The sequence below is a fragment of the Geminicoccus sp. genome (genome assembly GCF_036263595.1).
Lineage (GTDB): Bacteria > Pseudomonadota > Alphaproteobacteria > Geminicoccales > Geminicoccaceae > Geminicoccus.
In genome coordinates this window covers 1-42066 of the sequence record NZ_DATAGQ010000085.1, presented here as the reverse complement: position 1 = coordinate 42066, position 42066 = coordinate 1, and the positions used below count along the sequence as shown (strand labels likewise).

Below are 42066 nucleotides of genomic sequence, written 5' to 3'. Positions count from 1 at the left end.
GACGACCATCGGCGTCTTCAACTTCGCCCACGGCGTGTTCATGATGCTGGGCGCCTATATCGCCTGGCAGTTCGCGGCATTCGGCCTGCCCTACCCCGTGGCCCTTCCGCTGGCCGTCGTGGCAATGGCCGGCGTTGGCTGGGTTCTGCAGGCGAGCGTCGTCCGTCCCCTGATCGGCCGGCCCAACATCGTGCTGGTGGTGGTGATCACGACCCTGGCGGCCGCTTCACTCCTCGAGAACGGCGTCCTGGAACTCTGGGGGCCGCGCTCGAAGCAGCTCCCAGCGATCGTCGAGGGCAACGCCACGATCGCCGGTGTCGGCGTCTCGCTGCACCAGATTGCAATCATCGTCATCACGCCGCTCATCCTTCTGGCGCTCTGGCTGTTCCTGAGCCGCACGCGCCTGGGCCTGGCCTTGCGCGCGGTGGCGCAGAACGAGGACGCCAGCCTACTGGTCGGCCTGAACGTCACCGCTCTCTACGGCCTGGCCTTCGCCATCGCGGCGTCGCTGGCGGGCCTGGCCGGCATCTTCATGGGCGGCTATCGCTTCATGTCGCCCGTCATGGGCAGCGACCCGCTGCTCAAGGCCCTGATCGTCGTGGTGTTCGGCGGGATCTCCTCGATCTCCGGCCCGATCTTCGCCGCCTACCTGATCGGCTTCTTCGAAGCCTTCTGCTCCTATTATTTTGGCCTGTACTGGACCCCTGCCCTGCTGTTCGCCGTCCTGATCCTGACCTTGATGGTACGCCCGGAAGGCATCTTCGCCGGCCGCGCCGGACACTTGGCATGACCGGCGCACCGCCCGGCCGGGTCTCCTGGCAAGCCGAAGCAGCCGGCCTGGCCGTTGGCTTCGTGATCCTGGCCCTGCTGCCCCTGGTCTTCGGCGACACCTACAGCCGGCACGTCCTGATCATGGCGTTCATCTACGCAGTCGTGGCGTCCAACTGGGACCTGAGCCTGGGCTATGGCGGCGTGTTCAATTTCGGCCACCTCGCCTTGTTCGGTATCGGCGTCTACGCCTACAGCCTGCTCACAAAGCTGACGGGGCTGGATCCCTGGATCGCCATGGCCGCGAGCGGCGTGATCGCGACGCTGGCCGCAATCATCGTCACCATCCCGATCCTGCGGCTGAAAGGGATCTATATCATCCTGGTCACGTTCGGCTTCGCGCAGCTCGTGATGCAGGTGATCCTCAGCCAGTCGGAGATCACCGGTGGCACACAGGGCATCGTCCGCATCCCTGGCCTCTATCTGTTCGACCACAACATGGTCCGTGATGGGAAGTTCGCCTACTTCTACATCGCGCTGGCGCTGCTGCTGGCGAGCACCGTCTTCCTGCGCATACTCGTCCGGTCGCGGATCGGGGCCGGTATCGTGGCGCTGCGCGACAACGAGGACTATGCGATCGCCCGCGGGATCTCGATCGTCCGCCAGCGCATGATCACGCTGGCCGCCAGTGCGTTCTTCACTGGTGCGGCCGGCGCTTTCTATGCCGCCTACCAGCGTAACGCCTCGATCGACGTGTTCGGCGCTAGCCTCGCCACCATCATCCTGTCGATGGTGCTGCTGGGCGGCACGAGCACGATCTACGGCGCCATCATTGCCTCGTTCGTGCTGACGGTCTTCGCGGAGCTGATGGCGGACTTCGGTGCCTGGCGTCCGATCATCACCGCGATCTTGATCATCGGCGTGATGCTGGCCTATCCGACTGGGCTGGCCGGGATCATCCGGTCGAGTTGGTTGGCAGTGGTAGGGCGAGCCCGTCCGGCACGATGAACCGGCGGGAAGCCGCGGCGCGACGAAGGAGACGAAAGCATGGCCGCGATGTACAGCGTGGTCGTGGACTGGGAACGAAACGGCCAGATGTTTGCCGATAACCGCTACAGCCGGGCCCATCACTGGCGCTTCGATGGCGGGATCGAAGTCCGAGCCTCCTCATCGCCGCATGTCGTGCCGGTGCCGATGTCAGCCGAGGATGCCGTCGATCCGGAAGAAGCATTCGTAGCGTCGCTGGCGAGCTGCCACATGCTGTGGTTTCTCTCGATTGCCGCGAGGAAGGGCTTCGTGGTCGATGCCTATCGTGACCATGCCGAAGGGGTGATGGAGAAGAACACGGCCGGCCGCATGGCGATGACCGTCGTGACGCTCCGCCCCGACGTCCGTTTCACTGGCGACAGACAGCCCAGCCGCGACGCGCTGGAAGCCATGCATCATCAGGCCCATGACCAATGCTTCATCGCAAACTCGGTCAAGACCGAGGTCCGTTGCGAGCCCGTGACGTCAGGAGGTTGATAGGCAGCCTGCGGGGCGCGACGAGCTGTTGCTGGATCATGCGGCGCAACCCTGGCGTACCGCCTCGGCTCCGGGATTGGTGCTTGAGCGAGACTAATTTCGAATGAGGCGCTGCCAGCGATGAATTGTTGAGGCGTCGACGCAATGCGCTGGCCTGATCCGGTCGAGTCCGGCCAGCGCTAAGGCCGCGGCTTACCGGACCCCGCACCAGTCGATGATCGAGGCGGCGATCACCTTGGTCGTCTCCACCAGCGATTCGATGTCGACATACTCGTCGACTCCATGGAAGCCGTCGCCGGATGGCCCGAAGATCACGCCGTCGACGCCGGCACCCGCATAGTGCGCCGCATCGCAGACCGCGACGAAACCGCGGATCTCAGGTGTCTTGCCGAGGCGCGCCTTGTGCTGGGCGAGCGAGCGGACAAGCGGGTGGTCGACGGGCGTGTTCATCGCCGGGAAGTGCAGCCCACCCAGCTCCCACTGCACCGTCGGCGGGTGGTCGCGCAGCCATGCGTCAGTCTGCGCGAAGTGATGAACGAAGGCTTCAAAGTCCCGGCGCACCTCGGCAGAACTTTCGTTGGGCAGGAACTTCATGTCGAGATCCAGAACGGCGACGTCCGGGATGATCGCCGGGTTGGTCATGACGTTGGGCAGGCCGTTCTCGCCGAGGCCGGCACCGCCATGGATCACGCCGACATTGATCGTGTTGAGCCCGACGGGAACGAGCGGATGCTCCCTGGCCCGTGCCCGGTCCAGTTCATAGAACCGCATCGCCTGCATGAAGCGCGCAGCCAGATCGATCGCGTTCACGCCGGGCTCCAGCCGATCGGGCGTGTGGCGCTGCGGGTAGACTTCGTTGTAGCGCCAGCCGGCATGGGCTGTGCGGCCGCGAATGGTGACGCGCACCCATTCCAGGCCACCTTCAGCCGGCAGGATGTCGCCCCATGTAGGTTCCGCCACCAGCACGGCCTTGGCCAGCTTGCCTCGTTTCACCGCGTCCATGGCGCCGAAGCCGCCAGCCTCCTCGTCGACGACCGCATGGACCGCAAGCCGGCCCACCAGATCGATCCCGCTGCGCCGGATGGCACGTGCGGCGGCAATGCAGGCGGCGACACCGCTCTTCATGTCGACGGCACCTCGGCCGTAGAGGCGGCCGTCGCGGATCTCGCCCCCGAACGGCTCTACGCTCCAGTCACTGCGAGCGCCGATCGGCACGACGTCGATATGGCCACACAGGATCAGGCTGCGGTCCTCGTCGCCGGCCCGCTCGCCTACCAGATTGGGCCGGCCAGGCAGCGCATCCCACTGCTCGGTCTCAAAACCCTCCGCCTGCAGGACCGGATCGAGGAGCGCCTGCAACTCGCCTTCCCGATTGATCGAAGGATCCGACTGGAACTTCGGGTTGACGGTGGGGATCTGCACCATCTTCTGCGTGAGCTGGACAACCCAGTCGCGATCGGCCTCGATCTCGGCCTGGACGGCGGCAATGGCCGCATCTGTCTCCGACATCAGTTGCTCCTCGAATCCATCTTGTTCTCGTGCCCTAGCACCTCACCCAGGCGCTGGATCCACTCGGCAACACCACGCTCAACCGCGATGAGGTCGTGGCGAATTTCGACGAGAATCGCGGGGTTGCCGCGATCGGTGCCGTGGATCGGCACAGCATAGTCCTCGGCTCGGTCGATCCCGTAGGGGACGTTGCGCCCGATCACGAGCGAGCGGTCGGCGCTCAGACCTTCGATGACCCGAAGGGCGAATGCTTCTGCACGATCATAGAGGATGCCGGCGTGCCAAGGCCTGGGCATCCCCAGGAAGACCGGCGTGAAGCTGTGGATCGTCACCAGCCGCGTGGGCTTGCCTGAGGATGCTCGTTCATCGAGGTGCATCGCCACGGCGGCATGGAACGGCTCGAAGATGATCTGCCGACGCCGCTGGCGCTCGTCGTCCGTGAGGCCAGCATTGCCGGGAATGTCCGTGCACTCCGAACGTACCGGCATGCTCGACGGCACGCCGAATGGACGGTTGAGGTCCACCAGAAGACGGGAATAGGTTCCGAGAAAAGCAGGTGCGTCCAGGAGCTGCGAAAGACCGCGGGTCACCGCGGCTGCGCCGATGTCCCAGGCAATGTGCCGCTGCAGGTCCGCCTCGCTCACACCGAGTCGCCCGTACTCCTTCGGCATGTGGTTGGACGCATGCTCGCAGATCAGGACGATGTCGGACGTGCCGCCAGCGTTGATGAGCGAGACCGGTGCGGGCCAGTCCGTCGCCGACACTAGTAGAGCGCCCGGTAGGTGTCGCAGATCGCCGCCTCGTCCTGGCCCGTCAGCAGGTCGATCTCCGCACGTCTCACGGCCAGGAAGCTGTCCAGGAAGCTCCGTGCGAACCAGTTGCCGACGGCCTGATCGGACTCGAGTGCCGCCATGGCCTCGGGGAGTGATTGCGGCAGCCGCACCAGCCTCTTCTTGCGCCGCTCGTCCTCGCTCATCGCTGCCGGATCGCCGGAGACCAGCGGCGGCGGCGGCAGATTATCGACGATGCCGGCAAGGCCAGCACGCACGATGGCCGTCAGCGCCAGATACGGGTTCCCGGTAGCGTCAGCGGCACGAAATTCGATGTTATACTGCTTGCCGATGTCACGCCCGCCAATGGTGACGGTCGGGCAGATCCGCAGGCTGGCTTCGCGGTCGCGTTCGGCGAGCCAGGTATAGGAGGCACTCCAGTTATGCGGCGCCAGCCGGTAGTAGGAGGGCACGCTCGGCGCGGTGAAGGCGACCATGGCCGGGAGATGGCGGAGCACACCGGCACAGAAGGAGCCCGCCTTTTGCGAAAGGCCGCCTGGTCCGTTGGGATCATGGGTGGCCGGTCGCCCGCCTTCGTCCAAAAAGCTGAAATGGATATGGACGCCATTGCCCACGCCGTCGCGTACCGGCTTGGGTGCAAAGCTGGCGCGCCGCCCGACATGGCGGGCGACCTCCCGGGCAATTTCGCGGACCACGACCGCACGATCGGCAGCGGCCAGCGCATCGCATGGCGCATAGGTCACCTCGAACTGGTGCGCGCCATACTCGGCCAGCACCATCTCAGGCTCCACGCCAGCCTGCTTCAATGCAGCGTGAAGGCGGGGCGCGAACGGGTCGGCCTGGCGCAGCGCCTCGAAAGAGAAGGCATGAGCCGGTCGTGCCTCCGATTCTTTCGGAGCCAGCTGGAACTCCTGCTCAAAGGTGGCGAGCACCGAGAGCCCGGTCATTTCCTTCAGGGTTGCCAGCGCATCCTTCAGCTGAGCCCGGGTGCACGAGCTCCAGGGCGTGCCGTCGAGTTCGACGATGTCGCCCATCACCATGTCGAACGGCGTTTGCGCCCCGGTCCGATCGGTCGTGTACCTGGCTGCCTGGTCCGGAATGATCCTGAGGTCCCCGATCGAGCCCCAGGGATTGGGACCGGCGATCGTGTTGAACGCCGTCAGGCACAGATTGGCGGGTACCCAACCCACACCCACCTCGGCGATCCGATCCAGGCGCTCATGGGTCAGGGGACGACCGCGCGTAATCGCGGCCAGATCGGTTGTGACGATGCTGACCAGTGGTGCCAGGTCTTGGTCGGCCATCATCAGCCCACCTCCCTGGCCAGTGCACGAAACCGCTCCTCGACGGCGGCAGTATCCGCCACCCAGCAATAGCCACCGAACGCCTTCAACGCGTTCGCATGCCGCTCGGGCGTCGGTGCGGCACAGGCATCGGCCACGCAGGTCACCAGGTAGCCTCGATCCGCGCCATCGCGGACCGTCATGTCGACGCACTGATCGGTCAGGATCCCCACGACGACGAGATGATGGATGCCGAGATTCTTGAGGAGATAATCGATGTTGGTCGAGTTGAAGACGCCGGACGAGGTCTTCGGCAGCAGGATCTCGTCGCCGACCGGTGCCAGATCGGGCGGCGGCAGCCCTTCGGGCAGGCTCGGCGGGATGTGGATCGGCGTGAGCTTGTGGTCGAGCGAGCGGTCGCGGCCGTCCTCGGTCAGGCTCTGGATGATCGTGTGCAGCACTTCCACGCCAGCGGCGCGGGCCGCGGTCAGCAACCGTCGCTGGTTCGGGATCACCGTGTCGCGGGTCTGGCGGAAGAAGTAATGGTCGGTGCCCCAGTCCGCATGCCCCGGATCCAGGCCCGGCTCCAGCCAGATTCGCTGCATGTCGACGAGCAGGAGAGCCGTCCTGCCGGGCTGGAACGGCGCGTCACGGCGGGGCAAGGGTTCGTTCATGGGCTCGGCTGCTTTCCAGGAATTGGCATCGGCGTTCGCGAAGACGACTTGCGGCGACGATCGACCGTCCGAGGTTCCGGCTCCGACTCGTCGATGGTCACGGCATTCGCGTGGCGGATCTTCTCGATCGCCTCGATGCGTCTTCGGACGGTCTCGTCCATCGTTGCGACGGCATGGGCCAGGACTGCTTCCATCTGAGCCACGGCCGGCGCCATCGTGTCGTAGGGAGAGTCCGCCTCGATGGGCGCCACCAGGACAACTTCCGCCACCTCCGCGATCGGTGAACGCCAGGGATCGGTGAACAGCATGATGGTGACGCCACGTTCCGCTGCCTGCCGGGCGAAGCGGATCACGTCCGACTGATAGCGCCGGTAGTCGAACACCACGAGCAGGTCGCGCTTGCCGAGGTCGATCAGGCGATCGAAGTCGACGGGTGCCAGGACACCCAGGTCATGGACTCCTGGGCGAAACTGCTCGAGGTAGCTGGAGAACATCGAGGCAATGTTGCGGCTGAAGCGGCCGCCCAGCAGCACCACCTGGCCCTTGGTTGCCCGGATCAGCCGAGTGGCGTGATCATAGGTCTGAGCGGGGGTAGCGGCCCGGGTCTCGTCAACCCGCCGCAGCACCGAATCGAGATAAAGCTGCGGGAGACTCCGGTCCGATGCGGCGTGGCGCTTCGCTTCCATCATCAGGAGCGGCGAGTGCAGCCGAGCTTCCAGCTCCTCCAGGAGCTTCGACTGGAAATGATGGAAGCCTTCGTAACCGAGCTTCACCACCAGCCGGACCACGGTCGGGTCGCTGACGCCGGCACGGCGGGCGAGACTGGTCGCAGTGCCGAGGCCGGACACCGGATAATCCGACAGGAGCACCTGCACGATCTTCGCTTCCGACGGGGTGAGCGACAGACCGGCCTGCGTGAGCTGATCGCGCAACGGCATGCATCTTCCCAGCGGTGGCCAAGTCCGATCTTGAAGCCGCCGTCGCCCGAGCATGGACCGTCGGTCGAGTTTAGTGAAGAGAAAGCTACAATTGGACGCGTGTAGGACGGATCTGGAACGAGCTTGACACCCCGTCAGCTCGTGCGAGCCGCCAGGACCCTCTGCGCCACGTTCTCCACCAGCAGCGGCAGCACCTCGAAGGCATAGTGCTCCTCCACCCGCTCCAGCCAGTGATGGTAGTCCCGCCCCCACGGCCCGATATTGACCGTCGGAATGGCCGGCGTCGGCTCCTCCATGTTCCAAATGATGCTGGAGCCCCAGATCGGCGTGGCATCCGCCACCACCTTCAGATCCGCTGCTTCGACTGGCCCCAGGAAGCTCATGTCGACGATCACCGGTAGGTGGTAGCGCGCCGAGATACCGGTCCCCGTCTCGTCCGACGTCTGTCGGATCGCCTGGAGGATCAGCTCGCGCCTGGCATCGCCCGACCCGTCCGTGGGCCAGTTCACCGCTGGATAGGGCATCGACGCGAAGCCCAGCACGATCGTCGGATCCTCCCCGCCGGCAGCGTCCCATGCCGTCTCCGTCAGGATCCGGCAGCGCGTCGGAAAGTCCAGATCCTCGGCCCGGGCCAGTTCCGCGGCCTTCGCCCGGAAGCGCTCTGCGAACCCCGCATCCTGCGCCACCGCCCGCGCGTGCAGCTCGCCGAAATCGATCACCGACAGCCGCGACCACGCCTCGCTGGGAGCGGATCCGCCTGGTGCCCGCTCCGCCCGCTCCCGCATCCGCTCCTCGGCCCGGTCGACCGCCCGGCCCGCGATCTCGCGCGCGATTTGCAGCACCTCGGCCGCCGAACGACGCTGGGTCAGCACGTTCCAGAACGTCCAGACCCGCCCGGGCGTGGTGACGTTGTAGAGGGACTTCAGGTCCCTCATGCCGAGCGAGGTCGGCGCCGATGCGGTCTCCTCCCCCGACCGCTCGCCCAGCTCCGGTGCGAACTCCATCTCCGCCACCAGCTCGGCGGCCAGATAGGCGGCATTCACCCCGTCCATCGGGTAGCAGGCATGCGACTCCTTGCCGACCACCAGCGCGCTGAGCAGCAGCTTGCCGATGCAGCCCATGGCCGCGATCCGCCCATCCGCACCATCGGCATTGTCGCAGGTGGCATCCAGGTTGATCCCAAGTTCCGCCCGCAGCCCCCGCTCGCGCAAGAAGGACGGCAAAGCTTCCGCCGCCGCCAGCATGCCGGCCGAGCGGTCCTCCTCGTCGGGTGTGGCCACCAGCAGCAGGCTGCCTTCCCGGTCCGGATCGGCCGCAAAGCGCTCCAGCACCGTGATGCCCGCCGCCAGTCCCGACTTCATGTCGAGCAGCCCACGCCCCGGCAGGAACCGCTCGGAGCGCAGATCCTCCAGCGCCAGCGCGAAGGTGCCCATCGCTTCCAGCCGCTCGATCAGCTTCGGCCGCAGTTCTTCCGGCGAGAAGGCGAGTTCCGCGAGATCGCCATAATCGTCCACCGGCACCACGTCGAAATGCCCGGCCAGCACCACGACGCGCTCGCCCCTGCCCCGCACCAGCGCCAGCACGTTGGAGCGCGGATGCGCGCCACCCGGCACTGGCTGGACGACCAGGTCCTCCGGATGAGCCTGGAAGTACGGAAGGCCCGCCAGCATCCGCGCCAGCTCGTGCGCGAACGCCGCCTCGCCCGCCGTGCCGGTGACACTCGGCCAGGAGGTGAGCGTCAAGGCGATCTCGCGCGCCCTGGTGGCGAGCCCGCTGCCGGTCCCGGTCATCCCTGCTCCTTCCGTCTGCTCAATCGATCGGCGCTCCGCCCTCGGCGATGCGCCGCGCCGCGTACTCCCTGACCGCTTCCATTCCGGCCGGGTCGAGCGGCGGCGGCTCGAACTCGCGCAGGACCTTCTTCCAGATCTCGTTCGCCCGCATCGTGGCAGTCTTGGCACCGTCGTCGGACCACTGCCCGAAATTGCGCCAGTCCGAAACCAGCGGCTCGTAGAACGCCGTCTGATAGCGCGACATGGTGTGCGTGGCGCCGAAGAAATGGCCGCCAGGCTCCACCTCCGCGATGGCGTCGAAGCCGAACGCGTCCTCGTCCAGCTCGATCGGCTGGAACAGGGCGGCGAAGATCTGCAGCATCTCCACGTCCAGGATGAACTTCTCGAACGAGGCGGCAAGCCCGCTCTCCAGCCATCCGGCCGAATGCACCATCATGTTCACGCCGCCGAGCAGGCTCCCCCAGGCCGAGTTCAGGAACTCGTAGGTGGCCTGCGCGTCAGCGACGTTCGACGCGGTGGCGGCCGAGCCCCGCCAGGGCAGCCCGATATGTCGGGCAAGCTGTCCCGCCCCGAACGCTGCCCGCACGAACTCAGGGGTGCCAAAGGCGGGCGAGCCCGACTTCATGTCGACGTTGGAGGTGAACGACCCGTACATCACCGGCGAGCCCGGACGTGCCATCTGCGCCAGGGTGATCCCCGCCAGCGCTTCGGCGTGCTGCAGCGTTAAGGCACCAGGAATGGTGATCGGTGCCATCGCACCCGCCAGGGTGAAGGGTGTGACGACCACGACCTGTCCCGCCCGCGCGAAGTCCATGATCCCCTGGCACATCGGGATGTCGAGCTGCCGGGGCGAGTTGGTGTTGATGACCGTGTAGCAGTGCGGCCGCGACCGGAAGCCTTCCGCGTCCAAGCCGCGCGCCAGCCGGATCATCTCGAACACGTCGTGGACCTGCCCGCTGCCGCGCGCATAGACGAACAGCGGCTTGTCCGAGAGGGTGAGCTGGCTTTCCGCCTGGTGGAGGTGGCGGATCTGCACCGGCACGTCCTGCGGCTCGACGTTGGACGACTGGATGTGCAGCACGTCGAAATGCTGGGACAGCTTCAGGAAGTCCTGCATGTCCGCGACCGTGCCGGGCCGCTTGCCCCGGTCCAGGTCGGTGACGTGCGGCGGCCCGCCCACACAGAGGAAGGCCACGTGCTTTCCGCCGATTGTGACATCCCGCTCCGGCACGGCGCCGGCCATGTCGAACTGGGACGGCGCCGTCTTCAGCGCCTCCTCGACCAGCTCGCGGCCGATCCGGACCATGCCGCTCGCCTCGTCGACGCTGGCGCCAGCTCGCGTTAGCAGCTGCCGAGCCTCCGGATTGAGGACCCGCATCCCCAGCTCCTCCAGCACGCGAAGCGCCGTCTGGTGGATGTGGGCGACATGATCGTTGGAGAACGCGCGCTGCGGCTCCAGCGTGTTGACCAGGTTCCGGTAGCCAGGCGCGCCCCGCCGGATGCTGGCAGACGGGCCTTCCCGCCGGACCCTTCTTCCCGAACGACCACGATCTGACATGGCGAACTACCTCCAAGAGGCGTGGGATCAGGCGCGCATCCGTACCCCGGACGGATCGACCGGCGAGGCCGGGATCAGATGGGCTGGTCGGCGGATGCCGACCACGTCGACCTCGAGCGTTGGCTCCTCGACGATCACCGCATGGTCGACATAGGCTAGTGCCAGGCTCTTGCCGCTATGGTGGCCGAAGGCGCCCGAAGTAATCTGGCCGACGCGCCGCTCGCCCCGCCAGACCGGCTCGAAGCCTGAGGCATCGGCATCGTCCGCCTCCACCTCCAGCATAACCAGGCGACGCGCCGGCGGCTGCCCTGCCCGCTCGGCCAGCGCCGCGTCCCGGCCGATGAAGTCAGGCTTCTCGTAGGCGACGAAGCGATCCAGGCCGCTCATCCGGGGCGTATGGGCCCAGGTGAACTCGCGCGACCAGATGCCGTAGCTCTTCTCCAACCGCAGCGAGTTGAGCGCTCCGTAACCAATCTGGCGCAGGCCCAGCTCGCGTCCCGCCTCCAGGAGTGCCGTGTGCACCGCCCCCTGCTCGCAGGCCGGCATGTTGATCTCGTAGCCCAGCTCACCCGACACGGAGATCCGCGCCACCTTCGCCTGGACCAGACCAACATCCATGTCCCGGCAGGTCATGAAGCGGAAGCTTTCGTTGCCGACGTCCGCCTCCGCCACGCGTGTCAGCAGGTCTCTGGCCTTCGGCCCCATCAGGGCCAGCCCCACTGTCGCATCTGAGATGTCCCGGACGGTCACGCCGGCCTCCGGCATCTGCGCGTTCATCCAGCGCATGTGCCAGGCACGCAGGTAGTAGGAGCCCATCAGCCAAAAGGTCTGCTCGTCCCAGGCCAATACGGTAAGGTCGCCCATCAGGCGCCCGGACGGGCTCAGCATCGGCGCCAGCCGGACTTGGCCCGGCCTCGGCAACCGGCATGCCAGCAGCCGGTCCAGGAAGGCAGCCGCCTTCGGACCAGTGACCTTGTAGCGGGAGAAGGCCGTCGTATCGAGCATGGCTACGCCTTCGCGGGCCGCCCGGCACTCCTCTTCCACGATCGGGAACGCGTTCGAGCGCTTGAAGGTCGGCGTCTCCACGAAGGGCTGGCCGGTCGGTGCAAAGTAGAGCGGCAGCTCCATGCCGAAGCTGACACCCCACTCGGCACCCTGGGCCGTCATCCGGTCGTAGCAGGGCGGCACCTTCAAGGGCCGCCCGGCCGGCAGCTGCTCGTTCGGGTAGGTCAGCAGGAAGCGCCGGGCATAGAACTGCCCGGTCGTCGCCTTCAGATAGGACCGGTTGGACGCGAACTCCCCGTAGCGGGCGATGTCCATGCCGAACACGTCGGCACCCGGTTCGCCCTCGATGATCCATTGCGCCAGGGACAGGCCGACACCGCCGCCCTGGCTGAAGCCAGCCATCACCCCGCAGGCGCACCAGTAGTTGCGCAGGCCCGGCACCGGCCCGATCAGTGGGTTGCCGTCCGGGGTGAAGGTAAAGGCGCCGTTGACCCAGCGCTTGATGCCGGCCGTCTGCAGAGCAGGATAGCGCTCGAAGCCCTTGGTGAGTTCGGGCGAGATGCGCTCGATGTCCTCCGGGATCAGCTCGATGCCGTAGTCCCAGGGTGCTCCCTCGACGTTCCAGTGCTTGGGGTTGCGCTCGTAGACGCCGAGCAGCAGGCCCTTGCCCTCCTGGCGGGCGTAGGTGAAGCCCTCCAGGTCGACCAGCGTCGGGATCTTGCGGTCGAGCGCCACCAGTTCCGGGATCGCCTCCGTCACCAGGTAGTGGTGCTCCATCGGTGTCACCGGCAGGTCGACGCCTGCCATCATCCCGACCTGCTTCGCCCAAAGGCCCCCGGCGTTGACGACGTGCTCGGCGATGATCGTGCCCTGCTCGGTCACGACCTCCCAGGACCCGTCGGCACGCGGGCGGAGTTCCAGCACCCGGTTGCGCAGGATGATCTCGGCGCCATTGCGCCGTGCGACGTCCGCGAAGGCATGCGTCGTGCCGTAGGGATCGAGATACCCGTCGTTCGGGTCCCAGAGGCCGCCATGCACGCCGTTGGTATCGACGATCGGGCAGAGCTCCTTGATCTCGTCCGGCGGCATCAGCCGGGCCTCGTCCAGCCCCATGCTCTTGAACAGCGACAGGGCAGCGTGCAGCCACTCCCAGCGCTCAGGCGCGCCGGCAAACGTGATGGCGCCTGTGAAGTTCAGGCCGAGATCGACCTCGGTCTCGGCCTGCAGCTCGCGATAGAGCCGGATCGTGTAGTCCTGCAGGGCCGCGATATTTGGATCGGCATTGATGGCATGAAAGCCCGCCGCGGCGTGCCAGGTGGAGCCGGCCGTCAGCTCGCGGCGCTCGATCAGCGCCACCTCGCTCCAGCCGAGCTTCGCCAGGTGATAGAGGACGCTGGCGCCCACGATCCCGCCGCCAACGACCACCACCCGGTAGTGCGACTTCATCGACCGAACCCCATCCCTTTGGATGCCAGTTCATCCTTAGCGGAGGCCGGAAGCGGCGCCTAGACACCTGTGTACAGAAAAAATGCGAGGCGGGTGGTGCACGGCCGAGCCCCAGGTTAAGCGTGCGGCATGGACGCTGACGGTCGAAACGGCAATGGCGGCTACCCGCAGACACGAGCGACGCGGGAAGACTGGCTCGCGGCCGCACGCGCCGCGCTGATCGTGGCCGGCGTCGACCACGTGAAGATCCTCCCCCTGGCACAACGCCTGGAGGTCTCGCGGTCGAGTTTCTACTGGTACTTCAAGGATCGGCGGGACCTGCTCGATCAGCTGGTCGGGCTCTGGCGGGACACCAACACGCGCGACATCGTGGAGCAGGCGAGAAGGCCGTCAGGAAGCATCACGCAAGGCGTGCTGCAGGTATTCGAATGCTGGACGGACGAGGCGCTGTTCGACCCCCGGCTCGACTTCGCCATCAGGGAATGGGCGCGCCGGTCGCCCGACCTGCGCCGGGTCGTGAAGGAAGAAGACGACGCTCGGGTCGAAGCGATCCGGCAGCTGTTCGCCCGGCATGGCTATGGAGAGTCCGACGCCTTCATCCGCGCCCGTGTGCTCTACTTCATGCAGATCGGCTACTATGCCCTGGAGCTGAACGAGCCGCGCGAACAGCGCCTTTGCTATACTGCTGAATATGTCCGCAGCTTCACGGGGCAGGATCCATCCACCGGGGACGTCGAGGCATTTCAGCGAATGGTGCGCCAGGGAACACGCCGGACAGACTGAGGAAGCAGTCGTCCCGCAACCGGGTAGCCTACCCGGTCGCTTTCCCGATAGATTCGGGCCCAGGCAATGCGGGTGGGGCAATCACTGATGCTGGCGAGCACGATGCGACTGGCTCGTTGGGCGGTCACCGGCATGGCCGGCGCCGTCAGCGAACGCATCGGCTACCGTCCGCCCGTTCCCGATACGCCACCTGCCATCGTCCGCGAGCTGTTCGAGCGGCGACTCTACCCGGGGAATTGGTTCACCGAGGACCTCCGCAACACGCTGCCTCCAGCCAGGCTGAAGCTGATGGTGGATGCGCTGGCAGAACAGTTCGGTTCGCTCCGCAACGTCCGCAGCAGCGGTGAGGGCTATCTGGCCGAGCTTGAGCGGGGGTCCGTTCCAGTGATGCTGACACTGGACCTGGCTGGCCGCCTCGCGTCACTGCGCTTCTCCACGGCGTCCCCGCGGTTCGGGAGCCTTGAGGAGGCAGCGGCGGCATTTCGCAAGCTGCCAGAAAGCCTGTCCCTCCTGGTGATACGCAATAACGAGCAGGTTCTCGCGATCGAACCCGATCGCCTGATGGCGGTGGGTTCTGCCTTCAAGCTGGCAATCCTCAAGGTGCTGGCCGGGCAGGTGGCAGCCGGGAAGATCGCCTGGACTGATCTCGTGCCTTTGGAACCTGGCTGGCGTGCGTTGCCGTCCGGCGTGCTGCACGACTGGCCTGCCGACGTGTCGCTCACGGTCCAGACGCTGGCCTGCCTGATGATCTCGATGAGCGACAACACCGCTACGACCGCCGTGCTCGAACTCGTCGGCCGTGAGCAGGTCGAGGCGATAGCACCCCATTGCCGGCCGTTCCTGACCCCCCGCGAGTTCTTCATTCTCAAATCGGCCCAGGCCCACGACCTGAGAAAACGCTACCTGAGGGCCGATACCGCAGGGCGACGGGCGGTTCTGCAGGCGCTGCGGGACATCGACCTGCCACGCGGGGCCGAGGTGCTTACCTTCGGGAATCGCGACATCGAGTGGCTGTTCACTGCACGAGAATTGTGTGGCTTCATGAATGAGGTCGCAGCCTTGCCGGCGATGCGCATCAACCCTGGACTGGCAGACAAGCGGGAGTGGCGTGCAGCCGCATTCAAGGGTGGCAGCGACATCGGAGTATTGAGCTTGAATACCTGGCTCGAAGGCGCCAACGGAACCAACTGGTGCATTTCCGCCAATTGGAACAGTGAGCAGCCATTGAAGTCGGATTTATTATACAGCCTGTACACGGCACTCATTGATCTTCTCCGACGTTCGACTTAGCACCAGTACTGCCGGGCCGACACGATCAGGTAGGACAATGGCCTCCATCTTCCGCGAAGAAGCCGTTCGACGCCTGCGCGATCCGGAGCAGCTCAACACGGCCCTGCGTCTCAGTTCACCCGCCTCCTGGATCCTGCTGGCGATACTGGGGCTGGCCGTCGCGGCGGTTCTCGCCTGGAGCTTTCTTGGTCGCCTGCCCTTCCGTGCCGAAGGCATGGGTGTGATCCTCAAGCGCGACAGCCTGATCTACAGTGTCGCGGCAGAAGCCACGGGCATCGTCTCTGCCATCAGCGTCAAGACGGGTCAGGAGGTGAAGGAGGGCGATCCGCTGGTGACGCTGTTCCAGCCGCAGCTCGACACCGAGCGTGAAGCAGCGCAACGGGTCCTGAACGACCTGGATGGGCAATACAGCCGGCTCGTCGCCATGTCGCAGCAGGACATCGCCCGCCGACGCGAGAGCCAGGTCAAACAGCAGGCCGCGATCGAGAAGAGCATGGCGTCCGTCCAGCAGGACGTCTCCTTCCTGCGCAACCTGTATGCTACCGAGCAGGGCGAGCTGAAACAGGGCTTCATCACCCGCGACGAGCTGGAGGCGACCAAGGCGCGGCTGGACGATGCCGAGCGCAACCTGCGCGACCTGAACAACCAGCTGACGATCCTTTCCATCGACCAGATCGAGTTCGAGAACCAGCAGGAGCTGGCGCGCCTCCAATTGGAAAGCCAGATCATCGCCGCCCGCAACCGGCTGGCGGACATCGACACGCAGCTGAAGCAGACCCGGATCCTGCGCAGCCCGACCGACGGGATGGTCACCGAGATCGCGACCAAGCTCGGGGCACAGGTGCCTGCCGGACAGAGCGTGGTGGTCATCGAGGAGGAAGGCTCCGGTCTGCAGACCGTCGCCTTCCTGCCGATCAGCCAGGGCAAGCGGGTGGCGCCCGGCATGACAGCCGAGATTGGCCCGACTTCGGTGGAGCGGGAAATCTACGGGACGATCCATGCCACCGTCAGCAGCGTGAGCGCCCTGCCGGTCACGCGCGAAGGGCTGCAGGCGATCCTGAGCAACGAGGACTTGGTGGAACAGATGCTGGCCGCGGGCTCGCCGATCGAGGTCCGACTGGACCTGAGCCAGGATGCCGCCACGACCAGCGGATTGCGCTGGTCGTCCTCGGAGGGACCCGCCATCAAGATCACGCCCGGCACCACGGCCGTGGCCGCCATTACCGTAGAGAACCGGCGTCCGATCGACCTCGTGGTGCCCCTATATGAAACCTGGCTGGCCCCGCGATGACGCTGCGGCTACCCTGGGGCCATCGGGTCAGGACGCCGACCGTCCTCCAGATGGAGGCCGTGGAGTGCGGTGCCGCAGCACTTGGCAGCCTCCTGGCCTATTATGGCCGCCGCGTTCCCCTCGAAGAACTGCGCGTCGCCTGCGGCGTGTCGCGCGACGGCGTGCGTGCCAGCGCCGTGGTGCGCGGCGCCAGGGCCTACCACCTGGACATGAAGGGGCTGAAGCTGGAGCTGGACGAGGCGCTGGCCCTGCCACCACCCTACCTGGTCTTCTGGAATTTCAACCACTTCATCGTCTTCGAAGGCAGATCGGGCAAACGGGTGTTCGTGAACGACCCGGCCAGCGGACCCCGGACGATCTCGGTCCAAGATTTCTCTAACGGTTTCACTGGTGTCGTGCTGCAGGGTGCGCCCGGACCAGACTTCACCAAGGGCGGCAAGCGACCGAGCGTGCTGAAGTCGCTCTGGCAGCGCACGCAAGGGTCGAAGGATGCGCTGGCCCATGTGGCTGGCACGAGCTTCCTGATCGCGCTGGCGGGCCTCCTCCTGCCGTTCCTCCTGAAGGTCTTCGTCGACGAGATCCTGGTCCGAAGCTTCACCGACTGGCTGTTCCCGCTGCTCGTCGGCATCGCGCTGGCAGCCATCCTGAACGGCCTCCTGGTCTGGATGCAGCAGCGCGACCTGCTCAAGCTCCAGGTCAAGTTCGCGGTCATCCTGGCCAGCCAGTTCTTCTGGCACGTCCTGCGCGTGCCGGTGGTCTTCTATACCCAGCGCTATGTGGGCGACGTTGCGACGCGCGTGCAGTCGGCGTCGGTCATTGCTTCCCTATTGGCCGGACCGCTGCCCAGCACACTGGTCAGCTGCCTGATGGTCTTCGTCTATGGCGGGGTCATGGCACTCTACAGCGTCGAGCTGACCCTGATCGCAACCGGGCTCACCGCGCTCAACCTGCTCGTCCTGCGCCTGGTGCAGCGCAAGCGCCGGGACCTGAGCAACGTTCAGCTGAACGTGACCGCCAAGCTCGCCGGAGCGTCGATGGCTGGCCTGCAGGCGATCGAGACCATCAAGGCCAGCGGCACCGAGAGCGATTTCTTCCGCATCTGGTCTGGCTACCAGACCAACAACCTGAACATGGGCCAGCGGCTGGGCCGGGTGTCCCTCAGCCTGAACATGGCCCCGACCCTCCTGGGCCACCTGACCACCGCGGCGGTGCTGGGGGTCGGTGCATGGCAGATCATGACCGGCAACCTGACCGTCGGCGCCCTCGTCGCCTTCCAGGCGATGATGGGCAACTTCGTCGGGCCTATCCAGCAGTTGGTGTCGTTCGGTTCGCAGCTGCAGGATATTTCCGGCCATCTCAACCGGCTGGACGACGTCCTGGCGTTCCGCACCGATCCCGTGCTCGCGCATGACGATCCGCAGATCGTGAAGCTCGCCAATGGCAGCACACGCCTGACGGGGCGGCTCGACCTGACCGGCCTGACGTTCGGCTACAGCCCGCTCGATCCGCCGCTGATCGAAGACTTCAGTCTCACCTTGCATCCTGGCCAGCGGGTGGCGCTGGTCGGCAGTACCGGCAGCGGCAAATCCACGGTCGGCCACCTGGTGCTAGGCCTGTACGAGCCAGCCCATGGTCAGGTGCATTACGACGGGCAGGACATCAAGGAGATCCCGCGCACGGTGTTCGCCGCGTCCGTCGCCTCGGTGGACCAGGAGATCTTCCTGTTCGAGGGGACGGTGCACGACAACCTCACTCTCTGGGACGCGAACATCCCGCGCTCCGCCGTGGTCGAAGCAGCCAAGGACGCCTGCATCCATGACGTCGTCGCGGCACGGCCCGGAGGCTACGACAGCGTCGTCGAGGAAGGCGGCGGCAATTTCAGCGGCGGCCAGCGGCAGCGCCTGGAGATCGCTCGTGCCCTCGTGCGCAACCCGTCGATCCTGGTTCTGGACGAGGCGACCGCCTCCCTCGATCCCCTCACCGAGCAGGAGATCGACCAGAACCTGCGCCGGCGCGGCATCACCTGCATCATCATTGCCCATCGGCTCAGCACGATCCGCGACTGCGATGAGATCATCGTCATGGATGCGGGGAAAATCGTCGAGCGCGGCACGCACAGCAGCCTGACGGCTGCCAAGGGCCGCTACGCCGAACTGGTAGCTGCCGCATGACCGATCTGGCGAGCCTGTTCGGTGGTACGCAGGACCTCACCGCGATCATCTCGCGCACCTGGAGCGAGCCTGCGCGCAGCATGGCGCTGGCCTTGTCGCTGGACCGCGAGGTCATGGACGGCATGGACGGCTTTTTCCTGTCCGACCCGGCCAAGCTGCGGCTGGTGCTCTCCGGTCGGGTCGAGATCTTCTATCTCGCTCCCGCCGCCGATCCGCTGGATGGCCGGCGCACGTTCCTGTTCACCGTGCCCGCGGGCTCGCTGGTGGCGGGCGTCGCCGCCGAACAGGGTCAGCGGCTCCTGGCCGTGCCGTCCAATCAGGCCGAGATCGCAGAACTCCCTACGAGCAAGCTGCAGCTCGGAGGCACGGGATCGTCCGAGCAGGATCCGACGGTCGTGACCCTTTGGCAGGACTGGCTCGACCGCATCACGAGTGCCACGGCATCGACCCCGCCGGCGGGCACGGTAGTGATCAGGCCAGGCGAACAGATCACGCTCAAGCAAGGGGACGTCCTGCAGGCGGCCGCGGCACCGGTCTGGCTTCCGCCTGGAGTCACCGATGGGACGGCAGGGCGGCGGCGGCTCGTGACGCGGATGTCGTGCGCGACGGCGACATCCGCGGGCGACGTCACTGCCATTTCGGTGGCTCAATGGCTCGCCACACCGGACTGGCGGGACGATCTGGTCGTGTTGAACGCCGCGCTGCTGGCCGACATCACCATGCTCGTCGATCAGACGGAGGCGGAGCGGACGGCACTCGATGTCAGCAGTGCCAGCTACTCCGACCAAATCTTCTCAGGGTCCCTGCAAGCAATGGTGCAGGTCCTGAAGGTCGATGCGCCACCGCTCGAACGGCAAACCTCACCCTTTCTCGCCGCAGCGGCCCTGGTATGCGACCGCGTCGGTGTCATGCTGAAGCCGCGCCCGATCATGCTTCCGCCGAACGGCAAGCCCGCGGACCTGGCCCTGATCTATGCCCGTGCCCACGACATCCAGGTAAGGACAGTGGAACTGGAAGGACGGTGGTGGACATCCGATCACGGAGCGCTCCTGGTGCTCTACGGGCCGGACAAGCACCCCGCTGCTCTCCTACCGCACAGCCCAGGGTCCTACCAGCTGGTCGACCCGGCCGATGGGACCGACGTCAAGGTGACGACGAAGGTCGCGCGCCTCATCGATCCGCAGGCTTTCGCCTTCACGCCCGACCTGCCTGGCCGCAGCCTCAATCCCTGGCAGATCTTTCGCTTCGGGTTCAAGGGAGGCTACCGGGACGCGCGCAACCTCGTTCTGACGATGATCCTGAGCGGCTTCCTCTCGCTGGCCGTACCGGTTGCGACGGGATGGATCATGGATCCCATCATCCCGGAAGCACAGACCGATCAGCTGACGGTCCTGATCTCGGCCCTGGTCGTGATCGGGATCTCGCTCACCGCGTTCTCCTTCGTGCAATCGCTCGCCATGCTCCGCCTGGAGAGCCATATGGACAACCGGGTCCAGGGCGCCGTCTGGGTGCGCCTCCTGAACCTGCCGGCCTCCTTCTTCCGTGGCTTTACGGTCGGCGACCTCGCGAACCGGGCGAGCGGCATCAACGGCATCCGCGGCGTGCTCACCGGCACGATCAACACCTCGCTGGTGACCGGCATCTCCGGGCTCTTCAGCCTGATGCTGATCGTCTGGTACAATTGGCGGCTTGCGCTGGTCGGCATCGTCATCGCGGCCATGTACTGCAGCATCATCTACCTGATCGGCCGGCGGATCCTCGCGCGCAATCGCGAGACCATGGCGCTGACCGGTCGCCTGCAGGGCTTGGTGCTGCAGCTCCTGAGCGCGGTTTCGAAGCTGCGGGTGGCGGGAGCCGAGCGGCGGGCGTTCAGCCGCTGGTCCGCGGTCTATCTGGAAAGCGTGCTGGTCGGCCTGCACCAGCGCCGCCTGAACAACCGCCTGATCGTGTTCAAGAGTGTGGTCCAATACCTGGCCGTCCTGGCGGCCCTCGGGACGATCGGCGTGGAAGCAGGGCAGTTGCTGGCCTTCTTCCATACACCGACCGAATGGTCGGACATCATGGGCCAGGGTCTGCATACGGCCATGCCGACCGCCTCGTTCATCGCGTTCAACGTCGCCTATGGCCAGTTTTTGGGCGCTGTCTTCGGCCTGACGCAGACGGCGGTCGAAGTCCTGAATGTGAAGCCGCTCTGGGAACGCGTGACGCCGGTGATCCAGGCAGAGGAGGAGGTTTACGACGGGGCTGCCGACCCTGGGGACATCGAAGGTTCCATCGAGATCGTGAACGTCCAGTTCCGCTACGCTCCCGATGCACCCCTCGTGCTGCGCGGTCTTTCCCTTCATGTGCCACGTGGCCAGTTCGTCGCCATCGTCGGTCCATCCGGTGCGGGAAAGTCCTCGCTGATCCGGCTCCTGCTGGGCTTCGAGAAACCGGAGGTCGGCTCGATCCTGATCGACGGGATGGATCTGCAATGGCTGGACAAGCGGGCCGTTCGGCGGCGCTTCGGCGTCGTGCTTCAGAATGGCCGGCTACTCGCGGGGTCAATCTACAACAATATCGCCGCCGGTGCCCCGGTCTCCCGTGACGAGGCGATGCAGGCTGCACGGATGGCTGGGCTCGACAAGGACATCGAGGCCATGCCGATGGGGCTGGAGACCGTGCTCAGCGAGGGTGCCGCGACCTTGTCCGGTGGCCAGCGGCAGCGCCTGATGATTGCGCGCGCGATCGTGCGCCGGCCCCGCGTGCTGATCTTCGACGAGGCTACCAGCGCCCTGGACAATGAAACCCAGGCGCAGGTCTCCCACAACCTTGAGACGCTTGCCTGTACCAGGATCGTGATCGCGCACCGCCTCTCCACCATCATCCACGCCGACCTGATCTACGTCATCGACAGGGGCCGGGTGGTCGAGCAGGGGAACTACCAGGAGCTGATGGCAAAGAACGGCACGTTCACCGCGCTGGCCAAGCGGCAGATCGCCTAATGGCCGCACCCGATCCCCACGCTGTCGCGGCCTGGACGAAGATCTGCCATCACTGCGATGGCATCGCGATCGGCACGACGGTCGCGACGCTGACGGAACGCGAAGCGTTCGCGCTCATGGACAAGCCGGTCTCGCCGGACATCCTGGCCCTGATACTGGGCTTCGCGCCCGGCTACTTGCAGTTGGCCTGCAAGCTCTTGGCCTCGCAGGGCTTCGTCGCGCTCATGCCCGGTAGCGTCGTGCTCACGGACACGGGTCGGGCATGGCTGGCGCAGGCCGATCGCTATCGGGACATGCCGCAACGAACGGCGCAGGGACGCGCCATGTTCACGGCCCTGACCGGGGGAGGTGGCACTGGGCCGGGCGACCTCGTACTGCCGAAGCGCGGAGGCGATCCGCTGACGGAGCGGGTATCCTGCCAGCTGCGTGGTCCGATGGTGGCAGCAGCGATGCTGGGTCTCGTCCGCTCCGGCCGCCTGAACGGGTCTCCCGACGATCCCGCGACGCGATCGGCCATGGCGGTGCTGGCGGCAGAAGGCTGGGCAACGGATGAACAGCTCACGCCCGAAGGCCAGGCAGCCGTAGGCATGGCAGCCCAGTACGCCTACCCGATCTGCTACCTGCCGACCTATGAATCGGTCTCGGCGCTTCTGACGGGTGGCAAGATGCCGACGCCGCAGCCGGGCGAGATCGAGACCCACGTGGATCGCGCACTCGACATCGACTTCAGCGGCATCGTGTTCGCCCGCAACTGCAGGACGCCCTTCTTCGATCTGGCGCTGCCGATCTTCGACACGAATGATGTCCAGGCGCAGCCCAAGGCGGTTGTCGATACCGGCTCAGGCGACGGCACGCTCCTGTCCGAGCTCTACCTCGCGATCAGGCAGCGTACCCGGCGCGGGCAGTTGCTGGACAGGTTTCCGCTGACCCTGGTCGGCGTCGAGATCAATGAAGTCGCGCGCGCGGCCACCGCACGTCGGCTGGCCAGCCTCGACACGCCCTGGAGGTCGTTGCGAGGCGACATCGGGAAGCCGGAGGCAATCGCAGCCAGCCTGGCCCGAGAGGGCATCCCCGCGGAGGACGTGCTCCACGTTAGCAAGTCCGTCCTGCACAATCGAACCTATGTCAGGCCTTCCGTCACCTTTGCGCCGCCGGCCATGCATGCGGTCTTCGTGGACGCGGACGGATCGGCCATCGATCCATCCCTGGCCTATGGCAGCCTGGCCGAGCTGCTGGCGGCCTGGGCGCCACGGACCCGGCGGCACGGCATGATCGCGATCGAGGCGCACACTGTCGACCCGGCGCTGGCGGCCCGCCATGTCGGCCGCAGCCTGATTACGCCGCTGGACGCGAGTCACGGCTATTCGCGGCAGATGCTGGTGGAGATCGAGGTGCATCGTGCAGCCGTGGCGGCGGCCGGCTACCGGACGATCGCGACGAGGGACGTGGGCGAGCGGATGGTGGGGCGGCCGCTCATGTCCGTGGACCACATCATTCCGGCGAATTGACGAATTCCGCCAGGATCGGCGCGAGACTGGCGAAGTCGTAGAGGAACGCGCCGTGCCCGACCGGACTGTCGAGCACGACATGGCGCGACGGGAGGCCCGCACGCGACATGGCTATATGTAGAAGTTCGATGTCCTCCGGTGGATAGCGCCAGTCGCTACGGTAGCTCACCAGAAGCGCTGGCGCGGTCGCCCGGGCAAAGGCCTGCTCGATGCTGCCGTGGTCGCGGGACAGGTCGAAATAGTCGATGGCGCGGGTAAGGTGGATAAAGCTGTTGGCATCGAGCCGGCCGGCTGCACTTTGCCGGATGCCGTGGAGGAAGTGTTCGATCGCGAAGTCGGGTTCGATTGTGTAACGGGGCGGGGTGCCATCGGCCGTGCGCAGGCCGAAGCGGCGCTGAAGAGTCTCTCGGCTCATCCAGAAGAGGGCACCCACCATGGCAAGAAGGCCCACGCCCGTGTCGGGTGCAGGGCCGTCATAGTAGTCACCGTTCCGGAAAGCCGGGTCGCTTTGCAGCACCGTCCGCAAGACTGACCAGAGCGCGAGATTGTGCGTTGTGGTGCTTGGCGTGGCACTGATCAGTACGGCGCGGCCGATGCGCTGTGGGTGGCGCGCCAGCCATTCCATCACTTGGAAGCCACCCATGCATCCGCCGACGGCGGCATGCACGCGCTCGATGCCGAGCTCGTCCAAAAAGACACGCTGCAGTTCCACCATGTCGGCGATCGTGACGACCGGAAAACGCGACCCGTAAGGCTGGCCAGTGGCATCGGTGCTTGCCGGCCCGGTAGTCCCCCCTGAACCGCCCAGCACGTTGGGACAGATGACGAAGAAGCGGTCCGTGTCGAGCGGCTTGCCAGGACCGATCACCACGTCCCACCACCCGGCCTTGCCACCTTCCATCCACGGCGGACCGGCGGCGTGCTGGTCAGCGGTCAGCCCATGCAGCACCAGGACCACATTGTCGCGCGCCGGGGCCAGCGTTCCATAGCTCTCGTAGGCTACCTGGAGATCAACCAGGCGGCCGCCCCCGGTCAGGTCCAGGTGGCCGGGGACCGCCAGCGTATGGCGGGCTATGTTCAGGCTCATTCGGCCGGCACGAGGCTTTGCAGCATGGCGACCTCGACCTTGCGCAGGTACCCGCCCGGGAACATCTCCGTCGACGGCATCAGCGTATAGGGCTCCCACAGGGGCAGCGGCACGATCCGGCCGTCGAGTTCCAGGATGAGCCTGGCGGCAGCCAGCTCCTCGATGGCCGTGTCGATCTCCTCCTCGGGATGGCCGGCCGACGCCAGTTGCTGGCGGAGCTGTGAGGCAGATGGCGATTCCTCGCTCGCCAGCAGCAGGGCGCGCGATACGCCAGACAGACGCCGTTCCGCCGCGCTGGCGCAAGGCCGAGTGTCGGTCACCACGAGCACGCCGGCCTCGTCGCGCATGAGCAGCTTCGGCAGCTCGGCCTCGCCCCAGGCGCGCAGCCACTCTCCGATGACCCGGCGCAGCGCGGCCAGCCCGGGCCGTCGGACACTGCCATGCGCGTCCTCCGGCAGTGCCGTGTCCTCGAAGAAGTAGACCTGGTTGGCAAGGTCGGTTTCGCTCAGGGGATAGGCGTAGCGGTAGAGCCTGGAGGGCTGCAGCTTCAGGCCATAGGTCTCGGGAGCACGAAAGTACGGACTGTAGCGGTCGTAGCGCAGGGTGACGACGGCCCCTGGCTGCAGGTGGACCAAGGATGGCATCCAGGATGCCATTTCGGCATACCACTCGTCCTGCTCGCCCGGAAACCCGCAGATCAGGTTCCAGCTGATGCGCACACCGAACTGTCGCCCCCAGCGCAGGAGCTGCACGTTCTGCCAGGCACTCGAGCCCTTGCGCATGAGCTTGAGCACGCCCGTGTGCATGCTCTCGATGCCAGGCTGGATCCAGCGGATGCCTGCCTTCGCCAGTTGCTCGACCTGCCAGCGCTTCAGGTTGGCCTTGGTCTCGAAGAAGATGTTGAGCGGTTCCGGCAGGGCCGCCAGCTCCGGCAGCACCGTGTCGAAATAGCCCATGTCGAGAATGTTATCGACAGCCTCGACACGCCGGACGCCGTAGCGCCCGACCAGCTGGCTGATCTCGTCCAGGGCCTTCTCGGGCGTCTTGACCCGGAAGGCCATGCCGCCACCATTCAGGCCGCAGAATGTGCAGTGGCTGCGCTGGCCCCACCAGCATCCACGCGATGTCTCGACCGGGATGCCGGGCACCAGCTGCTCACGGTAGAGAAAGTTGGAGAGTTCCGTGAAGTAGTCGTCGTAGTCGGGGGCCGGCAGGTCGTTCAGCTGCTCCGTCGTGGCGCGCGGCACGCCATCGCCGCCGGCGATCGCAGGAAAGCCGGTTGCGCGATGGGATGGCCCCAGGATGCCCAGCGGCAACTCCTCGGCGGGAATGGCCGGCCCTTCGGCCAGGATGCGCCGAAACAAGGGTGAGATCGAGCGGTCGGCCTCGCCGGAGGCAATGAAATCGACCCATGGAAACCGCTCCATTGTGGTCCGGCCCATGATCGTCTCGCAGTTGGCACCGCCCATGATCGTGACGATGGTCGGGTCGATCTCCTTGATCCGGCGCAGAAGGGCCAACGAGGCGACATGCTGCTGGAAGGTCGAGGTGCAGCCCACGATCCGCGGCTGGGCCGCCAGGATCTTTGCAACGGTCCAGTCGACGAAGTCGGTCATCTGTGCACGCAGCTGCAGGAGCCGGCGCTTGGCACCCGCGGTATCGGCAAGGTGACGGCCCGGGTTGCGCGCGAAGAGCTGGGCGAGATAGGCGTCGTGGTCCGGCTGGAAATCGGGGAAGGCTACGCCGCCGAACAGCCAGTCGACGATCGCCTCCTCGGTGCGGATGCTGTCGAGGAGGCGGTAGTCCTTCATCCCGACATGTTCGAGGAACCACATGTTCGGGTAGAACACGCGCGTCGGGATCCCGTCGCGGGTCAGGATCGCCTTGAGCAGACCCAGCGCGATCGAGGGTCGCTCGACGCCGGCAAGCGGCATGGATACCAGGGCTACGTCCGTCACGTCGGATCCGTGCAGCTAGTCAACGGCGATGCCGAACAATCGTACACGGCTTTCCTCCCGGTAGATCCTCGTGTCGTAGACGGGCGTCGGCAGCTGCAGGGACCTGATGTCCAAACTGCCCACGGCAGCGATCAGATTGGCCGAGGCGACGAGGCGGTCGTGATGCGCGGCCTCGCGCAGCATGAGCGCCTGGGTGCGGTCGTCCTGCGCGATCAGCACTTCTTGGATCGTCGTGGTCCGGTCGCGATAGCGGCGGCGCAGGCCCTCATAAGCCTGGCCCGCAGCCTCGACCTGATCCTCCGCGTCGCGCAATGCGTGCTCGGCCGCTTCGTAGTTAGCCCAGCTGCTGCGGACATCGGATTCAACCTGCTCCTCCGTCGCCCGCAAGGTGTGCTGGTCACGGATGAGAACCTGCTTGGCCTGACGGACGACCGCATACTGCCCTCCGCCGGTGTAGAGGGGCAAGGTCAGCTGCAGACCAGCCTCCAGCGTCACCTCGCGGTCGAGTTCGTCGTAGTCGGGCGTGTCGCCTGTCGCGGCATACTCCGCCTTGTCCCATTCGTAGGAGACGCTGCCATAGGCATCCAGCTGCGGCAGTAGCGCACCCACCTGCTGGCGTACGGAAGCACGGTCGGCATCGACCTGCTTGCGCGCCGCGACGATATCCGGATGGAACTTCACGGCCTGGACCAATCCCGCCTCGAGGTTCACGACCGATTCCGGCAGCTTCGGCCGGCGTTCGAGATTGGACGGTTCGCGGCCGACCAGCCGCAGGAACTCGCCTTCTGCCGTGCGCACATCCGCGTTCCGGCGCGCCAGATCGCCGCGTGCCTGAGAGACCTGGGCATTGATCTGCGCCATGTCCGTCACCGTCGCACGCTGGTGATCGAGCATGTCCCTTGTCATCTGCCTGAGTGTGCCAAGGTCGCTCAGGCTGTCGTTCGAGAACTGCACCATCGCGCGTGCCAGCAGCACGTCGGCATAGACGGTCACCACATCCACGAACAGGCTCTGCTCGGTACTGCGCAGTGTTGCCTCCTGGGAATCCACCGTCGCATTGGCCGCATCGATGCCCGCCACGGTGGAGCCGCCACGATAGAGCGGCAGGTCGACGGTCAGCTCGACATACTTGTCCTTCAGCGTCTCCTTGTTGGTCGTCGACCTGCTGCCTTGGCTGTCGGACAGCCGTTCACGTGTCGTGACCCGCTCCTTGCCATAGATGCCGACGGCGTTGAGCTGGGGGCGAAAGAAGTTGTTCATCGCCTGCGGCACCAGCTCGTCCGTCGCCCTGAGGTCGGCGCGGGCCGCCTGTAGTGTCGGGTTGGACTGGTAGCTGAGGATCAGCGCCTCCTCGAGCGTCACGGCCCCGGCACCTTGCGGCAGCAACCAGGCGACCGCACCCAGAACGGCCGCGCGCCGTGCCGCCTGACCGGGAATCATTCAACCGTCCCCCTGAACGGAACCTGTCATCCAGCCACTTATACTGCGCCCGTCTGCATCGGGAAGTCACGCTACCCGCACGTCTTCGATAAAATCGGTTCCACAGATTCTGTGCCTTGACGTCTAACTGAGTATACGCCGATAGTTCGGGAGGACCGATACTGTACCGGACCCGCGAGTTTTTTCGCATGGGTTGACGAGGTCGATCCATGTTCACTTTCGACCGGTATCAAAGCAATAAAAGCCCCGAATAAGGGAGGATAGTACGTGTCGATCGCTGAAGCTGAAAGGTTCAAGGATCTTGCAGGCGATCCTGCACTTCGCGACACGGTCAAGGCCGGCGGCGGTAGCCTGGGAGCCTTGGTCGACGTTGCCAACAAGCACGGCTATTCGTTCACCATCGACGAAGCCAAGCAGTACATCCGCAGCCAGAGCAACCAGCCGCTGAGCGACGAGCAGTTGGATGCCCTGGCGGGCGGCAGCAGCCCTGCCGCCACCGTGGACACAGTAGTGCTGTCGGGCCCGTCGACCACCCAAGTCGTGGAGGTGGTCGTGGTCGTCCAACCGACCGCGGCCCAGGTCCAGTCGCTGGCTGTCGCGCAGAACATGTCTTCCGCGGTGGCGACGGTAGCTTAGACTGCGCTTCAAGAAATTTCGACGACGATAACACACGGCGAATTGATCTTCACGAGTTGAGTACTGCGGCAATGCTGCCGCACAGCGGCCAGCATCAAATATTGACGCTGCACCTACACTCGCTCTAGAAAACATCGAGTGGCTCGCCAGAAAACGGATAAAGGACAATTGTCCCAACTATCTGGCCAGCAATCGTCAAGTCCTGGCAGATCGTCAGGAGTAGGGAGTGGTTGTCATGTCCGTTTCTGAAGCCGAACGGTTCGCCAACGATCTCGTTTCCAACCTGCCTCTGCGCAACACGGTCAAGGCCGGCGCGAGCGGCTTGGCCTCCGTCGTCGATATCGCCAACAAGAACGGTTACTCGTTCACGATCGACGACGCCAAGCAGTACATGCAGAGCCAGAGCCCGCATCAGCTGACGGATGCGCAGCTGGACGCGGTGGCTGGCGGCAAGTCCAGCACCAGCAGCACCACGGTTCAGACCACCGCCGTGGCTACGTCGGCCGCGGAAGCTGCCGAAGTCGCGACGAGCGCGGTGCAAGTCGCCGAAGCGGCTGCCGATGCCGCCGTCGCGGCCGAAGTCGTGGCCGTGGTTGCAGCCGTTCTCACCTGATCTTCAGGTCATTCGACCAGTACGGCGATCGATGACCACCAGTAACGTCAGTGGTCCAGGTGGTCTCACCGATCCAGGGGCCTTCTACCGCGCGATGTTCGAGCGACGCAGTGATGCCGAGCTCGAGCGTATCGCGCGGGTGAAACGCTTCAGGGAGCGGTTGATCGCCGACGGTGCCTTCCGGCTGGCCCTGCGGTCCGGCCGGGAAGCGCCAGCCGGCCTGTTCGCGCGGTTCCAGGTGCCAAGCGATCCAGAAGAAGTGCGCCCAATCTGGGATCTTCCCCTGGGCCACCGGGTCTGGTCGACGCCTGAGTTGCAGGCATGGCCCGATGTGCAGCTCTGGAAGGGTTGGCACGAGGATCTCGTCCGCCATCGAGAGCTCTCGACTGCCTTCCCCTCACTTGCTTGCACGGACGAGCGCTTCGTGGCTTGGCGCGATCGGCAGATGCGCCGAGCGGCCGGCGAGATCGGGCCGGCCCATGCAGCCATCAACCACCCGCTGGTGGCCTATGAGCTGTCGCGGGGCTGCAGCATTGGCTGCTGGTTCTGTGGCGTGTCCGCGGCCGAGTTCGGTGGCGCCACACGTTTTGCCGAGCAGGGCAAACTCTGGCAGGATATGCTGGTTGCCATGGTCGCCCGGTTCGGCCCGGCCGCTCAGACTGGTTTTTGCTACTGGGCAACCGATCCTGTCGACAATCCCGACTACGACGCCTTTGCCGAGGAACATGCTGCCATTACCGGCTGCCTGCCGCAGGCAACGACGGCGGCGCCCTTGCGCGACGTCGCCTTCACGCGTCGGCTGTTGCGTCAGGCCGAACGTCATCGCACGGCCGGCACCCGCTTTTCGGTCAGCACGCTACGCCAGCTGCACGGCATCTTCGCCGCCTTCTCCGCCCGCGAGTTGCTGGGTGTAGAGCTGGTGATGCAGATGAAGCATTCGCTGATGCCGAAGGCCGTTGCCGGACGTGCCCGCGAAAAAGAACGCGGCGAGGCGACCGGCCCCGACGATGCGACCACGATCGCCTGCGTCACCGGCTTCCTGGTCAGCCTGCCCGAGCGGACGATCCGTCTGATCTCGCCATGCTCGGCGAGTGACCGCTGGCCGCTCGGCTACCGCATCCATGCAGAGGCGACATTCCAGGATGCTGCAAGCTACCATGCCGCGATCGACGGGATGATCGAGAGCAACATGGCAGGCGGCCCGCTATCGGCGCAGAAGCTGGCGATTCGTGACGACCTTGTGGTCATGATCGAAGGGGAGCAGGTGATCCTGTCCAACCGGCACACACGCTACGTGCTGCGGGGGCAGCCATGCCTGGCCGACCTCTTCACCATGCTGCGCCGTTCTCCCGCCACCCCGGGGGACCTGATCGCAGCCCTCGCCCGTTCCGGCCACAACGTCTTCACGGCTTCCGCCGTGGTCGCCGACATGTACGACCAGACCTTCATCGAGCCGGCTATCGCCGATCCATCCCTTGCTGCGCCGCCCGTGTGGCGTGTCGCCTGACGTCGGAGATCCTCAGGAAGCCATGCCCATGGAACAGGTCACCGAAGCCACCCGCCACTATCGGAGCATGTTCAGCGAACGGACGCCGGAGCAGTTGCGGACGCTGGCGCACATCAAGCGGTTCCTGGAGCGCCTGGTCGGCGACCCCGGCTTCCGTGAGCAGCTGACGATCCATATCGATGACCCGCAGGTCGTCGCAGGGAAATACGGCATCGACATCGACGTGCCGCAGCTGGCTTCCCTCTATGACGCCCGCTACCGCCGCTACCGATTTACCGACGAGCGCGACCGCTGGCCCCTGGGCAAGGTCTGGGATGATTACATCGCGCAGATGGTGCAGCACCGGGATATGCTGCGCGACGAGGGCGATGCCAGCCAGTCCAATCCCCGGTTCGACAAGTGGCGCAGGCGTCAGATCGAGCGCACGATGAGCGAGCTCGGCTCGTCCGGCCCATCGATTACCCATCCGCTCGTGGCGCTGGAGCTGAGCGAAGGCTGTACGGTCGGATGCTGGTTCTGCGGCCTGTCCGCCGACCGGTTCAAGGGCTACTGGCCGTACACGCCCGAGAATGCCGAACTATGGCAGGGCTGCATCGGCGTACTGAATGAGCTGTTCGGGAGCGCTGCGCGGACCGGGTTCTGCTACTGGGCCACGGATCCTTGCGACAACCCGGACTATGACCGGTTCATCGAGGACTACTACCATATCACCGGCGCGCTGCCCCAGACGACCACGGCGGCACCGCTGAAGGATGTCGACCTCACCCGGCGGATCCTTGCCCTGTTCGACAAGTACAAGACCGTCACCAACCGCTTCTCCATCGTGAACCTGAAGATGCTCGAGCGCGTCCATGCGACGTTCACGGCCGAGGAGCTGATGGGCGTCGAGCTGGTGATGCAGAATCGGGAGGCCTGGGGCAGCAAGGCCAATGCCGGCCGTGCGATGGAGCGCCGCCAGAAGCTCAGGCAGGCCGGCAAGGAGGACAAGATCGACACGGTCCCGGCGGACCACTCCACGATCGCCTGCGTGTCCGGGTTCCTCGTGAACATGCTGGAGCGAAAGATCCAGCTGGTCAGCCCGACCCGCGGCAGCGAGGCGTGGCCCACGGGCTATCGCATCTATGCTGAGGATCATTTCGCCGACGCTGCGGAGTTTCGGGCGATCATCGAGGGCATGGTCGACGCCTACATGCCGGAGACCCTGCGTGCCAACGACCGCGGCTCGTTCCGCCCGGACCTGGAATACACGCCACTTTCCGATGGGTTCGAACTGAAAGGACCGAGCCGGATCCACCGGGTGACCGGCCTGAAGCATGTGCGTGCGGTGGGCGAACTGCTCGATCAGGGCAACCTGACGGTGGGCGAACTGCTCGACCGGGTCGTCGATCAGGACGTCAACATCTTCCTGGCGGCCGAGCTGCTGGAAGAGATGTTCACGGGCGGCCTGTTGGACGACGATCCGAAGTCGCCGGGGCGTCGCCGGGTCTTGGCCGAGGCCTCCTGACCAATCTTAGCCTGAAGGTTCCAGCTTCTTCGTCGTAAAGCAGCCGAAGGAGCACTCCGACAGGTCGCGGCCCATCCGTCGGGCAGTGAAGCGCATCATGCGCGGCTGCTCGACGGGAACCGTGAAGATGAAGTCGGTCAGGGTGGTGGCGTCACGCTGACGCTTGGCGACTTCGAGCCATAGCGGCACGACGTGGCCGGTCCGCTGCAGGTCCTGCCGCACGAAGGACGAGGTCCACCGCAGCGCCACCTCGTCCAGCTTGTGGGTGATCACCCAGCCGACCAGGCGCTCCCGGCCATCGTGCGTTTCCAGCAGGCCGACACTGGTTGCCGCATCGCAACCACGCTCATGATGGAAGGGATCGAGGGCCGGCGGATACCAGGGTGTTGTTCCTGCCGGTACCAGCGTGGCCCGCTGTTCGTCGGTCAGTCCGACCCAGGGGACCGCGTGGCAACCCGCCGGCATCCGGGCCCTGACGAACCAGTTGGTGGCGAACGCGACCTCGATCGTGGCGCGGCAGACCATGGTCCGCACGGTGGGCTTGGCCCAGCCACGGGACAGGAAGAACCGCGCGGTCGGATCGTCACCCGGTTTCGCAGTGAAGAAATGGATGGCGTGCCGGGCACCCCGGGCGGCCGCCTCGGTCTCCCAACGGTCCAGCAGTGTCGCCGTCAGGCTGTCGGTCATGAAGAAGGGCAGGACGTGGAACGAGGCTAGCTCGCACAGCTGATCGTCCGCCATCACGCCCAGGGCCAGCCCTGCCGGCTGCCCATCGCTCCAGGCGCCAACGCAGACGATCCGACCGCCTTCGGCCGGGTCCAGGAGGCGGCGCATCACAGGGAAGGTCAGGTTGCGGAACGGCTCGAACTCATGCGGTGCCAGGGCCGTCACCTGCATCGCGGAAGTCCTCCCTGCCAGGACAAGCCGGATTCTCCCGGACGTTTCGCACCTTCCCAGACCAAGGACGGCTTGTCAGCACAGGATCCAGCCGCAGCCACTCATACCGGCTGCTTGTTGCCCTCGTCCGTGACCTGGGACAGCAACCGCTTTGGTCCGCTCACGAATGGGCTGCCTCGTTCAAAGAAGCGCAGCACGCGGTGCGCTTCCTTGGAAATGCCGATGCGCACGCTCTCACCGATTGGTCCGACAACCGATACAGGGCCTCCGAGCCAGAGGGGGCCGTCGCCGCACATGTCGAGGCCGTCCAACTGGCGGTCGATCGCCATCGCCGTCGCCAGCCGCCCGGGGCCTCGGCAGAGGTCCACGAGGCTGGACGTCCGGCGGCGCTCCTGCATCAGCGCCACCCCTTCCAGCGGTTCCAGTGCCCGGAAGAGCACCCCCGCCCCGACGCCTACCGCCTCCGCGCTGATGTTGAGGGCGTACCAGCTGCCATAGATGAAATAGACATAGGCATGGCCATGGCGGAGGAACATCGATCGGTTGCGCTGGGTCGGGCCGCGAAAGGCATGGCTGCTCGCGTCACCCTCGACATAGGCTTCGGTTTCCACGATCCGCCCGCTGGTGAGACCATCGGCGCTGCCATGCACGAGGGTTTTGCCGATCAACCATCGGGCAAGTTCGACAGTCGTCACTGGAAGCTCGGCGCGCGACAGCCGGGGGATGGAAGAGATCATGGTCAGCCAGGTCTGCGTTGATGAGCATGAAGGGGTGGACTCAAGGGACACAGGCTTCGGCGCGCCTGATCGTTCCGCCGCAATGGCTGGATCAGCGGCTCCAGCCCTGCTTCATGCGCACGGAGAGCCCCACGACTGGACTTGCAGCGCGTCAGTACTCTCCCATTCCCGAAGACGACATCGAGGGGGCCTAAAGTGCCGGATCCGCACAAAGCCACTGCCGCATCTGGGCGACCGTCAAGTTTCCGCCGCACAGGATCGTAGCTACCGCCCTGCCCCTGAATCGTTCGGGCTGCGCTACGAGGGCGGCGAGCCCAGCGGCGCCGGCAGGCTCCACCACGAGCCCAAGCGTTTCATGCGCGAGGCGCATGGCGGCTAGCAGCGCCGTTTCGGAAACGCTCACCACGTCGTCGACGGTGGTCGCCATGCAGGCCAAGGCATAGGGTACCGGCACACGCACGGCGATGCCGTCCGCCATAGTCGCAGCAGCACTGGTTTCCACGGCCGACCGCTTCTGCCACGACAAAAGCATGGCCGGGGCCGCCTCGGCCACCACGCCGATCACGCGGCAGTCCGGGCGCTCTACGCGGAGCCAGGCGCCGACGCCGGTAACCAGTGCCCCATTGCCCAAGGGCAGGAGGATGGTGTCGAAACGTGCCTTTGCCTTGGTCAATTCCAGCGCGATCGTGCCGGCACCTTCGGCGACCTCGGCCACGGCGCCGTCCTCGATGAAAGGCCAGCCATGCTGCGCGGCATAGGCGCGCGCGGCCGCCTTGGCAGCGTCGAAGTCCTGGCCTTCCTGCACCACTCTGGCCCCGAAGCGGCGCATGGCCTCGATCTTCAGCGGATTGGCGTTCTCGGCAGTGTAGACGATGACGTCGACGCCGCGGCTGACGCCTGCGAAAGCCAAGCCCTGGCCAAAATTGCCTGCGGACGCCGAGACGACCACCGGCCTGGCCCGATCTGAAGTCGCCTCAGCCGCCAACAACGACGAGAGTACCAGATCCGTCCCGCGTCCCTTGAACGAGCGGATCGGATTCAGCGTCTCGATCTTGGTCAGGACCGAACAGTCCATCCGTTCATCGAGGACGGCGTTCTGCACGAGCGGCGAGTCGAGAAAGCGAGGATCGATCGTGCCCATGGCGGCTTCGATCCGCACCGGATCGGGCAGTCGCTGGGAGAGGCTGTCTTGCATCGTACCGGTCCTGTCTTGCCGGCATCATGCCAGCCGGACCCCAGCTGCTTCAACCTGCCCGTGTAGGATTGGCATCCAAGACCTCACCCTTACGCACCCGCGAATCCGTCAGCAGTTGGTCGGGCAGTGAGGCATCCTTGAGGTCGACGATCGGCCAGAACTCTTCCAGGGCCGTACGCTGGGCTCGTTCGACCTTGCCGTTCAGATGCGGGGAGCGTGGCCGGATGGGGCGGGTGCCAGTCGCGTAGCTGGTCCTGGACCTTGTAGGCGAAGAACTCCTGGCCACGGTCGGTCTGGATGCGCCCGCCGAGGTCCTGACCTCGGCTCCTGCGGGGATGGATCGGCCGGGCTGCTGCCGGCCGATGGATGGCAAACGGCATCTCCTCCAGCACGCGCTGGAGGAAGTGGACGGTGTTGGTGGCGGTGCGGCGGGGATAGAGGCCGACGACCTGGAAGCGCAAGCCGTCGTCGATCGCGGTGTACTGGTAGATGTTCGGCCTGATCTTACAGACGTCGACCTGCACCCGGTCACCCGGGATGGGCCGGCTGTCGCGCTTGATGTGTTTCCACCGTAGCGCTCGCCGTGCCGGATCAGGACCTTGTGGATGGTATCGAGCGCGAGCTTGAGAGCATGCTCGCGGATGAGTTCGTTTGTGGAGCCGCTTGATGCCAAGCCGCCGGCTGCGACGCAGTTCTAGGATCAGCACTTCTTCCTGCTGCAGGACCTTGCGGCCTGGCGAACGGTGCGGTCGGGAGCTGCGGGTTTCCAGGCCAGCAACACCATCAGCACGGTAGCGCTGCCACCATTTGCGCAGCGTGGGCCGGAAGATGCCGCAGCAGCGGCAGACGATGCCGGCGTTGCCGATCTCCTCGTAGAGCCGCATCCAGCCGGCGCAGCAGGCGCCGGCTCCATCCCGGCAGGGGCGATGGCCAGGAGGCCATCGCGGGCCCAGCCGGGTACGTGCATCCATCCCGCCTCCTCGCCGCCATGAGCGGCTTCCGCCTAGAGGTGATGGCGTCAGGCGATAGCCGAGCCGGTAGGCTAGGGCGAGGTGAAATGAGGTCTACAAACCCCACAAGTGAAGATCGGCATGGCCAACATGGCATACAATACGAAACGGCTGGTCTGGCTTGAGGGGCCGGCCGCGATCTGACTCACCCAACAGGGTAAAGCGGTCACGACAGGACGATCCGGCCAGATCCAACCAAGGGTAAGCGCTCGGCCATCAAGCTGGCGCCATCACCAGCGACCACGGCATGCACCTGGGAAGGCTTCTTCAAACCGTCCTATCGTCTATGTTGACGGCATCCCGAGAATCCGCACCTTCGCCTGGCTCGCCAGCGTCGTGGCGATGATCGTAATCGCCTTCGCAGTTGTTGCCTGACGCTTCGATATCGAAGCGTACGCGATGTCATTGCTCGCAGGACTAATCCGTCTGGCAGACGGCTTCGATATTGTTGCCATCGGGATCCAGGACATAAGCAGCGTAGTAATTCGCGTGATAGTGCTCGCGGATACCCGGACCGCCATTGTCAGTGCCACCGTTGGCAAGCGCGGCCGCGTGAAACGCCTCGACTGTCTTCCTGTCATCGGCAGTAAAGGCAACGTGGATCGGGAGTTTCGCTCCGCTCGCCTCGTGAACCCACAGGCTAGGATAGCCATTCTTGCCGAAGCCGTGTCGCGCGCCGCCATGTGCCGTGCGGGCTGGATCTATACTGATGACGAGCGATAGCCCCAACGGCGCCAGAACAGCTTCGTAGAACCGCCGCGACCGCTCCGCTTCAGCGACGGGAAATTCGATGTGATTGATAATGTCCGTGGACATGGCGGTCGCCCCCTCAGGCCTGCGAAGCGCCGCCATCGGCAAACAATTCGACGCCGTTGACGTAACTGGCGGCATCACTTGCAAGGAAAGCCGCCACCTCCGCGATTTCCTCAGGCTCGCCGATGCGACCAATTGGGCTCTTGTTCTTGAGGAAGGCCAAGCCTTCTTCGGCGTGCTCGCCAAAGGCATCACGCAGTGACTGCGTGTTTGTCGGCCCTGGACTGACAATGTTGATACGGATGCCGGTGCCCTTGAGATCGCTGACCCAACTCCGGACCAGATTGCGCACAGCGGCCTTGGTGGCGCCATAGATGCTCATGGTGGGGCCGGGATCGATGGAGGCTGTGGAGCCGACGATGACAATGGACGCCCCCGGTTCCATGAGCGGCAACGCCCCTTGCACCGTGAACACGATACCTTTGACGTTCGTGTCGAACTGCCGGTCGTAGTCCGCCTCGGTGATCTTTCCCAAGGGTGCATGAGCGCCGCCGCCGGCGTTGGCGACGAGGATATGGATCGGACCGAACCCGGACCGGATCTCGGAGAATAGCGCGTCCAGACTGGCTGGGCTGGACACATCGGCAACGATGCCGGCAGCGTCGCCGCCGATTTCCGCGACCGCGCGATCAAGCGCATCCTGGCGACGCCCCGTGATGATCACCCGCATGTCCTGCGCCGCCATCTTTCGCGCAATGGCAAAGCCGATCCCGCTGCTGCCGCCTGTCACTACGGCGATCCTTCTGTCTGATGCGCTCACTGTCTTGCTCCTTTTCCAGCAAGGAAATAATAGCGATCACTACAATGCCCTGGCAAGGGACCGTCGATCTTTTCGTAGCGATTGCTATTACCGACGCAGGCAGGAGGAATGTCCGTGCAGGAACTCAAACGCCAGCGCCGCCCCAGGCGCGAGTTCGATCGTGAGGAGGGAGTCGCCAAAGCCCAGGCGCTGTTTCACAGGCATGGCTTCGACGGCGTTGGCGTCGCCGCACTGACAGAGGCCCTCGATATTCATCCGCCGAGCTTCTACGCCGCCTATGGCAGCAAGGCAGGACTGTTCGAGCGCACATTGGAGCGCTACGTCGCTGAACAGGGCCTGCCGCTATCGGAGATCTTCAGCGACGACAGGTCCCTTGGCGAGGCCATAACGCACCTCTTCATCGCGGCGGCCGATCAGTACAGCCGCGATGCGTGCTGTCCGGGTTGCTTTGTCACCGAGGGTGCGCGTGCCGCCGATCCCGACGCCCGCGCAGTCGCACTGAAGATCGGCCAACAAATGATCGAGGCGATCCATGTTGCAATCGCGAACCACGCTCCCGATCAGGCTGACAAGCTGACTGACTTTGTCGTAACCACATTGCGCGGCTTCTCGGCTGCGGCCTATGCTGGCCTGCAAGCTGAGCGCCTGCTCGCCGTCGCCCGGTACTCGGGCGAGTTGCTGGCGAAGGAACTGGACAGTACTGGACGCTAAACGTTGACGGAGCGACCGAGATCTTTCCATCGCCGTCGATGACTGCTTTTGCGGCGGCCTCACCACATTCCAGAGCATCAGTTCCGGCGAGCAATCGCAGTGGCGATTCGGACATGCGGAAAGTTTCACGGCCAACAGAGCAACCTTCGCCGGCTCATTGGGCGCCGTTCGGATCGCTCCCCGAAGGCACTTCGCAGCGGTGCCGCCGTCGGCTGATAGGGCCCGCTGACGTCGCTTTTCCATGGAGCTGCCACCCCGCATACCCGTGCCCATGGTCCCCCGCTCCAGGATTGGGACCTTGAGGCCGAAAGGGGCCACTTCGGCCGCGAGCGTCGGAGATGCCGGTGACTGCCCGTTTGGCACTCTGACAAGCGGCAAGGCTTGGCATGGCCATGCGCCCGCCCGCTGACAACATCTGGATGAAATGGCCGGCGCTGTTTCCGCAGTACGGGCAAGGCAGCCTAGGTGGCATGCACCACCCCATAAACACGGTCTCGAGTTGCTGACGAAAGGATGTCTCGTCGCAATCCTCAATCGCCGCCAGGTCGGCTTTGCCAGCATTGTTCACCACGACGTCGATACGCTCGAAGCACTCGACAGCGGCTGCCACTGCATCCCGTGCCTCGATCGCACTCATGACATCCAACCGGACCGGGAGGATACGGTCACCCCAGCGTTCCAAAAGGTCATCCAGGTCGTTCGGCGCTCGTGCTGTCGCCACGATCTGGTCGCCTTCAGCGAGGGCTGCTTTGGCAATTTTTTGCCCTTAGGCTCCGTCAATTCTTGAGCCAGTCGAGGGCGGCTGCAAGGCACAGGATGCCCATGAAGGAGTTGGCTGTCGTCTCGTAGCGGGTGGCGACGGTGCGCCACGTCTTGGGCCTGGGCCAGCGGCGCTGCACGCAATGGCGGTTGTGATGGATCCAGGCGGGCGCCCGTGCCGTTGCGGCGCGATCGCCGGCCGGCTGCCCCAGGTTCCAGATGTGCTCGCGGAAGGCATGGCTGGTATAGCTGCGTTCAGCCACCACCCGGCGCAGCACACCCGGCGGGATGTCGCTGGGACGAAACGCTGTGGTTCTGTTAAGTTTTTAAGGATGGTGCGGGCGGTCGGAATCGAACCGACACTCCTTTCGGAACCGGATTTTGAGTCCGGCGCGTCTACCAGTTCCACCACGCCCGCGCAGGTTAGCCAGCCGATGAACCGGGCCCAGAACGGAGGATCGGACACCTATGCTGCACCTGAGAGAGCCGTGCCACAGATTGAGGGGTTTCGTCTAGGCCCTGGAGACGCTGGCGACGTCCGCGTGGCTCGCTCCCACGGGATGCTGCCCGGTGCTGGCGTTCCTCACGATCAAACAGGCTCGCGCAGGCGATAACCCACGCCGGGCTCGTTGATGAAGAGTGCCGGCCGGCTCGGGTCCGCCTCCAGTTTCTGACGCAGGTTGCGGATCACGATTCGCAGGTAATCCAGCTGCCGTTCGTGTGCCTGCCCCCAGACCTCCCGAAGCAGTTGACCGTGTCCGATCACACGATCCGGATGGCGCGCAAGGATCTCGAGAACGCCATACTCCCTGGGAGCTAGGTGAACCTCTTCACCAGAGCGCCGGACGCGGCGGTGGGCGAGATCAATCTCGACTTCGCCCAGGACCAGCCGCTCCTGGTCCGCGATGCCCGAAAGGCGATGCCGGAGCGCTGTGCGGATACGGGCCAGCAGCTCGTCGGTGTCGAAGGGCTTGGTGAGATAATCGTCCGCCCCGAGGTCAAGCGCGGCCACCTTCTCGCCAGTCGCTTCACGCGCGGACACGACAACAACCGCCGCACCGGCTGCCTTGGCGAGCTGGATGAGTTCCATCCCGTCCCGATCCGGCAGCCCGAGATCAAGCAGAACGGCGTCAGGGCGATCGATCGAGAACGAGGACAGCGCTCCGCACGCGCTCGCCGCCTCGACCACCTCGTACCCGGCGCGCGCGACCGCGCCGCGCAGGAGGCGGCGGATATGCACGTCGTCCTCTACGATCAGCACTTTGGTCGCGGTTGCCATGCCTTGAGTTAGCGTTCAGGAAGCTGGCGGTCGAGCGCGAGGTTGATCTCAGTGACGTTTACCCTCGGCTCGCCCAGCAACCCGAACAGTGGCTGGAGGGTGAATTCGTCGACCAGCCGTTGCACGACCGCAGGCGCCGCACCGCGAGCGGCAGCGATCCGGCTGACCTGGAACCGAGCCGCTGCGGGACTGATGTGGGGATCAAGGCCCGATCCGGAGGCCAGAAGCAGGTCGGGTGGCGCATCACCGCCGATGGCCCGCTGATCTTCGCGGACACGGTCCACCAGCTCACGACTCGTGGGTCCCAGATTCGAGCCCGAGGATGCGAGCGCATCATAGCCATCGCCAGCCGCGGACGGACGACCGTGGAAGTAACCGGGACTGGCGAAGGCCTGCCCGATGAGCCGCGAGCCGCGCACTTCGCCAAGCGGGCCGCGGATCAGCGAGCCATTGGCTTGGTCGGAGAAGAGGATTTGGCCGACGCCCGTCAAGGCGAGCGGATACCCGAGGCCGAGGAGCAGGGCGAAGAGGAGGGTCAGCACTAGCGCGGGGCGTAACGCGCAGACGAGATCGGAACGCATCGGGAAATATCCTCAGAAGCGGGTGGACGTGGCGACGTGCATTTGCCCGTCCGGCGCCGACCTCAAGCAAGTACGGCTGGAACGCGCCTCTACGAGCGAAGTCGGTCCGTAAGCCGGAAGGGAAAACACATCTCTCACGCAGAGACCGTGTTCCGATCAGGCGAGGTTGAGACCAAAGACGGCAAGATCGATCAGCTTGATCCCGATGAAGGGTGCCAGCAGCCCGCCCAGGCCGAAGATGGCGAGATTGCGCGCCAGCAGCGGCGCGGCCCCCATCGGCTTGTAGGTCACCCCCTTGAGCGCGAGCGGGACGAGCAGCGGGATGATCAGCGCGTTGAAGATGATCGCAGAGAGAATGGCGCTCTCAGGGCTCGAAAGTCCCATGACGTTCAGAACACCGAGACCGGGATAAAGTGTGATGAACATCGCCGGGATGATTGCGAAGTACTTGGCGACGTCGTTAGCGACCGAGAAGGTGGTGAGCGCCCCGCGCGTCATCAGGAGCTGCTTGCCGAGGCCTACGATCTCGATGAGCTTGGTGGGGTCACTGTCGAGGTCCACCATGTTGCCGGCCTCGCGCGCGGCTTGCGTACCGGTGTTCATCGCGACGCCCACGTCCGCCTGAGCGAGTGCAGGCGCGTCGTTGGTGCCGTCGCCGCACATCGCGACCAACCGTCCGCCAGCCTGCTCGCGTCGGATCAGTGCCAGCTTGTCCTCCGGCGTCGCCTCGGCGAGGAAGTCGTCGACTCCGGCTTCGGCTGCTATCGACGCGGCAGTAAGCGGGTTGTCGCCAGTGATCATGACGGTGCGGATACCCATGCGGCGAAGCTCAGCGAAGCGTTCGCGCACGCCGGCCTTGACCATGTCTTTCAGTGCCACGGCCCCGAGCAGCCGACCGTTGCGAGCCACCGCGAGCGGCGTCATGCCGCCCCGGGCGATCTCGTCAGTGATCCGCTTGAGCTCGGTCGCGCCTTCCGCGTCCGGGTTGGCCTTCAGGATCGAATCTACGGCACCCTTCAGGATCGTGATGTTGCCGGAGCGCACACCCGATGTGCGGGTTTGGGCGGTGAATGGAACCACTTCCGCATCCGCGTCCAACGCCGCGGCGAGCCCGAACTTCTCCTTGGCTAGGTGTTTAGTCCCGGATTGTGATGGAGTAAGCTATGACCATCTGCGAAGGGACGAGCTATGGCCCAGGTTCTTCATGGCTGCGCCAAGACCACGCACGCCGTCCGAGCAGAACTACAGCGATCGAAAGCCTCGGTC

The 42066-nt window shown here is 65.4% G+C and carries 34 protein-coding genes, 1 tRNA gene and 2 pseudogenes; 14 read left to right on the top strand and 23 right to left on the bottom strand.

Features of this window, described 5'->3' with window-relative positions; translation table 11 throughout:
* The 3 genes from VHL31_RS07370 to VHL31_RS07360 all read left to right on the top strand — a co-directional run.
* Nucleotides 1–790 (top strand): branched-chain amino acid ABC transporter permease (locus VHL31_RS07370; protein WP_329660559.1); only part of this gene is annotated, 790 nt, incomplete at its 5' end.
* Entirely contained in the window at nucleotides 787–1776 is a 990-nt protein-coding gene (locus VHL31_RS07365) for a branched-chain amino acid ABC transporter permease (protein ID WP_329660558.1), read from the top strand. The genes VHL31_RS07370 and VHL31_RS07365, both read left to right, overlap by 4 nt.
* A gap of 48 nt (nucleotides 1777–1824) precedes the next feature.
* Nucleotides 1825–2292: an OsmC family protein gene (locus VHL31_RS07360; protein WP_349262385.1), complete on the top strand. Its 468-nt coding sequence runs from the start codon at nucleotides 1825–1827 to the stop codon at nucleotides 2290–2292.
* Nucleotides 2293–2484: 192 nt separating this feature from the next.
* On the opposite strand, the gene VHL31_RS07355 is transcribed toward VHL31_RS07360, so the two are convergent.
* The 8 genes from VHL31_RS07355 to VHL31_RS07320 form a co-directional block, all read right to left on the bottom strand.
* The gene (locus VHL31_RS07355; protein WP_329660556.1) at nucleotides 2485–3801 is read right to left on the bottom strand and encodes an ArgE/DapE family deacylase; all 1317 of its coding nucleotides are present in this window, start codon (nucleotides 3799–3801) and stop codon (nucleotides 2485–2487) included.
* Nucleotides 3801–4565, bottom strand: coding sequence for an N-formylglutamate amidohydrolase (locus VHL31_RS07350; RefSeq protein ID WP_329660555.1), 765 nt, complete (start codon nucleotides 4563–4565; stop codon nucleotides 3801–3803). Before VHL31_RS07350 ends, VHL31_RS07355 begins: the two co-directional genes overlap by 1 nt.
* The gene (locus VHL31_RS07345) at nucleotides 4565–5899 is read right to left on the bottom strand and encodes a glutamine synthetase family protein (RefSeq protein WP_329660554.1); all 1335 of its coding nucleotides are present in this window, start codon (nucleotides 5897–5899) and stop codon (nucleotides 4565–4567) included. The genes VHL31_RS07350 and VHL31_RS07345 overlap by 1 nt, the downstream gene beginning before the upstream one ends.
* Complete coding sequence (locus tag VHL31_RS07340; protein ID WP_329660553.1) at nucleotides 5899–6549, bottom strand: isochorismatase family cysteine hydrolase; 651 nt, start codon at nucleotides 6547–6549, stop codon at nucleotides 5899–5901. Before VHL31_RS07340 ends, VHL31_RS07345 begins: the two co-directional genes overlap by 1 nt.
* Nucleotides 6546–7487: a MurR/RpiR family transcriptional regulator gene (locus VHL31_RS07335; RefSeq protein ID WP_329660552.1), complete on the bottom strand. Its 942-nt coding sequence runs from the start codon at nucleotides 7485–7487 to the stop codon at nucleotides 6546–6548. Before VHL31_RS07335 ends, VHL31_RS07340 begins: the two co-directional genes overlap by 4 nt.
* A gap of 134 nt (nucleotides 7488–7621) precedes the next feature.
* On the bottom strand, nucleotides 7622–9277 hold the full coding sequence (locus VHL31_RS07330; protein WP_329660551.1) for a M20/M25/M40 family metallo-hydrolase: 1656 nt from the start codon (nucleotides 9275–9277) through the stop codon (nucleotides 7622–7624).
* Nucleotides 9278–9296: 19 nt separating this feature from the next.
* Nucleotides 9297–10835, bottom strand: a complete 1539-nt coding sequence (locus VHL31_RS07325) for a trimethylamine methyltransferase family protein (protein WP_329660550.1) — start codon at nucleotides 10833–10835, stop codon at nucleotides 9297–9299.
* A 27-nt stretch (nucleotides 10836–10862) separates the two neighbouring features.
* Nucleotides 10863–13286, bottom strand: a complete 2424-nt coding sequence (locus VHL31_RS07320; protein WP_329660549.1) for an FAD-dependent oxidoreductase — start codon at nucleotides 13284–13286, stop codon at nucleotides 10863–10865.
* A gap of 129 nt (nucleotides 13287–13415) precedes the next feature.
* Here VHL31_RS07320 and VHL31_RS07315 point away from each other — a divergent pair, with 129 nt between their 5' ends.
* The 6 genes from VHL31_RS07315 (at nucleotide 13416) to VHL31_RS07290 (ending at nucleotide 23313) form a co-directional block, all read left to right on the top strand.
* Complete coding sequence (locus VHL31_RS07315; protein ID WP_329660548.1) at nucleotides 13416–14069, top strand: TetR/AcrR family transcriptional regulator; 654 nt, start codon at nucleotides 13416–13418, stop codon at nucleotides 14067–14069.
* A 132-nt stretch (nucleotides 14070–14201) separates the two neighbouring features.
* The gene (locus tag VHL31_RS07310; RefSeq protein WP_329660547.1) at nucleotides 14202–15359 is read left to right on the top strand and encodes a serine hydrolase; all 1158 of its coding nucleotides are present in this window, start codon (nucleotides 14202–14204) and stop codon (nucleotides 15357–15359) included.
* A 37-nt stretch (nucleotides 15360–15396) separates the two neighbouring features.
* Nucleotides 15397–16650, top strand: a complete 1254-nt coding sequence (locus VHL31_RS07305; protein ID WP_329660546.1) for an NHLP bacteriocin system secretion protein — start codon at nucleotides 15397–15399, stop codon at nucleotides 16648–16650.
* Complete coding sequence (locus VHL31_RS07300; protein ID WP_329660545.1) at nucleotides 16647–18821, top strand: NHLP family bacteriocin export ABC transporter peptidase/permease/ATPase subunit; 2175 nt, start codon at nucleotides 16647–16649, stop codon at nucleotides 18819–18821. Before VHL31_RS07305 ends, VHL31_RS07300 begins: the two co-directional genes overlap by 4 nt.
* A complete protein-coding gene (locus VHL31_RS07295) occupies nucleotides 18818–21805 on the top strand; it encodes an NHLP bacteriocin export ABC transporter permease/ATPase subunit (protein WP_329660544.1) in 2988 nt (995 codons plus the stop codon). The genes VHL31_RS07300 and VHL31_RS07295 overlap by 4 nt, the downstream gene beginning before the upstream one ends.
* Nucleotides 21805–23313: a hypothetical protein gene (locus VHL31_RS07290; protein ID WP_329660543.1), complete on the top strand. Its 1509-nt coding sequence runs from the start codon at nucleotides 21805–21807 to the stop codon at nucleotides 23311–23313. Before VHL31_RS07295 ends, VHL31_RS07290 begins: the two co-directional genes overlap by 1 nt.
* Here the strand turns inward: VHL31_RS07290 and metX are convergent.
* The 3 genes from metX to VHL31_RS07275 are packed head-to-tail and all read right to left on the bottom strand — an operon-like array spanning nucleotide 23297 to nucleotide 27798.
* Entirely contained in the window at nucleotides 23297–24400 is a 1104-nt protein-coding gene (gene metX, locus VHL31_RS07285) for a homoserine O-acetyltransferase MetX (RefSeq protein WP_329660542.1), read from the bottom strand. The two genes, VHL31_RS07290 and metX, sit on opposite strands and share 17 nt — an antisense overlap.
* Nucleotides 24397–26358, bottom strand: a complete 1962-nt coding sequence (locus VHL31_RS07280; protein ID WP_329660541.1) for a RiPP maturation radical SAM C-methyltransferase — start codon at nucleotides 26356–26358, stop codon at nucleotides 24397–24399. Before VHL31_RS07280 ends, metX begins: the two co-directional genes overlap by 4 nt.
* A gap of 15 nt (nucleotides 26359–26373) precedes the next feature.
* Nucleotides 26374–27798, bottom strand: coding sequence for a TolC family protein (locus VHL31_RS07275; protein WP_329660540.1), 1425 nt, complete (start codon nucleotides 27796–27798; stop codon nucleotides 26374–26376).
* A 267-nt stretch (nucleotides 27799–28065) separates the two neighbouring features.
* On the opposite strand from VHL31_RS07275, the gene VHL31_RS07270 reads away from it, so the two are divergent.
* The 4 genes from VHL31_RS07270 (at nucleotide 28066) to VHL31_RS07255 (ending at nucleotide 32058) form a co-directional block, all read left to right on the top strand.
* Nucleotides 28066–28434: a Nif11-like leader peptide family natural product precursor gene (locus VHL31_RS07270; RefSeq protein ID WP_329660539.1), complete on the top strand. Its 369-nt coding sequence runs from the start codon at nucleotides 28066–28068 to the stop codon at nucleotides 28432–28434.
* A 235-nt stretch (nucleotides 28435–28669) separates the two neighbouring features.
* Nucleotides 28670–29047: a Nif11-like leader peptide family natural product precursor gene (locus VHL31_RS07265; protein ID WP_329660560.1), complete on the top strand. Its 378-nt coding sequence runs from the start codon at nucleotides 28670–28672 to the stop codon at nucleotides 29045–29047.
* Entirely contained in the window at nucleotides 28995–30554 is a 1560-nt protein-coding gene (locus VHL31_RS07260) for a radical SAM family RiPP maturation amino acid epimerase (protein ID WP_329660538.1), read from the top strand. The genes VHL31_RS07265 and VHL31_RS07260 overlap by 53 nt, the downstream gene beginning before the upstream one ends.
* A gap of 28 nt (nucleotides 30555–30582) precedes the next feature.
* Nucleotides 30583–32058 (top strand): radical SAM family RiPP maturation amino acid epimerase, encoded by a 1476-nt coding sequence (locus VHL31_RS07255; RefSeq protein ID WP_329660537.1) that lies wholly within the window; start codon nucleotides 30583–30585, stop codon nucleotides 32056–32058.
* Nucleotides 32059–32064: 6 nt separating this feature from the next.
* On the opposite strand, the gene VHL31_RS07250 is transcribed toward VHL31_RS07255, so the two are convergent.
* The 6 genes and pseudogenes from VHL31_RS07250 to VHL31_RS07225 all read right to left on the bottom strand — a co-directional run bounded on the left by VHL31_RS07250 (nucleotide 32065) and on the right by VHL31_RS07225 (nucleotide 37470).
* Nucleotides 32065–32955, bottom strand: coding sequence for a hypothetical protein (locus tag VHL31_RS07250; protein ID WP_329660536.1), 891 nt, complete (start codon nucleotides 32953–32955; stop codon nucleotides 32065–32067).
* A gap of 101 nt (nucleotides 32956–33056) precedes the next feature.
* On the bottom strand, nucleotides 33057–33692 hold the full coding sequence (locus tag VHL31_RS07245; protein WP_329660535.1) for a DNA-3-methyladenine glycosylase: 636 nt from the start codon (nucleotides 33690–33692) through the stop codon (nucleotides 33057–33059).
* A gap of 190 nt (nucleotides 33693–33882) precedes the next feature.
* A complete protein-coding gene (locus tag VHL31_RS07240; protein ID WP_329660534.1) occupies nucleotides 33883–34887 on the bottom strand; it encodes a threonine ammonia-lyase in 1005 nt (334 codons plus the stop codon).
* A gap of 112 nt (nucleotides 34888–34999) precedes the next feature.
* A pseudogene (locus tag VHL31_RS07235) lies at nucleotides 35000–35771 on the bottom strand (helix-turn-helix domain-containing protein); the annotation flags it as partial.
* A 543-nt stretch (nucleotides 35772–36314) separates the two neighbouring features.
* Nucleotides 36315–36713 (bottom strand): VOC family protein, encoded by a 399-nt coding sequence (locus VHL31_RS07230; RefSeq protein ID WP_329660533.1) that lies wholly within the window; start codon nucleotides 36711–36713, stop codon nucleotides 36315–36317.
* 13 nt (nucleotides 36714–36726) lie between these two features.
* A complete protein-coding gene (locus VHL31_RS07225; protein ID WP_329660532.1) occupies nucleotides 36727–37470 on the bottom strand; it encodes an SDR family oxidoreductase in 744 nt (247 codons plus the stop codon).
* Between the two features lie 114 nt (nucleotides 37471–37584).
* Here VHL31_RS07225 and VHL31_RS07220 point away from each other — a divergent pair, with 114 nt between their 5' ends.
* Complete coding sequence (locus VHL31_RS07220; RefSeq protein ID WP_329660531.1) at nucleotides 37585–38181, top strand: TetR/AcrR family transcriptional regulator; 597 nt, start codon at nucleotides 37585–37587, stop codon at nucleotides 38179–38181.
* A gap of 154 nt (nucleotides 38182–38335) precedes the next feature.
* Here the strand turns inward: VHL31_RS07220 and VHL31_RS26885 are convergent, their stop codons facing one another.
* The 6 genes and pseudogenes from VHL31_RS26885 to VHL31_RS07195 form a co-directional block, all read right to left on the bottom strand.
* Nucleotides 38336–38938: an SDR family NAD(P)-dependent oxidoreductase gene (locus tag VHL31_RS26885; RefSeq protein WP_414653658.1), complete on the bottom strand. Its 603-nt coding sequence runs from the start codon at nucleotides 38936–38938 to the stop codon at nucleotides 38336–38338.
* A 19-nt stretch (nucleotides 38939–38957) separates the two neighbouring features.
* The gene (locus tag VHL31_RS07215; protein ID WP_329660530.1) at nucleotides 38958–39203 is read right to left on the bottom strand and encodes a transposase; all 246 of its coding nucleotides are present in this window, start codon (nucleotides 39201–39203) and stop codon (nucleotides 38958–38960) included.
* Between the two features lie 70 nt (nucleotides 39204–39273).
* Nucleotides 39274–39358, bottom strand: a tRNA-Leu gene (locus tag VHL31_RS07210).
* A gap of 171 nt (nucleotides 39359–39529) precedes the next feature.
* On the bottom strand, nucleotides 39530–40219 hold the full coding sequence (locus VHL31_RS07205) for a response regulator transcription factor (protein ID WP_329660529.1): 690 nt from the start codon (nucleotides 40217–40219) through the stop codon (nucleotides 39530–39532).
* Nucleotides 40220–40227: 8 nt separating this feature from the next.
* Complete coding sequence (gene kdpC / locus VHL31_RS07200) at nucleotides 40228–40800, bottom strand: potassium-transporting ATPase subunit KdpC (protein ID WP_329660528.1); 573 nt, start codon at nucleotides 40798–40800, stop codon at nucleotides 40228–40230.
* 156 nt (nucleotides 40801–40956) lie between these two features.
* A pseudogene (locus VHL31_RS07195) lies at nucleotides 40957–41931 on the bottom strand (HAD-IC family P-type ATPase); the annotation flags it as partial.
* Nucleotides 41932–42066: the final 135 nt, after the last annotated feature.

Bases quoted from the DNA above. Each gene is read 5' to 3' on its own strand.
- VHL31_RS07365 (WP_329660558.1), top strand. From the start codon at position 787: ATGACCGGCGCACCGCCCGGCCGGGTCTCCTGGCAAGCCGAAGCAGCC.
- VHL31_RS07360 (WP_349262385.1), top strand. From the start codon at position 1,825: ATGTACAGCGTGGTCGTGGACTGGGAACGAAACGGCCAGATGTTTGCC.
- VHL31_RS07355 (WP_329660556.1), bottom strand. From the start codon at position 3,801: ATGTCGGAGACAGATGCGGCCATTGCCGCCGTCCAGGCCGAGATCGAG.
- VHL31_RS07345 (WP_329660554.1), bottom strand. From the start codon at position 5,899: ATGATGGCCGACCAAGACCTGGCACCACTGGTCAGCATCGTCACAACC.
- VHL31_RS07340 (WP_329660553.1), bottom strand. From the start codon at position 6,549: ATGAACGAACCCTTGCCCCGCCGTGACGCGCCGTTCCAGCCCGGCAGG.
- VHL31_RS07335 (WP_329660552.1), bottom strand. From the start codon at position 7,487: ATGCCGTTGCGCGATCAGCTCACGCAGGCCGGTCTGTCGCTCACCCCG.
- VHL31_RS07330 (WP_329660551.1), bottom strand. From the start codon at position 9,277: ATGACCGGGACCGGCAGCGGGCTCGCCACCAGGGCGCGCGAGATCGCC.
- VHL31_RS07325 (WP_329660550.1), bottom strand. From the start codon at position 10,835: ATGTCAGATCGTGGTCGTTCGGGAAGAAGGGTCCGGCGGGAAGGCCCG.
- VHL31_RS07320 (WP_329660549.1), bottom strand. From the start codon at position 13,286: ATGAAGTCGCACTACCGGGTGGTGGTCGTTGGCGGCGGGATCGTGGGC.
- VHL31_RS07315 (WP_329660548.1), top strand. From the start codon at position 13,416: ATGGACGCTGACGGTCGAAACGGCAATGGCGGCTACCCGCAGACACGA.
- VHL31_RS07310 (WP_329660547.1), top strand. From the start codon at position 14,202: ATGGCCGGCGCCGTCAGCGAACGCATCGGCTACCGTCCGCCCGTTCCC.
- VHL31_RS07305 (WP_329660546.1), top strand. From the start codon at position 15,397: ATGGCCTCCATCTTCCGCGAAGAAGCCGTTCGACGCCTGCGCGATCCG.
- VHL31_RS07300 (WP_329660545.1), top strand. From the start codon at position 16,647: ATGACGCTGCGGCTACCCTGGGGCCATCGGGTCAGGACGCCGACCGTC.
- VHL31_RS07295 (WP_329660544.1), top strand. From the start codon at position 18,818: ATGACCGATCTGGCGAGCCTGTTCGGTGGTACGCAGGACCTCACCGCG.
- VHL31_RS07290 (WP_329660543.1), top strand. From the start codon at position 21,805: ATGGCCGCACCCGATCCCCACGCTGTCGCGGCCTGGACGAAGATCTGC.
- metX (WP_329660542.1), bottom strand. From the start codon at position 24,400: ATGAGCCTGAACATAGCCCGCCATACGCTGGCGGTCCCCGGCCACCTG.
- VHL31_RS07275 (WP_329660540.1), bottom strand. From the start codon at position 27,798: ATGATTCCCGGTCAGGCGGCACGGCGCGCGGCCGTTCTGGGTGCGGTC.
- VHL31_RS07265 (WP_329660560.1), top strand. From the start codon at position 28,670: ATGTCCGTTTCTGAAGCCGAACGGTTCGCCAACGATCTCGTTTCCAAC.
- VHL31_RS07260 (WP_329660538.1), top strand. From the start codon at position 28,995: ATGCCGCCGTCGCGGCCGAAGTCGTGGCCGTGGTTGCAGCCGTTCTCA.
- VHL31_RS07255 (WP_329660537.1), top strand. From the start codon at position 30,583: ATGGAACAGGTCACCGAAGCCACCCGCCACTATCGGAGCATGTTCAGC.
- VHL31_RS07250 (WP_329660536.1), bottom strand. From the start codon at position 32,955: ATGCAGGTGACGGCCCTGGCACCGCATGAGTTCGAGCCGTTCCGCAAC.
- VHL31_RS07245 (WP_329660535.1), bottom strand. From the start codon at position 33,692: ATGATCTCTTCCATCCCCCGGCTGTCGCGCGCCGAGCTTCCAGTGACG.
- VHL31_RS07240 (WP_329660534.1), bottom strand. From the start codon at position 34,887: ATGCAAGACAGCCTCTCCCAGCGACTGCCCGATCCGGTGCGGATCGAA.
- VHL31_RS07230 (WP_329660533.1), bottom strand. From the start codon at position 36,713: ATGTCCACGGACATTATCAATCACATCGAATTTCCCGTCGCTGAAGCG.
- VHL31_RS07205 (WP_329660529.1), bottom strand. From the start codon at position 40,219: ATGGCAACCGCGACCAAAGTGCTGATCGTAGAGGACGACGTGCATATC.
- kdpC (WP_329660528.1), bottom strand. From the start codon at position 40,800: ATGCGTTCCGATCTCGTCTGCGCGTTACGCCCCGCGCTAGTGCTGACC.